Origin of the sequence: Gemmatimonas sp. UBA7669, assembly GCF_002483225.1 — a bacterium.
Classification (GTDB): Bacteria; Gemmatimonadota; Gemmatimonadetes; order Gemmatimonadales; family Gemmatimonadaceae; genus Gemmatimonas.
Genome location: NZ_DLHL01000045.1, coordinates 1 through 41,596, shown reverse-complemented (window position 1 = coordinate 41,596; position 41,596 = coordinate 1). Strand labels below are relative to the sequence as shown.

Sequence of the window (41,596 nt, the reverse complement as noted above, 5' to 3'; positions counted from 1 at the left end):
CTCCGCGTCTCTGCGTGAGCTGTTCAGGGAATTTGCCGATCAATGAGAACCGGCCGTCGAGCCACAAACCCGACTCGGATTGTCGGAATTATTCGTATTTCCCCCAATGGTCGCCCCCCGTATTTGCACCTAGGCTTCGGCCCATGATCCCCTCTCCCAATTTCCGCACCGGGCTGACGGCGGCGTTCACGCTGTCCGCCCTGACCCTCGCAGCCTGTGGGCCCAAGGCAGACGCGCCGGCGGCCGACAGCGCCGCTCCAGCCAGCGCGGCCATCGGCAAGGTGATTGCCGCCGACTCGTCCGAAGCCCACTTCGGCGCGCTCACCCAGCTCACCGACGGCGGCGAGAACGCCGAGGCGTACTGGAGCGCCGATGGCCAGTACATCACGTTCCAGAGCACACGCGACGGCCGCAGCTGCGATCAGCAGTACACCATGAAGGCCGACGGCAGCGAGCTCACCAAGGTGAGTGTGGGTGGCAAGACTACCTGCGGCTGGTTCCTGCCCGGCGGCAACCGCCTGTTCTTCGCGGCCACGCATCACGCCGACAGCGCCTGCCCGCCGCGCCCGGACCCGTCCAACGGCTACGTGTGGGGCATCGACAAGTACGACATCTACACCGTCAATCGTGACGGCTCGGACCTGCAGCGCCTCACCAACTACGGCGTCTACACGGCGGAAGGCGTGCTCTCGCCCGATGGCAAGCGCATCGTCTTCACGAGCCTCAAGGACGGGGACCTCGACATTTACACCATGAATGTCGATGGCACGGACGTGAAGCGCCTCACCACCACACCGGGTTACGACGGTGGTCCGTGGTGGTCGCCCGATGGCACGAAGATCGTGTACCGCGCCTGGCACTACGACAACGAGCAGGACCTCAAGGCGTACCAGGATCTCCTCGCCAAGAACATGATCCGCCCCAACAAGATGGAGCTCTGGGTCATGAACGCCGATGGCAGCGAGCAGCGGCAGATCACCAAGCTGGGTGGTGCCAACTTCGGACCGTCGTGGACGCCCGATGGACAGCGCATCATTTTCTCGAGCAATCACCAGAATCCCCGCAGCCGCAACTTCGATCTTTACACGGTCAAGCTCGATGGCAGCGACCTGCAGCAGATCACCTTCAATCCCGAGTTCGATGGCTTCCCCATGTTCAGCCCCGACGGTTCGAAGCTGATCTTCGCGAGCAATCGTGGCGCGACCAAGGAGGGGGAGACGAACCTCTTTGTGGCGGAGTGGAAGCCGTAGTTCGCCGCGCCACACGATGAAAACCAAACCGCCTCCTCACCCAGTGGTGAGGAGGCGGTTTGTTGTTGCGGCTCCTGCGATGCAGCGCGGTTGTGTGCGCCGGGTGCGGTGAATCAGACCGCGGCCGGCACGGCCGCCGGCTGCGCCTGCACTTCGATGGTCAGCTTCACGTCTTCGCTCACCAGCACGCCACCGGCCTCGAGGGCCACGTTCCACACCAGACCCCACTCCTTGCGGTTGATCTTGGTCTCGAGCGACGCCGACACCTTTTCGTTGCCCCAGGGATCCTTGGCCGGACCACCAATCTCGCCCTTGAGCGTGACGGGCTTGGTCACACCACGAATGGTGAGGTTGCCCGTGGCCGTCACGTCATCACCCGAGCGCTCGAACTGCGTGAGTACGAACGACGCCTTGGGGTGGTTCTCCACGTCGAAGAAATCGGCGCTCTTGAGGTGGCCGTCGCGCTGGCCGCTGCCGGTGTTGAGCGAGGCGAGGTCGATGTCTACCGTCACGTTCTGCACCACACCACCCTCTTCGGTGATGCTGCCTTCGAACTGATCGAAGGTGCCACGGACGGTCGAAATGCCCATGTGCTTGACGGAGAACTGGATCTGGCTGTGCGCGAGGTCGATAGTCCACTGCATGATGAAATCCTCAGGAGCCGAAGGTGGAGGAGCAACGGGTCACCGCAAATATGTTGGCGTGCCGTTGTCTTACTACTGAGTATTATACACAACAAAGAGGGCCCGTCAAGGGCCCCCTTGTCCCGCCGGTCGGCTTACCAGCCGGCAGGTGTCAGTCCACGTCAGTGCAGGTCAGTGCACATCAGTCCGCTGGCGGCAGGTTGGCAGCGTGACGCCCCACGTCCCGCAGCATGTCCGCCACGTGCTGCTGGTCCTCAGTGGGAATGCCCGCCATGGCGCGCGTAATGACCGCTGCATGGGCCGGGAAGATCTCATGCACCAGCTCCTCACCCTTGGCGGTGAGCGCCGCGTAGCGGGCCCGCCGGTCGCTTTCGCAGGTGCGACGCTCCACCAGGCCCTTGGCCACGAGCCGGTCCACCAGAAAGGTGATGCCCCCACTCGAGACGAGAATGCGCTTCTGCACCTCACCGAGCAGCATCGGCCCCCGGTGATACAGGGCCTCAATGATGCCGAACTCGGCCAGCGTCAGGCCGTGCCGAGCCACGTCGGCCGACGCGAGATCGGAAACCGCCGCCTGCGCACGGGACATGATGACCCAGAGCCGCAGCGCCGCGGCCGTGGTTTCATCGACGTCCGGCTGATGCGCTTCGGGGTGGGGGGCGTCGGAGTGGGGATGGGTGGTGGGCATATTTCCAACAGTCGATTGTTCGGGCTCCGTACGCAAGAGTGCACCCAAATGCTTCAGTTTGCGAGTCGGAGATTGGACCCGGGGCCAAATTCTCGACGGGAAGTCAATTGGACTAACCGATGTGGACTTCATGACCGGTTACACCGGACCACAAATTTGCAAGGCCCGGTACCCATTGGGACCTGGAATATTTAGGTTCCGGTGTTGGCCACTCCCACCCGGCCATCGCACTCAAAGTGAGGAGGCGTGATGCGAAAGCCACGACCGAACACGTACAATCCTGCGCAGGCGCTGCATCTCATCGCCGCTGACCGCACTGGATTGCCCCTGAGCTGTCCCTCGTGCTCCGGTACCATTGACCGTGACCCCATGGCGCATCCGCCGCCACCCAATTCCCACGTGACGCTCAAGTGTGCGGAGTGCGGCCGTCTGGCCCGCTACATCGCCGGCGTCAACTGACCGCGTCTTTCATTCACACGCAAAACGCCCCGACCGGTATGGTCGGGGCGTTTGTGTTTCGCCTGCGCGTGGCCTGCAGCGCGCCATCACCAGTTGATGGTGCCCTGCTTGGTGGTGTCCACGTCTTCCTGCTGCCCACTCTTGAAGAGGAAGGCGTCCATGTTGCGCGTCAGAAACGTGCGCGCCTGCGGGTCCATGACATTGAGCCCGTAGTGATTGATGAGCATGGTCTGCTGCTTGAGCCACTGGCCCCAGCAGTCCTTGCAGATCTCGGTCACGATGCGTGCGCCAATGGCGCCGGGAAACGGCGGGCGTTCGAAGCCTTCACGCGTGGTGCTGCAGCGGGTGCAGGTCACGTCGGCCATGCTCACTCCGTGATGCGGGCGTGCACACCCTCGCGGGCGTACTTCACTTCGGCGAGTCCGAAGAGCGAGAGCAGCTTGATGTACATCCAGCCGATGTCGAACTCGAACCAGCGATGCGCGAACTTCGCGCTGTGCGGATCGGCGTGGTGGTTGTTGTGCAGTTCTTCACCCGCGATGATGATGCCGAAGGGCGAGATGTTGCGGCTCTCGTCCTTCACATCATGGTTGCGGTAGCCCAGGGCGTGGCCGATACCGTTGATGACGCCGGCCGCCCAGAAGGGAATCCAGATCATCTGGATGCCCCACACCACCGGGCCGATGAACCAGCCAAACAACCATATGTTGATGGCCAGCATGAAGAAGATGCCGATGTTGGAGCGCTTGTCGAGCAGGTGACGCTCCATCCAGTCGTCGGGCGTGCCCTTGCCATACTTGTCGAGCATGCCGGGCTGACGCACGGCCTCGCGATAGTAGAAGGCCCCCTTGAGCAGAATGTTGCGCAGGCCTTCCACCACCGGGCTGTGCGGATCGCCTTCGCGATCGGCATAGGCGTGGTGCTTGCGATGGCAAGCCACCCACTCTTTGGTCTTGATTGCGGTGGTGAGCCACAGCCACACGCGCATGGGCACTTCCACCAAGCTATGGAACTGCACCCCGCGGTGCGTCTGCGCGCGATGCAGGAACAGCGTGACGCAGATATTGGTCAGGTGACCCGCCACCAACACGAACACGACCGGCTTCCACCAGTCGCTTCCCCAGCTTCCGAACTCGGGCATCGATACTCCAGTACGTGGTCGAACGCTGTCGCCTCGCACACATCGCGAGGGACAGCCTTGGAAACCTAGCGTCGGCACCGGGTGGCGCCACCCTGTCCCGCTCGGTCCCACCTCCGGTGAACTACGGATGAGATGAGACGGCAAAGTGGACCCACTGGTCCAGCATGTGGCGTCCAGCATCCGGCGTCCAGCATCCGGCGTCCAGCATCCGGCGTCCAGCCGCTGCTCCAGAGCCAGCCAGCAGCAATGGTGTCAGCCGCAGTCCTTTTCAAAAACCTTGTCGCGGATGACACGGATGAAGCGGAAACAACACGGATGAATAACATTGACCGCAGTTGATCCGTGCCGTTTCCGCCACATCCGCGCAATCCGCGTCAAAGCAGTTCAACGATCCGTCCGTGCCACCGGCACTCGTGGCCACCCTCAGATCGTCAACAGCTCAGCCGCCACACCGGAGCCAGTACCAGGCAACGCGACATCCTGTGGTTTCCGCTGCAATCCGCGAAATCCGCGATAATCAGTCACACGATCTCACGGATGCCGCGCAAACCAATCGATCACGGCATCCGCCACGAGATCCCGCTCGTAGTCGGCCGAAACAATGTGCCCCGACCCCTCGAGCCACCGCGCGGACTTGTCCGACACGGCAAGCGCACCAAAGCAGCGCTCAGCGCGCGCAAACTCAATGCGGTTGTCATGACGCGATTGCAGATACAGCGTGGGTACCGTCACCTGCCCCAACACCCGCTCGGCAAGCAGCGCCACCTGCCGAAGTCCGCGCAGCATGCGCGAGGTGACAATGCCCGGCCCCAGCGCCTGACGGCGAGCGTCAGGATCGTGAATGGAGCGCTCACCACCCGTGCTGCGGAAGTACGGAGCCGGTGAGAACGCCGACAAACGCGCCTGCCACTGCAAGGCGTCCGGCATGCCGAGAAAAGGTGCCAGCAACGCCAGCGCCGGCGTGTCCGGATGCGCCACGGCCTGCAACACCGCCAGCGCACCACCCATGCTCTGCCCGCAGAGATACACGCGCGCATGCCGCGCCCGCAGCTCGGCATGACACGCACGCACGTGCGTCAGCCACGCCGACGCGTGCGCCTCCCGCGCCATGTCACGCAGTGCACGCCCATGACCGGGCAGTCGCGGCACCAGGACCGTGTAACCCGCCGCGTGCAATCGCCGCGCCAGGTGGCCCATGGACTGCGGCGTATCGTTGAAACCATGCAGCACCAGCACGGCGCGGTCGGTGTCCGCCTTGAGATGCAGCGCCTCTGCGCCGCGCACCACACCCTGCGCATCGAGCGGTCGCCGCGACGCATCACTCGCTTCGAAATGTGATGCCACGCGCTTTCGCCAGGTCCAGATCCACCACACGCCGGCAGAGACGAGCGCCAAGGCGGCCGCGCCCACCTCACGCATTGGCATCAGTAGCGCGGAATGCCGGGATCCACGGTGAGACTCCAGGCATCAATGCCGCCCTGCACATTGATGAGCGACGTGAAGCCCTGCTGCGCCAGCCAGTTGGCCGCCATCTCACTGCGCATGCCGTGATGACACAGCAGGGCGTAGGTGCGCGACGGGTTGAGTGAAGCCACCTGCTGCGGCAGCGTGTTGAGCGGCAGATGGGCGCTGCCTGCAACCTGTGCCGTTTCCACCTCCCAGGCCTCACGTACATCCACGAGAACCGGGGGATTGGGACCCGCAAGCAGTGCCGCCACTTCAGCGGGGGTGAGCTGTTGTACCATGGGCCTGGAAGTGGATGAAGTGGGAGAACGATGGGACGGCGCGGCAGCCGCCGAACCACAGGCCGCACATCCGGCGCGACGGGCAATACCAATGCGCTGCTGATCGTGTGTGAGCAAGTCCATCAGCAGCAACTGACCAACCAGCGGCTCGCCGATCTGCGTGATGAGCTTGATCACTTCCGTGGCCTGCATCAACCCCACGATGCCCGGCACCACACCCAGCACGCCTTCCTCGGCGCAGGTGGGCACAGTGCCCGGCGCCGGCATCTCGGGAAAGAGGCAGCGATAGCAGGGCCCGCCTCGAGCAGCAAACACGCTCACTTGCCCTTCGAAACGCGCCACACTGCCGTACACCAGCGGCATGCCATGCGCGAGACAGGCATCGTTGAGCGCATAGCGCGTGGGGAAGTTGTCCGTGGCGTCGAGCACCACGTCGTGATTTCGCGTGAGCGCCGCGGCGTTCTCGGCGTTGAGCCGCGTATGGTGCAGCACCACCTGCACGTCCGGATTGATGGCGCGCAAACGTGCCGCCGCCACCTCGAGCTTGGGATGCCCCACATCCGGCGTGGTGAAGAGCAGCTGCCGATGCAGGTTGCTCTCATCCACCACGTCTTCATCAATGAGCGTGAGCTGCCCTACGCCGGCGGCCGCGAGGTACATGGCCGCAGGCGAGCCCAACCCCCCAACACCCACCACACACACGCGGGCCGAGAGCAGGCGCTGCTGCGCCTCGGCCCCAAAGCCCTTGAGCACGACCTGCCGCGCGTACCGGCGCGACCACAGCGCCTGATCAGATGACGACACGGCCAGTCCGCTCACTTCCTGGGGGCAGCGCTGAGCGCGTCCTGCGCCGTCTTGAGCGCCGACGCCGCTTGGCCAAAGCGCGTTACCAGATCCGTCACTTCGGCCTGCGTATCCGATGCCGTGCCATAGCGAATGGCTTCGTTGACACCGGGGAAGACCATGCTCGAGTAGCCGTTGTCCACGTCAGACGCGTAGATGAGCGTGCGGTACCACGGCCGGCTCTTGAGCCCCGAGTCCCGAGCGAAGATCCGTTCCACCAGCATGAGCTGCGTGTTGACGACATCGCGCTGCGCCTTGGTCACGCCTTTGGCCAGCGCGGCGTCACGCGCGTCGTTGAAGGCGCGTGCCGCCTGTTCCATGCCGGTAATGGCCTTGGCCAGTTCACCCACCGGCGCCGTGCTCCATCCCTTCTGCGTCAGCCCACGCTCGACGGGACCCAGATAGCGCGACATGGTGCGCGCAAACTCGGCGTAGTCATACGGCAGCACCTCGGCGTTGGCGAGACGCAGTGCAAAGGCCGCACCAATGCGCGCCGCCGTCGCGTGGTACAGAAAGCCCGGGTCACCGAACTTCTCCATCCAGGCAAAGGTATCGTAGGCCGAGTGGTAGATGCCGGAGGGGCCGCCAAAACCCCAGTCGGCGTTGGGGATGCCGAAGTGATTGTAGAAGCCCGCAAAGTCACTGCCACCGCCCGGATCGCCCATGGGCGGTTCGAGTGTGTCGGCCCGTGTTCCGCTGGTAAGACGCCAGGCTTCGTACACGGTGCCGCGCCCACGCGGATCGGGAACGCTTTTGACCACGTCACGCAGAATGGCACGCATGCTGGGCGTGCCACCGCCACCAAACTGTGAACCCTGCGCCGACACGTCCTGATTGAGATAGGCCACGGCACTGCGCTTGAGACGCAGCGAGTCATCTTCCACATACTCGGTGCTGCCCATGAGGCCCCACTCTTCCGCGTCCCAGGTCGCGAAGACGATGGTGCGCTTGGGCCGTTCACCGCGCTTGGCCATGTCGCTGAGTGCCTGCGCCGCCTCCAGCACGCTCACGGTGCCGCTGATGTTGTCTGCCGCGCCGGCACCCCAACTGTCGCGGTGCGCGCCGATGTACACATACTGCTCGGGATATTCGCTGCCGCGCAGGTAGCCCAGCGTGTTGTGAATCTGCTTGGTGCCGGCGGTGGCCGCGTCGGTGGTGACGCTGACCTTCACGCGCACCGGCCCCGGGCCCACGTGATAACGCAGTGCGAGTCCGCCCTGCCAACTGCGCGGAATGTCGGTGCCACGCACACCAGCCAACAGCTGCTGGGCGTTGGCGGCGCCTATGGGTACCACCGGAATGCGCGGCAAGTTGGTCTGCTCCACCGTGAGACGCGGTGCACCGGGCTTGCTGGCATAGCCCGGCGTGAGCGGATCACCGGTGCCGTTGAACACACTGCCGCGCTGCACGCCAAACACCGGCCGCATGGGCCCTTCGGGATAGACATCGCCCTGCACGAACCCGTCATCGAGCGGGTCGGTGTAGATCAGCAGCGCCACCGCCCCACGCTTCTCGGCTTCACGGGCCTTGATGCCGCGGAAGCTGCGGCCATAGCGCGCCAGCACCACCTTGCCCTTCACCGAGACGCCAAGCGAGTCGAGCGTGGCATAGTCTTCGATGAGCCCGAAGTTGACAAAAACGAGTTCGCCCTCGCCCGTTCCAGCGGCGCTCGAGCCGTTGACCGTGAGATACTGCGGCAAGGCCGTCACCGGATCGCCGGCAATGGGGCGTTCCGAGACATCCAATGACACGGTGTCCCGTCCCATCATGGTGACCGAGACGCCGGTGGCATGTGGCAGCCATACGTCATAGCTGCGCAACTCGGTCTGCAGCCCCATGGCCTTCATCTGCGCGATGACGTAGTCGGCCGTGCGCTTCTGCGCCGGCGTGCCGGCAACGTGCGGCTCCTTGCTCAGCTCCTGGGCATGGCTGCGCGCTCGCGCGGGCAGCGGCCCAGCAATGGCCATCTGCTCGAGCTGGCGCTGCGAAAGCGAGGCGGCCGGCGAAAAGCCGGTGATGGCGGGCATGCGCGGGGACGGCTGCTGCGCATCGGCAGCGGTGGTCACAAGACTGCCCAGCACCAAGGCCACTGCGTGGGTCGGCAAACGACGGCACATCACGTCGAGAATCTCCGGAAGGCGGGGAACATGCAGCATGTCGCCCGCTGCGCCCTCCCGCAAGCGACGCCGATAAATGGCTGCCGACGTACGGCTTCCGACCTACGGCTTCTGCCCTATGGCTTCCGCAGTGTGCTGTTAACCTGCCTCGTACTCTTCGGCCGCCCTGAGCAGCGCCTGCTGCAGCAGCGCCTCCTTGTCCCCGCTTTCCGGCAGGGCCGCCGACAGCGCCGAATACTGCCGGAGCATTTCGTCTTCCAGCTGGGCCCGCGTGGGACTGTTGAGCCCAAGCACGGCCAGCGACATCACCGCCAGGTCGCGCAGTTGCCGCAGCGTTTCCTCATCCAGCGCCGACAGCGAAGCCGGACGCGGCGCCGGCTTGGCCGATGGCTCACGCCGGCGCCGCGGGACTTCGAACAGCGCCTTGAGCGGCGCAAAGCACACCACGAAGGAGCCGGGCGTGTGTTCGCCGTAGCTCGCAATCACGTTGCGGCGCCTGAGCGAGGGCAGCAGCCGGACCACCGCCTCACGAACCGGGGAGTAGCCATCCACACTGTTGTTGCCGCGGCCGGTAATGACCAGCACCTCGTCCACACCCAGCACCTGCTGCTCCCGCAGCCAGCGCTCGGTGAGATCGGCGGCCTGCAACGCCGTGGGCTGCAGTGCACGCAGGTTGAGCGTGCGCGTGGGGCCGAAGCGCACTTCGTCAAAGGCACGGTCCACGGCACGCATGGTTAATCCTCAGCGACGGGTGGTGGGAGCCGGCGTTCCGGGCCGTGTGCGTAATATCGGCCAGAGCGAACGTCCATCAACGGGCTCGATGGGCTCCACCCCGGTCAGGTCCGCCAACGTTGGCGCGATATCCACCGACCGAATGGGCGCAGTGCGACGCCCCGGCACAATGCCCGGTCCCATGAACATCACGGGAATGTGCGCATCGTAGTCGTACGGCGTGCCATGCGTGGCGTAACGCGTCGTGAACACGTAATGGTTGGGCTTGAACGTCAGCGTCAGCACGGCCAGCAGGTCGGGCGGCACGGCATTCAGCCAGCGCCGCGCGATCTTGTCGCCGCGCGCAGCATGGGCGGCCAACTGTGTCACCCGATCAACGCGTGCCATGCCGGGAAGTGCCAGCAGATCCCGACGCAGCGCCGTCACCACGGAGTCCGCGTTGACACCCCTCGCCGCCAGACGCCGCTGGTCGAGCGAGACAATGCCCGACTGCAGCAGCAGCGCATCGCCTTCCACGCCACGCGCCGCCAATCCGCTGCGAGCCTTGTCCATGACGGGGCGGACATCCACCCGTCCGCGGTTCGGGTCGTCGCCCTTGAAGAAAGACTCCGGATAGGGCGCCACGCCGTGGTCCGAACCCAGCGCAAACACGATGCGCGCCGAATCGCGCAGCACGTACAGCGAGTCGATAAGGCGGCCCAGCGCGCGGTCGACACGGAGAATCTGGTCGTGCAGCTCCATGGACTCCGGTCCGTACGCATGGCCGATGGCATCGGTGGTGGACAGCGACACCGCCAGGACGTCCGTGCTGGGCCCCCTGCCAAGGTCGAGCGCATTCACGCCAGCCAGCGCAAAGTCCACGGTCACCTCATCCATCCACGGATAGTCCGTGAAGATGTGGGTACCGCGCACGCGGTCCTCGGTGAGGCGATGCGGGAACACGAAGTCCCGACCCGAATGCTCCCACGGCACGGAATCGCGCTCGCTGTATGCCGAGGCGGGCAGCAGTGGCGTCCAGTCGGTCCCGAGGTAGCGGGCGACCGGATCGCGATCATTGAACACCTTCACCCAGGTGGGGATGGTGTCGGCGTAGTAGCGGCTGGTGGTGAAGCGACCGTCGAGTGAATACCAGTACACCTGCTGCTTTGCGCGGCCCAGCGGAAGAATGGCGCCGCGATCCTTGCGTGACACCGAGAGCGCGCGGCTGAACTGATCGCGCGCGCGCAGCCAGTCAAAGAACGACGAGCCACGGAATCGATAGGGCGAGGCCCCGCCGCCACGTCCGAACAGCAGCGGCGCCTGCGGATCGGCCACGCCAATCTCGTTGAGCACCACGCCAGTATGCGCGGGGGTGCGACCCGACCAGAGCGTGGCGTGACCCGGTGCCGTTTCTGTGGCCGCGTGGTCGTGGTAGGCCTGCGTGAAAAACGCCCCCTGCTCGAGCAGCCGCTTGAAGCCACCGGTGAACTGCGGGGCCCATTTGTCGAGATAGCCCGGCACGAGCTGATCGACCGTGATCTGCACGACCAGCGTAGGCATGGGCGCCTTGGCGGTGGACGCCTGTGCGGCGGGAACGGACGGCGACTGCGCGGCGAGCGGTGCGTTGGCTGCGGCAGTGCAGAGACCGGCGATCGAGAGGGCGACCTGCCAGGATCGGGACGCACGCGCCGTGCGCGTCGTGCGGAGGGATCGGGAGACGGACATTCCTAAAACTAGCGAGAGCAACCGCTGATGGTCCGCCACGATTCCGCAACGGAGGCGGCACAGTGTGCGCGCACCGAGAGCGCGCACACCGGCAGCGCGCACACCGGCAGCGCGCGCACCGGCGGCCCCGTCCGGCCTCGTGCGCGCCGCCGGATCGACGCGCCAGGACAGGGCCAACACCGCCGGTGCTCACCCCACGCGGGGGAAGGCGCGACGCACACTGGGCGCGTCGTCGCACGACAGCAGCATCCCGCACCGATCACGGAGGCACGTGATGGCGACGTCAATATTGTGCATTTCCGCGAAATGCACTAGGGCGAGTTTTTTGTGGCCGAGTTTTTCGCCGACGACGTTCAGGCTTTGAGCGCCGATTCCAGAATCGCGAGCCCGGAGGCCAACTCCTCGCGCGTGATGACGAGCGGCGGCAGGAAACGCAGGGTGTGCTCACCGGCGCTCACCAGCAGCAAGCCCTGCGCAAAGGCGCGCGCAATCACGGCCGACGCCGGTTCGTGCACGTCCATGCCCCACATGAGACCCGTGCCGCGCACCGCGCGCACCGCACCCGTGCGCTGACCGATGGCCTGCAGCTGCTCACCAAACCAGGCGCCCGTTTCCTTGACGTGCTGCAGCAGCGCCGGATCGGACAGACGCTGCACCACATGATGTGCCACGTGCGCCAGGAGCGGCCCGCCGCCAAACGTGGTGCCGTGATCTCCCGGCTGCATCACACGCGCCACGGTCTCGTTGACCAGAATCGCGCCCATGGGCAGACCGTTGGCAATGGGCTTGGCCATCGTCAGCATGTCCGGCTCGAAGCCCAGCTGCTCGTAAGCGAAGAATGTGCCCGTGCGACCCAAGCCGCACTGAATCTCGTCGAGGATGAGCAGCACGTTGCGCTCCTGCGTGAGCGTGCGCAGCCCCTGCAGAAACGCCGGATCGAGCACCCGCACACCGCCCTCACCCTGAATGGGCTCGACGATCACCGCCGCGGCCGTCTCCGGATCGAGCGCCACCGACAACTCGGTGAGATCGCGCTCGACAATGGACACGCCACCCATGAGCGGGCGGAACGGCAAGCGATAGTTGGGACGATCGGTGGCCGCCAGGGTGCCCGGCATGCGCCCGTGAAAGCCGCCGCGCACGGCAATGATTTCGTGCTTGGCCGGCGCACCCGTGCTTTTGGCCCAGCGCCGCGCAAACTTGAACGCGCCCTCGTTGGCCTCGGCGCCGGAGTTGGCGAAGAACACACTGCTCGCGAACGAGCGCTCCACCAGCCACTGTGCCAGCGCTTCACCCGGCGCCGTGCGATACAGGTTGGACGTGTGAATGAGGCCCGTCGAGAGCGCTTCCTGAATGGCCCCGTTCACGCCGGCGTCGTTGTGACCCAGTGAGGTCACCGCGATGCCCGCCACAAAGTCGAGATAGCGAGTACCGGCGTCGTCGTACATGTACACGCCATCTCCTCGGACGAAGAGCGGCGCCTGTCGCTTGTACGTGCCCAGAATGGCGGGCAGCGGAGCAGCATCCGCTTTCGACGCCACCGCGGGCGTGAAGGGAGCGGACTCGGGCGAAAGCATCGTCGACGTCATGGGCAGCTACCTGGAAAGATCGACAGCCGTTGCGTCCTCGCGCGCAACGATCGCGGTCCCCGCGCTGGGGACAGTGAGTGCGGCCAGATCTCCGATCCGCACCCGATGCACACCTCCCGCCAGCGCCATCGCGCAAGCGTCCAACTTGGCGGCCATACCACCACCCGCCACACCGCTCGCCACCAACGCACGCGCCGCGTCGAGCGACAGCCGCGCAATGCGCTGCTTCTCACCGTCCAGCACGCCCGGCACGTCGGCCATCAGATACAGCTCGTCGGCGCCAAGCGCTGCGGCAATGGCCGCGGCGGCATCGTCACCGTTCACGTTGTACGCGCCGGCCACGTCATGATCGGCGCGCGCGGCCACCGGCGAAATGACCGGCAGGAACCCCGCAGCGAGCAGGGCGTGCACCACGCGCGCATCCACCGTGGCCGGCGTGCCGCTGTGCCCGAACTGCACCACATCAATGGGGGTGGCGCGCAGCAGGCCCGCATCTTCCCCACTGATGCCCACCGCCGGCGCGCCGGCCGCCACCAGCGCGCTCACCATCTGCTTGTTGGCGAGACCGGACAGCACCATGCGCACCAGCTCCAGTGCCGTGTCAGTCGTCACGCGCCGCCCACCGATGAACACCGGCTCCTCGCCGCGCAGACGCTGCAACGCCGAGATCTGGTCACCGCCGCCATGCACCACGACCACCCGGCCGCCCGAGGACTGCCAGAGTGCCGCCAGGGCCGCCGGGAGCGCGGGGTCGTTCTGCGTCCGTCCGCCAAGCTTGACGAGAATCATGCGTGATTACCGCATGAGGCCGGCGGCTTCGTCGAGCCCCAGCATGAGATTGGCGTTCTGCACGGCCTGACCTGCCGCGCCCTTGACCAGATTGTCGATCGCACTGAACACGAGCAGCGTGGGCTGCCGCATGCCCGTGGGCAACACGGCCCCGATGCGCACCACATTGCGATGCTGCACGTCGGCCAGCGCCGGCAGTCCCGTCGTGAGTTCCACAAAGGGCTCCGCCGCATACGCCGCGCGATAGGGCTCGAGCGCATCCGTCAGCGGACGCGACAGCGGCACCGAGATGGTGCTGAGAATGCCACGATCCACCGGCAAGAGGTGCGGGGTGAAGAGCAGGTCGCAGTCCGCACCCAGACGCGACATGGTGTCGCGCATCTCGAAGAGATGGCGATGACTGTTGCCCACGCCGTAGGCCCGGTAGTTCTCGGTGACTTCGGCAAACAGATATTCGAACTTGGGCGTGACACCGGCGCCGCTCACGCCGCTGGCGGCCGCAATGCTCACCGTACCGCCCGGCGCGATGAGCCCCGCGCGCGCGAGCGGCGCCAGCGCCACCAGCACGCTCGTGGCATAGCAGCCGGGATTGGCCACAACACGCGCGCCGCGCAGCCCGTCGCGGAACAGCTCGGGCAAACCATAGGGTGCATCCTGCGGCACACCGGCCGGCAGCTCGTGCACCACACCACCATGCCCCGGACGCAGGTCGCTGGACAGGTCCACCACGCGCGTGCCCGCGGCAATCACCCGCGCCACCCACTCGGCGCTCGCGCCATGCGGCAGAGCCGCAAAGACGAGATCGGCGCCCGCGAGATCCGCTTCATCAGGTCCAATGAGCGGCACCTCGTGCACGCGGCCCGCCGCCTTCACACGCAGGGTGCTGCCCTTTTGCGAGTGCGCCGTGGCAAAGGCCAGCGTGAGCTGCGGATGGCCAAGCACCAGCGCGCAGAGTTCGCGCCCCGAGTAACCCGAGGCGCCCAGCACGCCGACGCGAAATGACGGTTGATTTTCAACCGGAATAGTATGCATAATTAATGCATAATTTTGCACACCCTCGCTGTCAATTCCCTGGAGCCCCCGTGTCCGACAAATCCGAACGCCACCACGCCATCCGTGACATTGTCACGTCGCATGTCGTGGCCAGTCAGGAGGAGCTGCGCAAGCAGCTGGCCCGACGAGGCTGGGCGGTGACGCAGTCCACGCTGTCCCGCGACCTCCGCGAGCTGCGCCTCGCGCGCATTCCCGACGGGCAGGGTCACGTGCGCTACGCCTTTCCCGAGCAGAACGGCGGCGACATGGCGCGTCTCGAGCGGATGCTGCCGGAACTGCTGGTGGGCGTGGAGGGGGTACAGGTGCTGGTGGTGGCGCGCACCATGAAGTCGGGGGCGCAGCCGGTGGCCGAAGCGCTGGACCAGTTGGAATGGCCGGATGTTGCCGGTACCATTGCAGGGGACGATACCGTCCTCATCATCTGCCGCAGCCCCGAAGGGCGCGAGCGGGTACTCCGGAAGTTGCGGGCGTATATCCCCTGATCCCCCGATCTGTACTGATCACTCAAGACTTGAACTCAAACCTCAGAGCTCCCGAAGCTTGGAGCTTTGAGTTGAAGTGATGAGTTTCGAGTTTCTCCGCCGTTCTTCACTCTCCCCATGTCCTCCTCCGACTCCGGCACCCACAAGCTCTGGGGTGGTCGCTTCGCCGGCGGCCCCTCGCCGCTGCTTGACGCCATCAACCGCTCCATCGGCACCGACTTCCGCCTCTGGCCGCACGACATCCGCCTGTCGCGGGCTTGGGCGCTCGCGCTCGGCGAGGCCGGGGTGCTCACGCGCGAGGAAGCCGAGCAACTGCGCGCGGGTCTCGATCGCGTGGGCGTGCGACTGGCCGAAGGCGCGCAGCCCGTCGCGACGGACGAAGACATTCACACCATGATCGATCGCCTGCTGCACGAAGAGGCGGGCACTGTGGCGTCCAAGTTGCATACCGGACGCTCGCGCAACGATCAGGTGGCCACCGCGTCGCGTCTCTGGACCATCGACGCCTGCCACAAACTCGACGCGGCCATCCGCGAGTTGCAGCAGGCGCTGCTCACGCAGGCCACCAGCATTGCCGACGCCATTCTGCCGGCCTACACACACCTGCAGCGCGCGCAGCCCGTGAGCGGCGCGCACTGGTTGCTCTCGCACTTCTGGCCGCTCGAGCGCGATCGCACGCGTCTCGCCAACGCCGCGCGCGGTGCGGCCACGCTGCCACTGGGCTCGGGGGCGATTGCCGGCTCGGCGTTCCCGGTGAACCGTGAGCTCATCAGAAACGAGCTCGGTTTTCACGCCATCTCGCCCAACAGCATCGACGCCACGGGCGACCGTGACTTCGTGGCCGAAACGCTGTTTGTGTCCACCATGACGGCCGTGCACTGCTCGCGCATTGCCGAGGACCTCATCATTTACGGGTCCAGTGAATTTGGGTTTGTGCGGTTTGGCGACGGCTTCAGCACGGGCAGCAGCATGATGCCGCAGAAGCGCAATCCCGATGTGTTCGAACTCGCACGAGGCGGCGGCGCGCGCGTGCTGGGTGATCTCGTCTCGCTGCTCGGCACCATCAAGGGCCTGCCCAGCGGATACAGCAAGGACCTGCAGGACGACAAGCGCGCGCTGTTCAATGCCATCGACCTGCTGCATCTGGTGCTGCCCGCCATGGCTGGGGCAATCAGTGAGCTGCGCTTCGATCGGGCACGCATGCGGGCGGCCGTGTCGAGTGCCATGATGGCCACCGATCTCGCCGACTATCTCGTGAAGAAGGGCGCGACCTTCCGTGAAGCGCATGGCGCCGTGGGGTCGCTGGTGCGTCAGGCGGAGGAGGCGGGCATCGAGATGACTGAGCTGCCAACCGAGGCGTTTGCACAGGCGCATGTGTTGTTTGGTGCGGATGCGCGTGACGCCTTGGGCGCCGAGGCTTCGCTGGCGGCACGTAATATCGCCGGCGGCACGGGTCCCGAAGCGGTGCGTGCCCAGCTCGCGCAGGCCGCGGCCGCGCTTGCCGCACCGGCACTCGCGTGAGTTCTTCGGCGGTGAAGTCTGCGGGTCTGTCGTTCAAGGCACGGCGCTACCACGGCGTGGTGTTCGACTGCGACGGCGTGCTGGTGGACAGCGAGCGCATCACGAACCGGGTGTGGGCGGGTTTGCTGACGGAGATCGGACTGCCCACCACCACGGAGCAATCGCTGGCCACCTACATGGGCAACACGATGGCGCGCTGCCTCGAGATCGTGGAGGAGCGTTTGGGTCGTGCGGCGCCCGACGACCTGCTGCCGCGATTCCATGTGGCGGCGCGGGACGCATTGGCCCGCGATGTGGTGGCCGTGGAGGGCATCGTGGCCCTGCTCGATGCGCTCGATGCGAGGGGCATTCCCTATGCGGTGGCCAGCAACGGTGAGCACGAGAAGATGCGCACAACCCTCGGGGCCACCGGGTTGCTGTCGCGCTTTGAGGGGCGCCGTTTCTCCGCCAGTGATGTGGCGCATCCCAAGCCCGCACCGGATCTGTATCTGCACGCAGCGCGGGCAATGGGGCTCGAGCCGACGGACACGCTGGCCGTTGAGGACAGTCCGCTTGGCGTGCAGGCAGCGCATGCGGCGGGTCTCACGGTCGTCGGCTATGCGGAACTGGTGTCACCCGAGCGACTCATGACTGCGGGTGCCGTGACAACGGTGGCACAGCTGTCACAACTGCACGGGCTCTGGGAGATGGACGAGCCGAAATAGTCCACGGGCTATCACGGCGTGCACGCCGATAGTCCCCTGCTTTCGATCGGGCGGGCGTGCAACAATTGACGGATACGTCATGAAGAGGCAGTTTCTGCTCTTGATGGCTTCATGATTCTTTTTGCAGCGAGGGGCAGCACCATGCGGTGGCAGGCGACGATGCTTGCGCTCACGAGTGCCCTGGTGGTCGGCACGGCCGAGACCAGCGCGGCACAGTCAGCGCCCAACAGTGGTTTCGGTGCGGGCACCAGGCTGGTCTCAGTCGGCCTGCTGGCTGGCGGCGACTACAGTGGCACCGGCGTTGGCGGACAGGTCGAGTGGGGCGTGCGCAACGTCGGTCGCACCACGCTCTCGCTGGGTGCCTTCGTGGGCGTGCAGCGTGAAAGTACGGGCGCCGGCTCCCTCGAGGTGACCACCAGTGCGCTGCCCATCATGGCCGTGGGCAACGTCCATTTCCCCCTCGGATCCAACGAGCGTCTCGACATGTATGCGGGCGCCAGCCTGGGCATTGTGCGTGTCTCGCTGAAGTCCGAGGCCGGCAATGTGGGCAGCAGCAGCGCCTCCGACACCAACACGGGCGGCGGTGTGCAGGTGGGTGTCCGCTACCGCGCCGCTTCGCGCCTCTCCCTCATGGGACAGCTCGGCCTCGTTGATCTTCCGTTGATCATGGCCGGCCTATCTTTGCGCTTGTAGTACGGGTGTCTCGGCGCGCCGGCCGCGCCGAGCCTTCGTGCAGAACGCACGCAACTTTTTGTTCGCGTGTGCGTAGTGTCCGGTCTTACCGGCAGTTTGTCAGGCAGTTTCCACGAGTCAACTCACGCCTTTGCAAGGATCCCACCACATGACACGTCACTCCCCGTCCCTGTTCGCCCTCGCTGCGGCCGCCGTGCTGGCCATTCCGTCGATGGCATCCGCCCAGGCCACCGGCCCCTTCGAAGTCGGTTCCAAGGTGGGCTCCATCGGCTTCATGGCAGGCGGTGACTACGAAGGCGCTGGCCTCGGAGTGCAGGGCGAAGTCGGCTTCAAGAAGCTTGGCAACACGGTGCTTGGCCTCGGCGGCTTTGTGGGTATCCAGCGCGACAGCGAGACCGTGTTCGGCAGCAAGTACACCAGCACGGTCATCCCCATCATGGCCATCGGCAACGTGCACTTCCCCATCGCCTCGCAGCCCAAGCTCGACCTGTTCGCCGGCGCCAGCCTTGGCTTTGTCAGCGTGAACGTTGAGGTCGAGGGCACGGGCCTTGGCGATTTCGACGCCGGCGACAGCGACATCGGCTTCGGCATCCAGGGCGGCGCGCGCTACAACCTCTCCAACAAGCTCTCGCTCATGGGTCAGGTTGGTGTGGGCGACATCCCGCTCATCTTTGCCGGTGTGTCGATCAAGTTCTGATTTGCGAGCAGGCAGGCGGTACACAGCGGGCGTCACCTCCGGGTGGCGCCCGCTTTCCGTTTATGGTGCTGCCGCGCTCCGTGTCAGGGGTGCATGCCGCGCGTTGACGCCACGCCTTGGGTGTGCCATACTCGCGCGTCGGCCGAATAGCCGACCAGACGGCCCCCCATTTCACGAGGAGCGTTGCCCATGCGTTCTGTCTTCGTCCGCCGCGCCACCATGGCCGGCCTGCTCGCCGCGACTGCCTTCAGCAGCACGGCCTGCTTTGGCAGCTTCCCGCTCACGCGCAAGCTCTACGCGTTCAACAAGGGCATTTCGTCGGACAAGTGGGTGCAGGAACTGTTCTTCCTGGCCACGGGTGTCTTGCTCCCGGTGTACGGCGTGGCCGGCCTCATCGACATCGTCATTCTGAACTCCATGGAGTTCTGGACCGGCGAGCCGGCCCTGGCCTCGGGACCGGAGACGAAGACCAAGACGGTGGCGCGTGGCGACGTCAGCATCACCCAGACCATGACGAAGCACCCCTCCGGCGCGCGCACCATGGTGCTCGAAGAGTCCGTGAAGGGGCAGTTCAAGAGCCGCACCACGCTGCATCAGGCGGCCGGCGCACACCTCGTCACCGCCGAAACGGTGTATGCCGATGGTCGCACGGAAACGCGTACCCTCACGCGCGATGAAGCGGGCGCGCTCAGCGTGGCATCGGCCGGCAAGGCACCGCGCACACTCACCCCGGCTGAAGTGGAGCCCATGGTGACCAAGGTGCAGCAGCTGCAGGCTTCGGCGCTCGCGGGGCGTTAAAGAGGTTCACTCGTTATACATGCGAGACCGTTAACCGCTCACGCAGAGATATGAAGGGCGCAGCGTTCGTGGAGAACGGCAGTCGACCTTGAACTGCCTTGTCGCGGATGACGCGGATTGAGCGGAAACCACACGGATCAGACATGAGAGTCAGTCAGGACACGACCGGCTCCTCTGCGTTCTCTGCGGTTCTCCTGCAGTTCTCTGCGTGAGCTGTTGACGGTCCGGCTCCTAAACCGATAATCGTTAGCGCAGCGCGATCGTTGACTCCTCACGCAGAGAAACAAGGGCGAGCGTTCGCAGAGGAGACATGCGAACGCTCGCCTTTTTGTTCTTTATCCGTGTGGTCTCCGCTCAATCCGCGTCATCCGCGTCAAGGCAGTTCAACGTTGACTGCCGTTCTCTGCGAACGCTGCGTCCTTGTTCCATCTGCGTGAGCTGTTCGCAGATCCTCAGCGAAACACGTAACCGATCGTGAAGCGCGCCGTGGGCAGCACGCGCTCGATGCGATCCTGCAGGTCGCTGTCGCTGAAGAAGTAGCGCTTGGCGCCGCCACCAACGGATACGGCCGTGCGCCGAGTGCGCCCGAGCAGCCACTGGTACTGCGCTTCCACGGAGAACGTGGGTGCCGTCACACGCCGTGCCGCACGCTCCACGCACTCGAAGTTGATCGAGCAGTCGAACACGATGTTTTCATCGGGCTTGGCCGAACCCACACCGAGGCCCGCGGCAATGCCGAATCCATCGAGCGCGCGGTCCTGCGGATACAGGCGCAGCTTCACGTCGAGGTTCGTGTAGTACTCGTCGTAGCGCACATGGGAGCCAGCCACTGCCAGACTGAGATTGTCCTGCAGTCGCCGCTCGTACTCACCCTGGAAGTACCCAAAGAGCGGCAGAAAGGGATTGACCGCCAGAATGTGCGTGGATGGCGTGGCGGTACGGGTTTGCTCACGCAGCGTTTGCGCGTCTGCAGCGACAGCACACAGCGCGGTGCCAAGGGTGACGCCAACGGCAGCGACGAGTGTGCGCGCAGAGGCAGCGAAAGAAATGGACATGAGCGATGGGGTTACGGGTGGGCCGATGACACAGCCGAAGTCACGGCCGCCGCTGCGGCCACTCCACCACGCGCGGCGCCTTCGAGGGAACTCGAGTGCAAGGCTTCGCCGGCGAGCAGGAGACCAGGCACCGAGGTGGCAGCCTGTGGGCGAGTAGCCCACCAACCGGGTGGCTGGGCGAACTGTGCATAGGGTACCCGCCAGATGGCCACGCGTTCGAGCTGCGTCTCGCCGGCCGGCGCGCCATGCAGACGCAGCAGTTCAGATTGCGCGCGCGCGTCAAGTGTGGCGTCGTCGAGCGCGGCCGCCTCGCCGAGACAGGTCGCCGCAATCAACGGGCGCCCGCTGGCCGAGTACTCCGGCGCCACATCGGTCAGCGTGATGGCATGGCTGACCACGGCATCCTGGTCGGCGTTGAGCCACAGAGCCCGACCGGGAATGGGTGTCCTGGCAGCCGTGTAGTACAGCGTGGTGCAACCGCGTGACGCTGTCGGCAATCCGAGGGAGAGCCCGACCGACTGTGCCAGTTGCGCCGTGGCCGGCGCCTCGGTGGCCAGCACCACCTGCGACGCCCCATGCACAGCGCCATCACTCGTCACGACACCCGACGCCCGTCCACCATCAACCAGCACCCGTTCCACACGACGTGTGGTGTGCACCGTGCCCGGCGCGAGTTGTGCCGCCAGATGTGCGGAGATGGCGCCGATACCCGCCGCCGGCACCACCGTGTCCCCCTCGGCCAGCATGCGGAAGGTGAACAGCAGAATGGAGGCGCTGGTGGACAGCGTGCGATCGAGCAGAATGCCGCCGTAGAACGGGGCAAAGAAGCCGTTGATGGCGGCCTCGCTGAAGCCGCGCTGTTGCAGAAACGCCCGCGTGCTCAGCGCGGCATGTGGTCCGGTAAAACACTCGTCGAGTGAGAGGCCACGCGCGTGTTGCCTGAGCGCCAGCAGCCGCATTTTGTCACCCAGCGAAATGACCGACGCCAACAAGGTATCCAGCAGCAGACTCGGATCACGCCAGGCATCACCCACCAGCGCCGCGCGTCCGTTGCGCGAAATCATCGCGCCCGGAATGAATGGTCGGTACGCCAGCGCCGACGCATCGAGATAGCGATTGAGCGTGGGGTAGGCGGTGAACAGCACCTGAAAACCGTGATCGAGCACGAAGCCGTTCTGCACCGTGCTGCGCACCCGGCCGCCCACCTCGTCGGCCTGCTCAAAGACCTTCACCGGCACGCCGGCCCGCTGCAGCTCGATGGCGCAGACGAGACCGGCGATACCGGCACCTACAATGATGACGGGTTCCGTCATGCGTGCACTGCGGAGGAATGACCGTGCATCACTGAGGGTCGTGCCTGATCAGAAGCGGATACCGAAGACGATGGGCAGCCAGTTGGCGCTGTCGTCCTCACCGAACACGTTCACGAAGCGCGCTTCGGCAAAGGTGGAGAAGCCGGAGAGCTGGAAGGTGAGGCCCGCGCCGGCCTGAATGGCCAGATCCGTATTGCTGAACTCCACGTCTGCTCCACCGAACGACGCCTTCGACTTGCCGTTGTGCATGCCGACGCCACCGAGGATGTACGGCTTGACAGAGCTGCCCGAAGTGCCAAGGTCAAACACGACGTTGCCCATGAAGCCGAGCGAGCTGGCGCTCACCCCATCGACTTTGCCGCTCCAGCTGTCGTAGCTCACGTCACCACGCAGACGGAAGGCCTTGAGGGCGGCGGGCTTGAGATACACGTGACCGGCCACGTTGTAGCCGGCTTCCACGCCGTCGCTCAGGTCGCCCATGGGAAGGGACAGGCCACCGGAGACACCGAAGCCAATGGTCTTTTCGCTGCTGGCCTGGGCGGTGAGCGAGGCAGGCAGCGCGAGGGCGGCCAGAACGCCGAGGGTACGAAGGGTACGCTTCATCGAGTACCTCCAAAAAGGGGAGTGACAGGTTTGTCGAACATGGCGCAGGCGGCCTTACCCCGAGGCCGCTGCATTTGTTACGCCAAGGCGCCGGTCAATTGTTCAGCGGGGTGACGCCTACTACAAAATACTCGGTCTCACCGAAGCACGACGATGGCACCCCGATGTGCTGTTCGTAATCCACCGCGACACGACGACCACTCAACTGCTCCAGCACATGTGCAATGGAATCGCTGCGCACCGTGAAGGCAAAGCTGTCGCTGCGAAAACCCTGTGCGACGTCCGTATACAGCGTGCCTTCCCAGGTTTTGCAGAGCCAGCCTTTGCGAGAGATCTTCTGCACGTAGCCGGCCCGCTTGCCGCTGGAGTAGGTGATACTGAGGGCCAGCCAGGCCCAGGCCGTCATCCCAATGGCAGGTACGCCAAGCAACACCGCCAGGGAGGCCGCCAGCCAGTGGCGCCGCAGGAACGAGCGCCGGGGTGGTGCCGGTTGAGCAGGGGGCGGCGCGACTTCGGCCGTCGGATCGGCGCTTTCGCTGCCTGCGTGGGCGGGTTCGGGAGAATCGGGCGGCGCGGGCGAGTCAGAATCCATATGCGGAACTTGGGGGCCTCTGCCGGGACGCGCTAGCTTATGGCAGGCCCTGCCGCGCCGCGGGGCGGATCTCTTCTTTCAACCGGAAACGTCTTCGTGTCACACGCCTCTTCGGGCTTCGGCCATCGCCGTCCCACCGTCACCGTCAAGGTGCGCGGGGTCGCCGTGGGTGCCTCGGCCCCGATCGTCGTGCAGTCCATGACCAACACCGACACCGCCGACGCCGCCGCGACGGCCGACCAGGTGGCGGCGCTGTTCGAAGCCGGGTCGCAGAAGGTCCGCATCACGGTCAACAACGACGAGGCCGCGCAGGCGGTGCCCGAGATCCGGCAGCGGCTCGACGACCGCGGACTCGATGTGCCGCTGATCGGTGATTTCCATTACAACGGCCATCTGCTGCTCACCAAGTACCCGAAGACGGCGGCGGCGCTCGACAAGTACCGCATCAATCCGGGCAATGTGGGCACGAAGCATCGCGATACGAACTTCACCACCATCGTGCAGGCGGCCGTCGATCACGGCAAGCCGGTGCGCATTGGCGTGAACTGGGGCTCGCTCGATCAGGACCTGCTCACGCAGATGATGGACGCGAACGCCGCGTCGGCCACGCCGCGCGATGCGAAGGACGTGTACATGGATGCCATGCTGGAAAGCGCGCTGCGCTCGGCCGCTCTGGCGGAAGAGGTGGGCCTGCCGCATGACCGCATCATCGTCAGCGCCAAGATCTCGGTCGTGCAGGATCTCGTGGAGTGCTATCGCCGTTTGGCCACGCGCTGCGACTATCCGCTGCATCTTGGCCTCACCGAAGCGGGCATGGGCAACAAGGGCGTCATCGCGTCCGCCGCTGCGCTGTCCATCCTGCTCAGTGAAGGCATCGGCGACACCATTCGTGTGTCGCTCACGCCCAAGCCGGGTGGCGACCGCCGCGAAGAGGTGTACGTGGCGCAGCAGATCCTGCAATCGCTGGGCCTGCGCTCATTCGCGCCGCAGGTGACGGCCTGCCCGGGCTGTGGTCGCACCACCAGCACGTTCTTCCAGAAGATGGCGGAAGACATCCAGGGCTATCTGCGCGAGCAGATGCCGGTGTGGCGCGAGACGCTGCCCGGCGTGGTGGACATGAAGGTCGCGGTCATGGGCTGCGTCGTGAACGGCCCCGGCGAGTCGAAGCACGCCAACATCGGCATCTCGCTGCCGGGCACTTTCGAGGAGCCCAAGGCACCAGTGTACGTGGACGGCAAGCTGTTCACGACGCTCAAGGGTGACCACATCGTGCCCGAGTTCCTCGGCATCCTCAACGACTACGTGTCCCGCACGTACGGAGCGCGCTGAGCCAGTCCGCGTGAACCGTTGGCGATCTGGTCGCGACACCGGCACTCGTTGCGGCCGACAGATCGTCAACAGCTCACGCGGAGAACCAAGAGTAAAGGAGAACGCAGAGAGAAGCCGTTGGGGTCGAACCGCCTTGTCGCGGATGACGCGGATTGGGCGGAAACCACACGGATCAGACATGAGAACCAATCAAAAAATGATTGGCGCCTCTGCGTTCTCTGCGGTTCTCCTGCAGTTCTCTGCGTAAGCTGTTAGCGGTCCAGTCGTTACGCCGATCCTCGCTGCCTACGCGAGATCGTCACCGCCCCGGCAGCACATCAATGCCACCCGCCTGCTGCCCCACGTCCACGCGGGCCACGGTCTTGAGCGCCGTGAGATCGATAATTTCCACCGTGCCCGGCTCACTGCCAATGCCCTCCACGGACACGAAGGCGTAGCGATCGTCGTCGGAGATGGCCACGCCATGCACCACACGACGCTGCGTGGGCAGCGTTGCCAGTGTGGCGCCGGTCTTGGTGTCGATCACCGACACACTCTGGCCGCGCTTGTTGGTCGCCACCAGCCGGCTGCCATCACGCGTGACGGCCAGATTGTACACGCCATTGCCCGCCGGAATGCGGCGCCGCATGGTCCACGACGCCACATCGATTTCCACCAGGTCGCTGGTGCCGTTGCAGGCCACCCAGACTGTGCGGTCGTCCGGACTGGGCTGCGCCCAGGTCGGCGAACAGGTCGTGCTGCCCGCCGCCGGCTGCGCCGTGCCATGACCACTCATGTCATGCCCCGCATGCGCCGACGCGGCCGCGCGCACCGGTGCACCCGTCATGCCATGCTCACTGCCCTTGGTGAGCACGAAGTGCCGCGCCACCTGCAGCCCGTCGAGATCGATCTCCACCAGCATGTCGTCCATCATGCAGGCCGAGTAGTGCCGCGTGCCGGCGCGGTTGATGCGCGAGCCATGCGGCATGGTGCAGGTGGGAATGCGCGCAATCTCCTGCAGGCTGTCGGTGCGCACGATGCTCACATCGCTTGGCACCATGTCGCCATGCAGATTGAAGTTCACGGCCACCACTGTGCGGCCATCGGGCGAGACCTGCAGCGTGGCGGGGAAATTGCCGAGCATCACCTGCCCCGCATACGCGTGACTCTGCGCATCGAACTTCCACAGCACGCCATAGGGCGTACCATGCGCCGTGGTCACATAGTAATGCGCGCCATCGGGTGAGACCCCGAGGCCGTGCGGCCCATCGGGGTCGGCCAGCATCACCCCCACCTCCTGCGTGCGCACCACCTTGGCGCCCTGCGGACCAAACTCCACCACGGACACGTGGTCCACGCTTTCGCTGGCCACGAGCACCGTGTAGGTCCGGGAGGATGCAACAGGCGCGGCCTGTGCGGTAACCGGTGTCGCGGCGGGCAGCGCACCGGCCAGCGACACCAGCACGCTCAGCGCCTGAGCACGAATCGCCTGCATTCGCAGACGGCGCACACCCAGGCTCCTCATGGCACGATGGCGTTCTTCTTGGGCTCGGGCTTGGGTTCCATGCGCACGATCCACAGCCCGTTGTACATGTCGTTCACGTAGGCCAGGCCGTTGCGCACCACCACACCCCAGGTCATGGCCGCGTTCTTCACGTAGCCATCGAGATCGGCCGTGTGCACATGCACCATCTCGCGCTGCTGCGCGCGCAGGTCGCCGCGCAGTTCACCGCTGATGTCAAAGGCGCGGAAGCCCGCGTTGTACGCACCCATGTACAGCGTGTCACCCGCCACCCACACGTTGTGCACGCCGCCGAACTCCGGCTCGTAGAACGCCACGCTGCGCGGCTTGGCGATGTCCGACACATCGATGACCTGCAGACGACCGTAGGCGCGGCCCGCCGAGGCGTCCTTCGCGCCCTTCACCGGCGACGCCGGGAAGACTTCGTCGGCGATGAACACATAGTTCTTGTGACGCCACGCCGTGTGCGTGCCGCGGATGAACCCGGGGCCGCCAGCCGCTTCCACCTGACGATACAGGTCGTTGAGGTCGTACTTGTACTGCGACACCAGCTGCGGGTTGCTGGGCGACCCGCCCTTCACGCCATTGCCGATGTCGAGAATCACGAGGCCGTCGTTCCAGTAACTCAGGTAGGCCAGGCCATCCTGCACATCGATGTCATGCAGCGAACGCCCCGCGTCCGGACGAGGCGTCTTCCACACCGCCGCCGTCTTCGGATTGCACGGATCGTTCCAGTCGATGATGTGAATGGCGCCGGTGCCATCGTTCGTGAGGTAGATGTGCGTCCCGAACTTCTCCTGCTTGTAGACGAAGGTGCTGTGCACGCCGCCCGTGAGTCCTTCGGTGAAGTCGGCGCACTTCTTCGGGTGCAGCGGATCTTCAAGTGACGCGATGACGATGCCGTTCTTGCGGTCGCTCGCGCCTTCACGCGTGAACACCAGATGCGAGCCCGACGGATTGGTCATGATGTCGTTCACGCGACGCGTGTTCTCGACAATGCTGTCCGTGACCACCGGCTTGGCCTTGTTGCTGATGTCGATGGTGAACATGCGGTCGCCGCCCGAGCCCGTGCCGAGGTAGGCGATTTCGCGCGTGGGGTGCAACCACACCTCTTCGGTGGTGAAGCCCGTGCGCGGCAGACGGCCCACCACCGTGGCCGGACGACGCACATCACGCGGCGTCAGACGAATGACGGTCTGCGCACTCTGCGTGCCCAGTGTGGCCGTCACCACATACGTGCCGCCTTCGTAGCCCGTGAAGGCGCCATCGCTGTCGATGACGCCCTGCCCCGGGCTGAAGCTCCAGCTGGGCGTGACGCCGGTAATCGGCTTGCCGGCCGCGTCGCGCGCATTGACCGCAAACCGGATCACGTCGCCCGTGCGCGCCTCCTTGCTGCTCGGCGTAATGCTGAACGCACCAACGCGCGCCGCCACCACCTGCACCGTGTGCGTCTGCACCGCCTGATCCACACGCGCGGTGAGCGTGGCCCGTCCCACGGCCTTGGCTTCCAGCAGACCATCGGCGTTCACCACCGCGACGGCCGGATTGCTGCTGCTCCAGGTCACGCGGTCGGCGCGCGCGTCACCGGCCGCGCTGAACACCCTGGGCGTGAGCGCGATGCGCTGACCACCCACCAAACGCGTCGGCGCCCCATCGAGTGCAATGCGCGCCGCCGGACCGGGTACCATGCGCACTTCCACCCGCTGCGTGATGGTCGGCTGACCCGGCACCTGCGCCACCACCGTTACCGGCAGCGTGCCCGTGGAGCCCGACATCACCAGACCATCGGGCATCACGCGGCCTTCAAACACTCCACCGGCGCCAACGAAGCGCACCTGCGCGTTGGTGAGCGGCTGCCCGTCGGCGCCGAGTACGCGTGCCTTGAGACGCAGCGTGTCCTGCGCAATCACCACCGGTTCGGCCGGTGTGACTTCGAGACGGGCGCCGTTGGCCGGCGGCTGCGACGGAGCCTGCAACATCGTGGCGGACAGCAGCATCAACAACATGAGGCGAATCTCCGGTGAGTTGGTAACAGCTCAGGCCAATGGCTCAGGCCAATGGCTCAGGCCTGCTCGAGCCCCAGCGCCGCGGCCTCGAGCTCATCGACAATGGGCGCGTGAAAGCCGACTTCGCGCAGGCGGTCGACCACACGGCGGTACCAGCGCACCGTGCCTTCGCGGCCGGCGGCAAAACGTCCCCACACCGTTTCGGGGAAGGCCGTGCGACGCAGATCGGACAGCACACTGTTGGCGTTGTGCAGCTTGTCGGCCGCACACACCCAGAGCGCTTCGCCGTCGGCGCGGCCCAGTCGTTCGAGATAATCCGCCTTGCGATCGTCCGACGACAACTCAATGCCGTCGTCATCGTGCTTGCGCTGCGTCACGGCCAGCACGGCGTTCAGCACCGTGTTGCCGAACTTGCGGCCGATGCGTTCTTCGAGCATCTCGCGGGTCATGCCCTCCCGCACGCAGTCCTCCACCACGTCGTGCAGGATGCCGGCCACCACCGTGTCCTCACTGCAGCCGTAGCGCGTGAGGATGATGGCCACGTTGGCCGGATGCGTGAGGTAGGGCAGTCGTGTGCCCTTGCGAACCTGCTGGTCATGATGCTTCGCCGCAAAGGCGAAGGCATGGTTGATCCGATCGGAGTACCCGGTCATGGATCCCGTGTGCTGGGCAGGGAGGCGATACGGCACCGAGACGGCGCCAGCCGCCGCCACACGCCGTCCGGAGTGTGGGTCGTGCGTGTGCGAGTGTACGCGAACTTACGCCGTGCGGGCGAACCAGGCCACCAATTGTTCGAGGCCGGCCACATCGGCATCCCCGAAACTGTCCGGCACCGGCGAATCGATGTCGAGGACGGCAATGAGCTCACCCCGGGCATTCTGCACCGGCACGACGATCTCGCTGGCCGAACGCGCGTCGCAGGCAATATGACCGGGGAAGGCGTGAACGTCCGGCACCACCACGGTGCGTCGCTCGGCCGCCGCCGTTCCACATACGCCGCGACCAAAGGCGATTTCCTGACAACCCAGTGAGCCCTGATACGGACCCACGCGCAACAGCTGGCCCGGCTCCACCACCCGATAGAAGCCCGTCCAGAGATAGCCGAAGGCGTGATGCAGCAGCGTGGCCGTTGTGGCCATGCCGGCAATCACGTCGGTGCTGCCCTCGAGCAGCAGCGACTGCATCTCGAGCAGCTGGCGGTAGGCGTCTTCGCGCGGGACCGCGCGCAGATCGGGAATGACGGGTTCCATGATGGATCAGCGAAGGATCAGCGAAAAACCAGCGATGAATCAGCGGAGCAAGAGCACGCGTCCCACGCGGCAAACAGGCGGCAACCGTTCGCGGCAACCGTTCAGCGCAGCGGGCCGATGAGCACGATGAGGCGGTAGTCGAGCAAGGCCAGTACAAGGCCCTGGATGCAGACGGCGAAGCCGGCACCAACCAGTCCGAGACGACGCCCGAGACGCCACCCCGTGAGCATGAGGGTGACACCGACCGCAGCATACCCGATATCGAGCCCGGTGTTCAGCCAGAGAAAGTTGACGAGACGCTGCGCTCCGGCAAAGTCACGCAGCGTCAGACCACGCCAGGCCCAGAGGGCAATGAGACCGTTCACTGCGCCCCATGCCGCCGTCTGGATGCCAAAATGTCGCAGCATGGGCGCGTCCATGCGGCGCACGATGACCGCCGCCAGCACCGCCGTTCCGCCCACGATGCACGCGGCCGCCCACACCGCGAGCCGCAGCACATGCCCCTGTTCGAGGCCCAACAGAGTGTCTGCCCACATGCTGCGGAGACTAGCCGGGCCGCCCCGATGCGACCAGCCTGTTCGGCGCAGTCGCGCCCCCCCCGGCCATGACCTGAGAAAAGTTCAGGGGCCGCGCCCCTGTCCACAGCACCAGCGCCCGGGGCTGACGTCCCGCCGCAACAAGGCTCCGAAGCGCCGCGTCCAGCCAGGCTATCGGCGTCACCCCCGCGCGCAGCACCAGCACCACATCACGCACCGCCGGCACCGTGCGCGGTTCGGCCTGATCGGACAGCAGCACAACCAGATCGTAGCCGCCCAGCTGACGACGCAATGGTTCGGCCACGGCCGACAATCGCGCACCACGATCCGGCCACAACAGATCGACCACCTGATCCGGACCAACAATCAGCGCCTGACTGTCATCCCAGAGGAAGTCCGCATCATCAGCAAGATCAGGCCGACGCTCGGCGCGGTGCTCGGCGCGACGACGCGGCGCCTGCGCGAGCAGTGGTTCCAGGGTGCGCCCGCGCCTGGTGCCATCAACCAGCACCGTCGCGCGCGATTCACGCGCCGCCACCGCGGCCAGTTGCACGGCCGCCTGACCGGCCAACACCGGCTCCTGCGCCAGCACGTGCACCTGAGGCACGACATCGCCGGTATTCGACAACAGGAGGTGCAGCAGCGACCACGCCTCCTGGTGATCGGCCGACGCATCCAGCACACGCAGTCCGGTGCGTGCACTCAATTCCACGGCGTCGGCTACCACGGGCTGCCGGAACTCGCGCCACAGCGCCACCAGCATGCCAACGGCCACGCCAATCACGGCTGCCGCAATCACCATCACCCAGGGCGGCAGCAGCACACTGTGCTGCGCCCGCAGGGCCGCACGCTCTTCAGCGCGCGCCGCATTCGCCGATCTGGCTGCAGACAGATTGGAGTCGGCCAACGCGGCGGCCTGAATGGCGGCGCCCTGTGCCAGGATCACCGACGAATCCACCGGCATGCTGTCCGACACCTGCAGGGATTCGGCGCGGGCGACCAGTTCACTGCCACGGGCCACCAGCTCACGCGTGAGTGTGGCGTACCGTGCGTCGGGTCCACTCAACGCGGCGCTGGCTGCGCGCGCCGTATCCAGTCGCGCCATATCGACAAACAGCGACTGCGCACGCGCATCCTCGCGCAGCACCGGCGACTCGGCCAGCGCGCGATAACTCTCCATCAATGGCGCGCTCCGCGCACGCGCCACCAGCGCGCCGAGCGAGTCCTCACGCGCCGCCCGCGCACGCAGCGAATCGAGTTGCTGCGTCGCCAGTTGCTCGGCGCTGCGCGCTTCAGTGAGCGCGCGCAGCCAACGCAGCGTGTCCGCGTCGGCAGGCACCTGGCGCAGCGCCTCTGCGAGCACTTGATCGGCTCGCCGCGGAATGAGCACGAGCACCAGCAGCATGACCACCATGGTCAGCATGCTCACACTGCCAATGAGCAGACCGCGACGCAACGCATTGCGAGTGCGGGCGCGCAACCAGAGTGTGCGCGAAATCGCGGGCCGGGACGTGGCAGAGCCGTACGACGCCATGCTCAAAGCTAGTGAAATGCACGAAGGGCCGACGCGTGTGCGTCGGCCCTTCGGGTCCTGCAGAAGTCTTGCGACTTACTGGACCGTGACCTTGCCCTTCATGTTCATGGCGAGGTGCGGCGTGCAGAAGAAGTCGTACGTGCCAGCCGGGACGTTCGCGAACGACACCACGTAGGCCTCGTCCGGGTTGAGCAGCATCTTGCCCGACAGCTCACCAGCCTGCTCCGGCATGTTGGCCAGGAGGGCCGACTTCGCTTCCGGCGACAGCGTGGCCGGGTCGAAGGCCACGTTGTGCGGGCCGCCGCTGACCATCACGAAGCGGATGCCGTCGCCGGCCTTGATCGTGATTTCCGCGGGCTCGTAGCGATAGCCCTGACCATCACCCACCATGTTGATCGTGTGCGTCGTGCCCGTGATCGCCGCCGGAGCGCCGGCCGGAGCCGCCGCCGCCGCGGGCGCCGAGTCAGCCGCCGGAGCGGCCGCTGCGGCCGTGTCCGTCGTCGCACTGTCACCACCACCGCACGCGCCGAGCAGGATCGCCGCGCCCGTCACCACCGCAAAGCCGAGAAACCGCATGTCGAGAGGCCTCCAGAGCCTAATCGAAGAATTCTTCTACAGGAGAGTCCTGTGCTCGCAGGGCCCTGCGAGCCTTGTGAAGTTATTCACAAAGTCCCCTGGCGCCAAGTCCCCTACGGTTCGTCCCCTTGACGCCCCGGAACCCACGCGCTAGCCTCAACGGACTATGCCTGCTTTCCGTTCCGCGCACCATCATACGCATCATGGCCATGGCCCGACGGGTCAGGGCGCCTTGTGCGTTATGGGGTAGCAGATCGCGTTCGCTCCCCGGAACCACGGCGACCTCAGGCCCGTCCATTCGGACGGGCCTTTTTTGTTGCCCGGCACCGGATGCCCCGAGAGACCCGCCGTTCCGTACTTCTGACCTCTACGAAGCCAACTCCATGCTGCGCATCGCGTTACCGAACAAGGGCCGCCTCAGCGAGGACACCCGTGAGCTCTTCAACGACGCCGGACTTGAAGTCCGCTCCTCCGGCGAACGGGCCCTCACCGCGTCCCTCGGCGGTGAGTTCGAAGCGATTTTCGTGCGGGCCCAGGACATTCCCGAGTTCGTGGCCGACGGGGCAGCCGACGCCGGCGTGACCGGCTGGGATCTCGTGAGCGAGTCGGGACGCGACCTCGTGTCGCACCTCGACCTCGGCTTCGGGCGCTGCCGGCTGGTGGTCGCAGCCCGGGAGGATGCCGGGGTGAAGTCGGTAGACGACATCGGGCAGGACGGCGCCCCGGCGCGCGTGGCCACGGTGTTCCCCAACATCGCGCGCCGCTTCTTTGCCGAACGCGGCCGACCGGTCGACATCGTGCCGGTGTCGGGCGCGGCGGAAATCGCACCGCACTTGGGCATTGCCGATGTGGTGGTGGATCTCACGTCGACGGGCTCCACGCTGCGCGTGAATGGACTGCGCGAAGTGGACACCGTGCTGCGCTCGAGCGCGCATCTCATCACGGCGACGGGCGGACCGCGTGGCGGCGATGTCGCGCGTGCGCGTGAGATGGAGGATCTCGTGACGGCGCTGGCATCGGTCATTCGCGCGCGTGGTCAACGTTATCTCATGGCCAACGTGCCGCGCACCGCGCTGCAGGCCGTGCGTGAGGTGCTGCCGGGCCTCAATGGTCCCACCGTCATCGACATTGCCAATCACGGCACCTTCGTGGCGGTGCACGCCGTCGTGGCCGCCGACACGATCTATCGCACCATCTCGCAGCTGCGTGCCTTGGGTGCCGAAGGCATTCTCGTCACGCGCATCGAACGCCTGGTGCCCTGAGCCAGTCATGACCATCGTCACCACGGCCCTCGCGCTGCGCGCGTTTGGTGCGCTGTCGTCGCTCGACGCCGACACACGCCGCGCGCTCGAAGATCGCAGCAGTACCACCGACCCCGGCGTGCGTGAACGCACGCGCGCCATCATCGACGACGTGCGCACACGCGGCGACGACGCGCTGCGCGAGATGGCGCGTCGCTTCGATGGCGTGTCACCTGACGTGTCGCTTGAGCGCCTCGATGTACCACGCGCCGCATGGGATGCCGCGCTCGCGGCACTCGATCCATCGCTGCGCGCCTCGCTCGAACGCGCCGCGCGCAACATCGCCAGCGTGCACGCAGCCTTCCGGCCCACAGAGACCATCACCAGTCCCGAGCCGGGCATCACCGTGGGCCGTCGTCCCGATCCGCTCGAACGCGTTGGCATTTACGCACCCGGTGGTCGTGCGGCCTATCCGAGTTCGCTGCTCATGGGCGCCATTCCCGCGCGCGTGGCCGGTGTGCGTGAAGTGATTGTGTGCACACCGCCAGGCGCTGATGGACAGCCCTCGCCGGTGGTGCTGGCCGCGGCCGCACTCGCACAGGTCGATCGCGTGTTCGTGCTGGGCGGTGCCGGTGCCGTCGCCGCCATGGCCTACGGCACCGCGTCCGTGCCGCGTGTCGATCGCATCATGGGGCCGGGCAACGCCTATGTGGCCGAGGCCAAGTTGCAGGTGGTGAATCAGGTGGCCATCGATGCACCGGCGGGGCCCAGTGAGTTGCTCGTGCTTGCCGATAGCAGTGCCGATGTGGAGGCCATCGCGCGCGAAATGCTCGCGCAGGCCGAGCACGACCCTGATGCTGCCGTGCTGGCCGTATTGTTTGGTGACGGGGGCGCTGTAGCGTCGCAGGCGGCGGGACTGCGCGATGCGCTCGAGCGTCAGGTGGCCACCACGCCGCGCGGTGAGGTGGTGCGGGCATCACTCGCCGCGCGCGGTGGCGTGGTGTGGTGCACCACGCGCGACGAGGCGGTGAACTTTGCCAACGCCTGGGCCGCCGAACACCTGCTGCTGGTGGTGCGTGATGCGCTGCGTCAGTCCACGCTCGACCTGCTTCGCGCTGCCGGAACGATTTTCGTGGGCGCGTCGAGCTCGGTGGCCTACGGCGATTACATGACGGGCGCCAATCACGTGCTGCCCACGGCTGGTGCCGGCCGCAGTTACTCGGGCCTCTCCACGCTCGACTTCGTACGCTGGACCACATGGCAGGAAGTCACGCCGGCTGCCGCGGCGTCTCTGGCCGACGACGTGGGACGTTTTGCCGATGCCGAAGGACTGCCCGCGCACGCAGCAGCGGCGCGGGCCTGGGCGGGTGCGTCGGGCAACACGTCGATATCGGCGCAGTCAGAAGAGCCACGCGATCGCCTCGCCTTTGCACGCGCGCTGTACGATGCTGTGCCGCTCTACGACCCCAAGCGTGCGCCCGTAGCGCTCGATCTCACCGACAACACCAACTTGTGGGGCTTGCCACCCTCGGCAGAACGCACGCTGCGTGAAGCGCCGGTATCGCGCATCACACGCTACCCGTCGCTCTATGCCGCTGACCTCAAGGCGGAACTGGCCGCGTATGTGGGCAGCACGCCGGAGCGGCTCGTAACCGGTTGCGGCTCCGACGACATTCTCGACAGCGCCATGCGCGCCTTTGGTGAGCCGGGCAGTGTCGTGGCAGCCAGCGAGCCCTCGTTTGCCATGATTCCCATCTTCGCGCAGATGAACGGGCTGCGCTACGTGGGCGTCACCGAGCGCGCTGACCACCAGCCAGACATCGACGCGCTGCTGGCCGCGAAGCCACGCATTCTCTATCTCTGCAGCCCCAACAATCCCACCGGCGCCGTCACGGCGCGCGCCACCATCGAGCGCGCGGTGCGTGAAGCACCGGGTGTGGTATTCCTCGACGAAGCCTACGCTGAGTTTGCGGGCGTCTCGGCCGTCGATCTCGCCAACACCGTGGACAACCTGCTCGTCATTCGCACCATGTCCAAGGCCTTTGGCCTCGCGGGACTGCGCATTGGCTATGCCATTGGCGCCCCCGCATTGGTGCGCGACGTGGAGAAGTCACGCGGCCCGTACAAGCTGAGTGCGCTGGCCGAGCAGGCCGCACTCTCGGCGCTGCGTGATGACCGCCTGTGGATTGACGAGCATGTCGCGCTGGCCGTGCGCAATCGTGAACGCCTCATTGAAGCGCTGCGCGCGCGTGGCTATGCGCCACTGACCTCGCACGCCAACTACGTGTGCGTGCCGGTGGCAGACAGCGTGGCCTTTGGTCAGGCCTTGCGCGAGCGTGGTGTGGCGGCGCGACCGTTCCCGGGCTTGCCGCACGTTGGTGACACGCTGCGCATCAGCGTGGGGCCGTGGGAGCAGGTCGAACAGTTTCTTGCGGCGTTTGACGCGGTGCGGCAGGACGCTGTGCGGCTTGGCGCCATACCGCAAGGCGCGGCACAGGAGAATCGCGCATGAGCACGCCCACCGTTCGTGCTTCCGTGTTCGACTACGGAGCCGGCAATCTGCACTCGCTCATCAAGTCGCTTGAGGCGGGTGGTGCGGAAGTACGTGTAGATACCGACCCCGCAGCCGCGGTGCGCAACACCGACGCACTCATTCTGCCCGGTGTCGGCGCCTTCGCGCCCGCCGCCGAACGCCTCGCGCCGGGTCTCGCGCCCATGCGCGAGGCCCTGCAAAATGGTCTGCCGGCCCTTGGCATCTGTCTCGGCATGCAGCTCCTGTTCGACGCCAGTGACGAAGGCCCGGGCGAAGGCCTGGGCATCGTACCTGGCCGCGTGCAGCGTCTCGAAGCCACGCGTGTACCGCAGATTGGCTGGAACGGTCTGCAGGACGTGCGCGACGCGCTGCTCACCAACAGTGCACTCGACACGGCCTACTACGCCAACAGCTACGTGTGTCGGCCCACAGCAGACGGCGAAGCCTTTGTGACCGCGTGGAGTGAACACGAGGGTGACCGCTTCCCCGCCAGCGTGCGGCGCGGCAATGTCATCGGCACGCAGTTTCATCCCGAAAAATCCAGCACTCCCGGCGTGGCCTTCGTGCGCGCCTTCCTCGACTTTGCAGCCAAGCAGCGGAGCATGCGATGATCGCCATTCCAGCCGTGGATCTCCGCGGCGGTTCCTGTGTGCAGTTGGTCGGCGGCGACTACGACGCCGAGCGCATTCGTCTGGACGATCCGCTGTCGGTGGCGCGCGAATGGACACGCACGGGCTTTCCGCGTCTCCACATCGTGGATCTCGACGCCGCCACAGGGCGTGGCAACAATCGCGACATCATTCGTGACCTGCTGCGCGACGCCAGCGTGCCCGTGCAGGTGGGCGGCGGCGTGCGAGATGAGGCACAGATCGAACGTCTGCTCGATGATGGCGCCAGTTTTGTTGTAGTGGGCACGCGCGCCGTGGAAGACGAATCGTGGCGCGAGGAGATGGCCAATCGTTTTCCCGGCCAGCTCATCGTGGCTGCCGATGTGCGCGAACGGCGTGTGGTAACCAAGGGTTGGGCGGAAACCTCGCGCCTCGATGTGCTGGACTTCGTGGAAGAGCTGAACGCGCTACCGCTGGCCGGTGTGCTGGTCACCGCCGTGCATCTCGAAGGACAGATGCAGGGCACCGACCTGCCGCTCATGGAAGACGTGGCCGAGGCCAGTCGCTGGCCCGTGCTGGCCTCCGGTGGCGTCACGTCGTTGGACGATATGCGAGCGCTCGAACACCGCGGCCTGGCCGGCGCGGTACTGGGCATGGCTTTGTACACGGGCGTGATCGATGCACGCCGACTTGCCGAGGAGTTTGGCGCATGAGCCGCAGTGCAACCGTCGTGGTGCGCGAGAGCAACGAAACACAGATTCGCATCGGCCTCGATGGAGCCGGTGTGGAGTCGAGCATTGCCACCACCGAGCCCTTCCTCGACCACATGCTGGTGGCGCTCTCGCGCTATGCTGGCGTGGCCTTCAACATTCAGGCGCGCGGTGACCTGCGGCATCACCTCATCGAAGACGTGGCCATCGCGCTTGGCCAGGCCTTTGCCGCGCACATCCCTGCCACCTGTGCACGCTACGGCGAGCGCACGGTGCCCATGGATGACGCACTGGTGCAGGTGGTGGTGGACATGGGCGGACGGCCCTACTACCGCGGCCCGCTGCCGGCCAAGCTCTACGATCACTTCTTCCGTTCGTTCGCCGACAACGCGCGTGCCACCATTCACGTGCGTGTGTTGCGTGGCACCGACCGGCATCACATCATCGAAGCCGCGTTCAAGGCCCTGGGCTTTGCGCTGCGTGAGGCGCTCGTGGAGACCGGCGCCGTGTTCAGCACCAAGGGCGCGGTCAAGCTTGATGTTTCGGGCGGTGCCGCATCAGGCGGGGCGCGCTGATGCTCACACGGCGAGTCATCGTCTGCCTCGACGTGAAGGGCGGACGCGTGGTGAAGGGGGTGAACTTCGTGGGTCTGCGCGACGTGGGTGACCCGGTCGCGCTGTCCACGCGCTACGAAGCCGAGGGCGCCGACGAAATCACCTTTCTCGACATTTCGGCGAGCGCCGAAGAGCGGGCCACCCTGCTCGATGTGGCGCGTCGCACGGCTGAACAGCTGTTCATTCCCCTCACCATTGGTGGTGGCGTGCGCACCGCCGACGATGTGGCGCGCGCGCTGCGTGCCGGCGCCGACAAGGTGTCCCTCAACTCGGCGGCCGTGTCCAACCCTGAGGTGCTCACGGCCGCGGCCGACCGGTTTGGTGCGCAGTGTGTGGTGGCCAGCATCGATGCCAAGAAGAACGCCGACGGCGTGTACAAGGTGTGGGTGAAGGGCGGACGCGAAGAAACACCGCTCGAGGCGGTGGCCTGGGCACAGGAATGTGTGGCACGCGGTGCGGGTGAAATTCTGCTCACCAGCATCGATCGTGATGGCGCGCGCACCGGCTACGACCTGGACATCACGCGGGCCGTGGCCGATGCGGTGAACGTGCCCGTCATTGCGTCGGGCGGCGCCGGCTCGGCGCAGCACCTGGTTGATGCCGTGCAGCAGGCCCATGCCGACGCCGTACTGGTGGCGGGCATTCTGCACGATGGACTCACCACGGTGCAGGCACTCAAGCAGGTCATGCGTGATGCGGGTCTCGTGGTGCGTGGCTCGCCGTCTGCACCTGGCGTGGCGGCATGAGCGAAACGCCAGAGCAGCTCATGCAGGCGGCCGCCGAGGTGGCGCGCTTTGCGTCGCGGGTGGCCATGCGCTGGTATCGCGCTGAGTTCAACGTGGAAGCCAAGGGCGACGGCTCGCCGGTGACCATTGCTGATCGTGAGGCGGAACGTCAGGCGCGCGAGTGGCTTGCTGCGCGCTTCCCGCAGGATGGCTTGTTTGGCGAGGAGTTCGAACCCGTGCGGCCCGATGCGCGTCGGCGTTGGATTCTCGACCCCATCGATGGCACCAAGGCCTTTGTGCGCGGTGTACCGCTGTGGGGCACGCTGGTGGCCTGCTGTGAAGGCGACACCGTACTGGCAGGCGCAGCGTGCTATCCGGTAGTGGACGAGATCATTGCCGCCGCGCCCGGTGAGGGCTGCTGGTGGAATGGGTCGCGTGCGCGCGTGTCCGCCGTGTCATCGCTGGCTTCGGCTACGGCGCTCATTACCGACGAGCGCTTTCCTGAACATCCCCTGCGCCGAGAGGCGTGGCGTGCGTTGTCGGCAGAGTGTGGCGTGAGCCGCACCTGGGGCGACTGCTATGGATATCTGCTGGTGGCCACGGGCCGCGCCGAAATCATGGTGGACGACATCATGAACCCCTGGGATTCCGCGGCGGTGGCGCCCATCATCACCGAGGCGGGTGGTGTGTTCACCGACTGGCGTGGTGCGTCCACCGCGTTTGGTGGCGATGTGATTGCCACCAACGCGGCCCTGTCCGACAACGTGCGGCGTGTGCTGTGCACGCCCGACTCTCTTGGCGCATGACAACACTGCTCGATCTCGACAGCCTCAACTTCACCAAGGGCAACGGCCTCGTGACTGTAGTCACGCAGGACGCCAACAGTGGCGTGGTGCTCATGGTGGCGCATGCCGACCGCGAGGCGCTGGAGCACACCCTGCGCACGGGCGAGATGCACTATCACTCGCGCAGTCGTGGCCTGTGGCACAAGGGTGGCACCAGCGGCAACGTGCAGCGCGTGGTGTCACTCACGGCCGATTGTGACCGCGATGCGGTGCTCGCGCGTGTGCTGCCGGCGGGGCCGGCCTGTCATGAAGGCACCACGTCGTGCTTCCGCGAGGAGGCGCTGCGGGCTGAAGTGTTTGGCGCGCTCGACGCGACCATTGCGGCGCGTCAGGCAGCCATTGCAGCGGCTCCGGCTGCGGAGGGTAAGCCGAGCTACACACAGAAACTGCTGAGCGATCGCAACCTGCGCCTCAAGAAGTTGGGCGAAGAGGCGGTGGAGCTGGCCACGGCCTGTGTGGATGGCGATCGGGCGCGCGCGGCGGAGGAGGTGGCCGATCTCGTGTACCACGCACTGGTGGCCCTGCGCGCGGTGGGCGGCAGTGTGGACGACGTGCGCTCGGTGCTGGCGGCGAGGGCGGGGTAGAGCCGCCAGCATTTCCCGGTGTTTTTGGCTGTGACTACTTGACCGTAGGTGCGGAGACTCCTCTGCGATAACATCCCCGCCTCGACACCTAGCGGCGCACATGCTTCCCAATCCAGGTAGTGTCTGACCCTGGATGCAACAGACTGTACAAGGTGTCCGACCGGAGAAGAATGACAGGCGGACCCGAACTGTGCGCACTCCACTGCTCGCCGCGCCTGATCATGAGCACCTGCGGATCGCCGTAGTTCCGCACACCGCGAACATACGTGAATGCGACCTGTTTGGGGTCGCAGATGAGACCCTGAACGACATCGTATTGCTTGATCGATTCAAACGGTCGCGCGCGATTCGGTGGACTTGCAGGAGACGGAAGTCGCGGGGGAGAGTAGCCCTGATAGTGCACCTTGTGAGAGCGCCACATGGCACCGACGGAATCAGTCTCCCAGATGCTGTCCCCTATCGTTGCCGCTGCATACAGAGTGGATCCGCATGCGGCAGCCCACACCTGGAATACACTCTGCCATCTTGGATCTTCCGGAGTCTCGCCAACCGGGATTCCCTTGAAGACCGTAGTCCTCCTCTGAAACTTGCCCTCCAGATTCAATTCCACAATCGACGATTCACGCTGATCGCCGGTGGAGACCACGATGGCGCCCGGCCGAGCCAGTGACATGCTGGAGATGAATGAGACGCTGTCCATCTGCACCGAGTACAGCAGGGTGTCATCGCGATATCGGTGAAGACGCCCTCCACCCTCGCCAATCAAGAGCTCCGAGCCAGGCAGCGCCACTACGTATCGTGGCTCACGGAACTCACCGGGACCATCACCGGTCCGTCCTAGCGACTTGAGGAGCTCGCCCTGACTCGAGTAGATCCGCACGGTTCGTTCCGATGCGTCAGCGATGATTATCCTGCCGCCGCTGTCGACGGCAATGCCCGAGATGCGGGCAATGGGTGCTGCATCTGTCGACTCAAGCCGCACGGAATCAACCGTGAGGAAGCCTGTCGAGAAGGTCATTGGGCCGGCGGGAGTCTCGGATGGGTTCGTCCCGCTCTTCTTTTCGAAGCACCCGGAGAGTGCAATCAGCGCGAGTGCGATGCCCGATATTTGAACCAGAGCCGTTGTGAGCGAAGGCATGCGTGAAACGAGAGCTGGAACTTTCATGTCTTTGGGGATTCAGTGCGTGAAGAACGTTGAGCCTACACTTGCAGACCCGCCTGCTACTTGCAGTGATGCACCAACGCTGGTCACTCTCTACCAGTGGGCTATTGATCGGGCGGCAGCAAGCCCGACGTTTGCGGAGAACTGACCTCGCGTATTGGATATATCAACTCCCTCTGATCGAACTTCGCCCCGGTCATGCCGCTGTTGGCCGTGCACAGCCCGCCCACGACTACTGCCCCGGCCAAAGCAAAGGCCGGCACTGCATCAAAGGACCGACCAATGAGGCCACCCATAATGCCTCCAACGACGCCGCCAAGCACACCGCACACCACGGCCAGTGCCAACACGACCGGTGTGCCACCATCAGAGCGATCGGCCCACACGGAATCCACTGCCGCAAGCGGTTCAACTCGCACACCACTCCGGGTTCGGATGGTGAGGTAAAGGGAATCGACCGCCTCCACACGACCCGTCATCGGCGCCCAGCCACCTGCATATGGTATCGACCGGGTAGCGTCCATTAGTGGCATCGGTGCAAGTGCGCGCCGCTCCTCTACCAGGGATTCCCAAACTGAGTCTCCGGGAACTCCGGCGCGACTCACGTCTAACAGGGTGCTGAGAAAGCCG

The 41,596-nt window shown here is 65.8% G+C and carries 42 protein-coding genes; 17 read left to right on the top strand and 25 right to left on the bottom strand.

Annotation, left to right across the window (positions count from 1 at the left end):
• The first annotated feature begins 143 nt into the window (after window positions 1–143).
• Window positions 144–1,250 carry a hypothetical protein gene (locus B2747_RS12615; protein WP_291161370.1) on the top strand — a complete coding sequence of 369 codons (1,107 nt, stop codon included), beginning with the start codon at window positions 144–146 and terminating at the stop codon, window positions 1,248–1,250.
• 113 nt (window positions 1,251–1,363) lie between these two features.
• Here the strand turns inward: B2747_RS12615 and B2747_RS12610 are convergent, their stop codons facing one another.
• Entirely contained in the window at window positions 1,364–1,894 is a 531-nt protein-coding gene (locus B2747_RS12610; RefSeq protein WP_291161368.1) for a YceI family protein, read from the bottom strand.
• A gap of 181 nt (window positions 1,895–2,075) precedes the next feature.
• On the bottom strand, window positions 2,076–2,582 hold the full coding sequence (locus B2747_RS12605) for a MarR family winged helix-turn-helix transcriptional regulator (protein ID WP_291161365.1): 507 nt from the start codon (window positions 2,580–2,582) through the stop codon (window positions 2,076–2,078).
• A 249-nt stretch (window positions 2,583–2,831) separates the two neighbouring features.
• On the opposite strand from B2747_RS12605, the gene B2747_RS12600 reads away from it, so the two are divergent.
• Window positions 2,832–3,041 (top strand): hypothetical protein, encoded by a 210-nt coding sequence (locus B2747_RS12600; protein ID WP_291161362.1) that lies wholly within the window; start codon window positions 2,832–2,834, stop codon window positions 3,039–3,041.
• An 86-nt stretch (window positions 3,042–3,127) separates the two neighbouring features.
• On the opposite strand, the gene B2747_RS12595 is transcribed toward B2747_RS12600, so the two are convergent.
• From B2747_RS12595 to argC, 10 genes are all read right to left on the bottom strand, one after another.
• Window positions 3,128–3,406, bottom strand: a complete 279-nt coding sequence (locus B2747_RS12595; RefSeq protein ID WP_291161359.1) for an oxidative damage protection protein — start codon at window positions 3,404–3,406, stop codon at window positions 3,128–3,130.
• A 2-nt stretch (window positions 3,407–3,408) separates the two neighbouring features.
• Complete coding sequence (locus tag B2747_RS12590; RefSeq protein ID WP_291161357.1) at window positions 3,409–4,182, bottom strand: acyl-CoA desaturase; 774 nt, start codon at window positions 4,180–4,182, stop codon at window positions 3,409–3,411.
• Between the two features lie 531 nt (window positions 4,183–4,713).
• A complete protein-coding gene (locus B2747_RS12585) occupies window positions 4,714–5,607 on the bottom strand; it encodes an alpha/beta hydrolase (protein ID WP_291161354.1) in 894 nt (297 codons plus the stop codon).
• Window positions 5,607–6,731, bottom strand: coding sequence for a HesA/MoeB/ThiF family protein (locus tag B2747_RS12580; protein ID WP_291161352.1), 1,125 nt, complete (start codon window positions 6,729–6,731; stop codon window positions 5,607–5,609). The genes B2747_RS12585 and B2747_RS12580 overlap by 1 nt, the downstream gene beginning before the upstream one ends.
• Before the next feature lie 11 nt (window positions 6,732–6,742).
• Window positions 6,743–8,926 carry a M20/M25/M40 family metallo-hydrolase gene (locus tag B2747_RS12575; protein ID WP_291161349.1) on the bottom strand — a complete coding sequence of 728 codons (2,184 nt, stop codon included), beginning with the start codon at window positions 8,924–8,926 and terminating at the stop codon, window positions 6,743–6,745.
• A 99-nt stretch (window positions 8,927–9,025) separates the two neighbouring features.
• Window positions 9,026–9,619 carry a hypothetical protein gene (locus B2747_RS12570; protein ID WP_291161348.1) on the bottom strand — a complete coding sequence of 198 codons (594 nt, stop codon included), beginning with the start codon at window positions 9,617–9,619 and terminating at the stop codon, window positions 9,026–9,028.
• A gap of 9 nt (window positions 9,620–9,628) precedes the next feature.
• Window positions 9,629–11,323: an alkaline phosphatase family protein gene (locus B2747_RS12565; protein WP_291161346.1), complete on the bottom strand. Its 1,695-nt coding sequence runs from the start codon at window positions 11,321–11,323 to the stop codon at window positions 9,629–9,631.
• A gap of 353 nt (window positions 11,324–11,676) precedes the next feature.
• A complete protein-coding gene (locus B2747_RS12560; protein ID WP_291161343.1) occupies window positions 11,677–12,912 on the bottom strand; it encodes an aspartate aminotransferase family protein in 1,236 nt (411 codons plus the stop codon).
• 6 nt (window positions 12,913–12,918) lie between these two features.
• Window positions 12,919–13,701, bottom strand: a complete 783-nt coding sequence (gene argB, locus B2747_RS12555) for an acetylglutamate kinase (protein WP_291161341.1) — start codon at window positions 13,699–13,701, stop codon at window positions 12,919–12,921.
• A gap of 6 nt (window positions 13,702–13,707) precedes the next feature.
• A complete protein-coding gene (gene argC, locus B2747_RS12550) occupies window positions 13,708–14,733 on the bottom strand; it encodes an N-acetyl-gamma-glutamyl-phosphate reductase (protein ID WP_291161338.1) in 1,026 nt (341 codons plus the stop codon).
• A 50-nt stretch (window positions 14,734–14,783) separates the two neighbouring features.
• On the opposite strand from argC, the gene argR reads away from it, so the two are divergent.
• The 6 genes from argR (at window position 14,784) to B2747_RS12520 (ending at window position 19,649) form a co-directional block, all read left to right on the top strand.
• Complete coding sequence (gene argR, locus B2747_RS12545; protein WP_291161336.1) at window positions 14,784–15,236, top strand: arginine repressor; 453 nt, start codon at window positions 14,784–14,786, stop codon at window positions 15,234–15,236.
• A gap of 117 nt (window positions 15,237–15,353) precedes the next feature.
• A complete protein-coding gene (gene argH, locus B2747_RS12540; RefSeq protein ID WP_291161333.1) occupies window positions 15,354–16,757 on the top strand; it encodes an argininosuccinate lyase in 1,404 nt (467 codons plus the stop codon).
• Window positions 16,754–17,461 carry an HAD family hydrolase gene (locus tag B2747_RS12535; RefSeq protein ID WP_291161330.1) on the top strand — a complete coding sequence of 236 codons (708 nt, stop codon included), beginning with the start codon at window positions 16,754–16,756 and terminating at the stop codon, window positions 17,459–17,461. The genes argH and B2747_RS12535 overlap by 4 nt, the downstream gene beginning before the upstream one ends.
• Window positions 17,462–17,572: 111 nt before the next feature.
• Complete coding sequence (locus B2747_RS12530) at window positions 17,573–18,154, top strand: outer membrane beta-barrel protein (RefSeq protein WP_291161328.1); 582 nt, start codon at window positions 17,573–17,575, stop codon at window positions 18,152–18,154.
• Window positions 18,155–18,302: 148 nt separating this feature from the next.
• Window positions 18,303–18,851 carry an outer membrane beta-barrel protein gene (locus tag B2747_RS12525; protein ID WP_291161323.1) on the top strand — a complete coding sequence of 183 codons (549 nt, stop codon included), beginning with the start codon at window positions 18,303–18,305 and terminating at the stop codon, window positions 18,849–18,851.
• Window positions 18,852–19,040: 189 nt separating this feature from the next.
• On the top strand, window positions 19,041–19,649 hold the full coding sequence (locus B2747_RS12520; protein ID WP_291161320.1) for a DUF3332 family protein: 609 nt from the start codon (window positions 19,041–19,043) through the stop codon (window positions 19,647–19,649).
• Between the two features lie 452 nt (window positions 19,650–20,101).
• Here B2747_RS12520 and B2747_RS12515 read toward each other — a convergent pair whose 3' ends face one another.
• The 4 genes from B2747_RS12515 to B2747_RS12500 all read right to left on the bottom strand — a co-directional run bounded on the left by B2747_RS12515 (window position 20,102) and on the right by B2747_RS12500 (window position 23,212).
• Window positions 20,102–20,704, bottom strand: coding sequence for a hypothetical protein (locus tag B2747_RS12515; protein ID WP_291161316.1), 603 nt, complete (start codon window positions 20,702–20,704; stop codon window positions 20,102–20,104).
• Between the two features lie 11 nt (window positions 20,705–20,715).
• Window positions 20,716–22,017, bottom strand: a complete 1,302-nt coding sequence (locus B2747_RS12510) for an NAD(P)/FAD-dependent oxidoreductase (RefSeq protein ID WP_291161314.1) — start codon at window positions 22,015–22,017, stop codon at window positions 20,716–20,718.
• A gap of 48 nt (window positions 22,018–22,065) precedes the next feature.
• The gene (locus B2747_RS12505) at window positions 22,066–22,620 is read right to left on the bottom strand and encodes an outer membrane protein (RefSeq protein ID WP_291161312.1); all 555 of its coding nucleotides are present in this window, start codon (window positions 22,618–22,620) and stop codon (window positions 22,066–22,068) included.
• A gap of 94 nt (window positions 22,621–22,714) precedes the next feature.
• Window positions 22,715–23,212, bottom strand: a complete 498-nt coding sequence (locus tag B2747_RS12500) for a hypothetical protein (RefSeq protein ID WP_291161310.1) — start codon at window positions 23,210–23,212, stop codon at window positions 22,715–22,717.
• A gap of 96 nt (window positions 23,213–23,308) precedes the next feature.
• Here B2747_RS12500 and ispG point away from each other — a divergent pair, with 96 nt between their 5' ends.
• Entirely contained in the window at window positions 23,309–24,541 is a 1,233-nt protein-coding gene (gene ispG / locus B2747_RS12495; RefSeq protein ID WP_291161307.1) for a flavodoxin-dependent (E)-4-hydroxy-3-methylbut-2-enyl-diphosphate synthase, read from the top strand.
• 298 nt (window positions 24,542–24,839) lie between these two features.
• Here the strand turns inward: ispG and B2747_RS12490 are convergent, their stop codons facing one another.
• From B2747_RS12490 to B2747_RS12460, 7 genes are all read right to left on the bottom strand, one after another.
• A complete protein-coding gene (locus B2747_RS12490) occupies window positions 24,840–26,030 on the bottom strand; it encodes a YncE family protein (RefSeq protein ID WP_291161305.1) in 1,191 nt (396 codons plus the stop codon).
• Between the two features lie 11 nt (window positions 26,031–26,041).
• Window positions 26,042–28,048, bottom strand: a complete 2,007-nt coding sequence (locus B2747_RS12485) for an Ig-like domain-containing protein (protein WP_291161302.1) — start codon at window positions 28,046–28,048, stop codon at window positions 26,042–26,044.
• A 56-nt stretch (window positions 28,049–28,104) separates the two neighbouring features.
• Complete coding sequence (locus B2747_RS12480) at window positions 28,105–28,701, bottom strand: HD domain-containing protein (RefSeq protein WP_291161300.1); 597 nt, start codon at window positions 28,699–28,701, stop codon at window positions 28,105–28,107.
• Window positions 28,702–28,806: 105 nt separating this feature from the next.
• The gene (locus B2747_RS12475; protein ID WP_291161297.1) at window positions 28,807–29,298 is read right to left on the bottom strand and encodes a GAF domain-containing protein; all 492 of its coding nucleotides are present in this window, start codon (window positions 29,296–29,298) and stop codon (window positions 28,807–28,809) included.
• Between the two features lie 101 nt (window positions 29,299–29,399).
• On the bottom strand, window positions 29,400–29,834 hold the full coding sequence (locus B2747_RS12470; protein ID WP_291161294.1) for a DUF6992 family protein: 435 nt from the start codon (window positions 29,832–29,834) through the stop codon (window positions 29,400–29,402).
• A 10-nt stretch (window positions 29,835–29,844) separates the two neighbouring features.
• Complete coding sequence (locus tag B2747_RS12465) at window positions 29,845–31,368, bottom strand: hypothetical protein (RefSeq protein ID WP_291161291.1); 1,524 nt, start codon at window positions 31,366–31,368, stop codon at window positions 29,845–29,847.
• Between the two features lie 75 nt (window positions 31,369–31,443).
• Window positions 31,444–31,944, bottom strand: coding sequence for a plastocyanin/azurin family copper-binding protein (locus B2747_RS12460; protein ID WP_291161288.1), 501 nt, complete (start codon window positions 31,942–31,944; stop codon window positions 31,444–31,446).
• 383 nt (window positions 31,945–32,327) lie between these two features.
• Between B2747_RS12460 and hisG the strand changes: the two genes are divergently transcribed.
• The 8 genes from hisG to hisIE are packed head-to-tail and all read left to right on the top strand — an operon-like array spanning window position 32,328 to window position 39,804.
• A complete protein-coding gene (gene hisG / locus B2747_RS12455) occupies window positions 32,328–33,206 on the top strand; it encodes an ATP phosphoribosyltransferase (RefSeq protein WP_291161285.1) in 879 nt (292 codons plus the stop codon).
• A 7-nt stretch (window positions 33,207–33,213) separates the two neighbouring features.
• Window positions 33,214–35,697 (top strand): histidinol dehydrogenase, encoded by a 2,484-nt coding sequence (hisD, locus tag B2747_RS12450; RefSeq protein ID WP_291161282.1) that lies wholly within the window; start codon window positions 33,214–33,216, stop codon window positions 35,695–35,697.
• Entirely contained in the window at window positions 35,694–36,329 is a 636-nt protein-coding gene (gene hisH, locus B2747_RS12445) for an imidazole glycerol phosphate synthase subunit HisH (RefSeq protein ID WP_291161279.1), read from the top strand. Before hisD ends, hisH begins: the two co-directional genes overlap by 4 nt.
• The gene (gene hisA / locus B2747_RS12440; protein WP_291161276.1) at window positions 36,326–37,039 is read left to right on the top strand and encodes a 1-(5-phosphoribosyl)-5-[(5-phosphoribosylamino)methylideneamino]imidazole-4-carboxamide isomerase; all 714 of its coding nucleotides are present in this window, start codon (window positions 36,326–36,328) and stop codon (window positions 37,037–37,039) included. Before hisH ends, hisA begins: the two co-directional genes overlap by 4 nt.
• A complete protein-coding gene (locus B2747_RS12435; RefSeq protein WP_291161273.1) occupies window positions 37,036–37,611 on the top strand; it encodes an imidazoleglycerol-phosphate dehydratase in 576 nt (191 codons plus the stop codon). The genes hisA and B2747_RS12435 overlap by 4 nt, the downstream gene beginning before the upstream one ends.
• Window positions 37,611–38,396 (top strand): imidazole glycerol phosphate synthase subunit HisF, encoded by a 786-nt coding sequence (gene hisF, locus B2747_RS12430; protein ID WP_291161271.1) that lies wholly within the window; start codon window positions 37,611–37,613, stop codon window positions 38,394–38,396. The genes B2747_RS12435 and hisF overlap by 1 nt, the downstream gene beginning before the upstream one ends.
• Window positions 38,393–39,181 (top strand): histidinol-phosphatase, encoded by a 789-nt coding sequence (gene hisN, locus B2747_RS12425; protein ID WP_291161268.1) that lies wholly within the window; start codon window positions 38,393–38,395, stop codon window positions 39,179–39,181. The genes hisF and hisN overlap by 4 nt, the downstream gene beginning before the upstream one ends.
• Window positions 39,178–39,804, top strand: coding sequence for a bifunctional phosphoribosyl-AMP cyclohydrolase/phosphoribosyl-ATP diphosphatase HisIE (hisIE, locus tag B2747_RS12420; RefSeq protein ID WP_291161265.1), 627 nt, complete (start codon window positions 39,178–39,180; stop codon window positions 39,802–39,804). Before hisN ends, hisIE begins: the two co-directional genes overlap by 4 nt.
• A gap of 88 nt (window positions 39,805–39,892) precedes the next feature.
• Here hisIE and B2747_RS12415 read toward each other — a convergent pair whose 3' ends face one another.
• Both B2747_RS12415 and B2747_RS12410 read right to left on the bottom strand, forming a co-directional pair.
• Window positions 39,893–40,942 (bottom strand): 6-bladed beta-propeller, encoded by a 1,050-nt coding sequence (locus B2747_RS12415; protein WP_291161262.1) that lies wholly within the window; start codon window positions 40,940–40,942, stop codon window positions 39,893–39,895.
• Window positions 40,943–41,070: 128 nt separating this feature from the next.
• Window positions 41,071–41,445: a hypothetical protein gene (locus B2747_RS12410; RefSeq protein ID WP_291161259.1), complete on the bottom strand. Its 375-nt coding sequence runs from the start codon at window positions 41,443–41,445 to the stop codon at window positions 41,071–41,073.
• Between the last annotated feature and the right edge of the window lie 151 nt (window positions 41,446–41,596).

Bases quoted from the DNA above. Each gene is read 5' to 3' on its own strand.
- B2747_RS12480 (WP_291161300.1), bottom strand. From the start codon at position 28,701: ATGACCGGGTACTCCGATCGGATCAACCATGCCTTCGCCTTTGCGGCG.
- B2747_RS12435 (WP_291161273.1), top strand. From the start codon at position 37,036: ATGAGCCGCAGTGCAACCGTCGTGGTGCGCGAGAGCAACGAAACACAG.
- B2747_RS12525 (WP_291161323.1), top strand. From the start codon at position 18,303: ATGACACGTCACTCCCCGTCCCTGTTCGCCCTCGCTGCGGCCGCCGTG.
- B2747_RS12585 (WP_291161354.1), bottom strand. From the start codon at position 5,607: ATGCCAATGCGTGAGGTGGGCGCGGCCGCCTTGGCGCTCGTCTCTGCC.
- B2747_RS12460 (WP_291161288.1), bottom strand. From the start codon at position 31,944: ATGCGGTTTCTCGGCTTTGCGGTGGTGACGGGCGCGGCGATCCTGCTC.
- B2747_RS12500 (WP_291161310.1), bottom strand. From the start codon at position 23,212: ATGGATTCTGACTCGCCCGCGCCGCCCGATTCTCCCGAACCCGCCCAC.
- hisD (WP_291161282.1), top strand. From the start codon at position 33,214: ATGACCATCGTCACCACGGCCCTCGCGCTGCGCGCGTTTGGTGCGCTG.
- B2747_RS12530 (WP_291161328.1), top strand. From the start codon at position 17,573: ATGATTCTTTTTGCAGCGAGGGGCAGCACCATGCGGTGGCAGGCGACG.
- hisG (WP_291161285.1), top strand. From the start codon at position 32,328: ATGCTGCGCATCGCGTTACCGAACAAGGGCCGCCTCAGCGAGGACACC.
- B2747_RS12465 (WP_291161291.1), bottom strand. From the start codon at position 31,368: ATGGCGTCGTACGGCTCTGCCACGTCCCGGCCCGCGATTTCGCGCACA.
- B2747_RS12570 (WP_291161348.1), bottom strand. From the start codon at position 9,619: ATGCGTGCCGTGGACCGTGCCTTTGACGAAGTGCGCTTCGGCCCCACG.
- B2747_RS12560 (WP_291161343.1), bottom strand. From the start codon at position 12,912: ATGACGTCGACGATGCTTTCGCCCGAGTCCGCTCCCTTCACGCCCGCG.
- hisN (WP_291161268.1), top strand. From the start codon at position 38,393: ATGAGCGAAACGCCAGAGCAGCTCATGCAGGCGGCCGCCGAGGTGGCG.
- B2747_RS12510 (WP_291161314.1), bottom strand. From the start codon at position 22,017: ATGACGGAACCCGTCATCATTGTAGGTGCCGGTATCGCCGGTCTCGTC.
- hisIE (WP_291161265.1), top strand. From the start codon at position 39,178: ATGACAACACTGCTCGATCTCGACAGCCTCAACTTCACCAAGGGCAAC.
- B2747_RS12410 (WP_291161259.1), bottom strand. From the start codon at position 41,445: ATGACGGGTCGTGTGGAGGCGGTCGATTCCCTTTACCTCACCATCCGA.
- B2747_RS12615 (WP_291161370.1), top strand. From the start codon at position 144: ATGATCCCCTCTCCCAATTTCCGCACCGGGCTGACGGCGGCGTTCACG.
- B2747_RS12595 (WP_291161359.1), bottom strand. From the start codon at position 3,406: ATGGCCGACGTGACCTGCACCCGCTGCAGCACCACGCGTGAAGGCTTC.
- B2747_RS12485 (WP_291161302.1), bottom strand. From the start codon at position 28,048: ATGTTGTTGATGCTGCTGTCCGCCACGATGTTGCAGGCTCCGTCGCAG.
- B2747_RS12610 (WP_291161368.1), bottom strand. From the start codon at position 1,894: ATGCAGTGGACTATCGACCTCGCGCACAGCCAGATCCAGTTCTCCGTC.
- B2747_RS12470 (WP_291161294.1), bottom strand. From the start codon at position 29,834: ATGTGGGCAGACACTCTGTTGGGCCTCGAACAGGGGCATGTGCTGCGG.
- hisH (WP_291161279.1), top strand. From the start codon at position 35,694: ATGAGCACGCCCACCGTTCGTGCTTCCGTGTTCGACTACGGAGCCGGC.
- B2747_RS12575 (WP_291161349.1), bottom strand. From the start codon at position 8,926: ATGCTGCATGTTCCCCGCCTTCCGGAGATTCTCGACGTGATGTGCCGT.
- B2747_RS12590 (WP_291161357.1), bottom strand. From the start codon at position 4,182: ATGCCCGAGTTCGGAAGCTGGGGAAGCGACTGGTGGAAGCCGGTCGTG.
- B2747_RS12600 (WP_291161362.1), top strand. From the start codon at position 2,832: ATGCGAAAGCCACGACCGAACACGTACAATCCTGCGCAGGCGCTGCAT.
- hisF (WP_291161271.1), top strand. From the start codon at position 37,611: ATGCTCACACGGCGAGTCATCGTCTGCCTCGACGTGAAGGGCGGACGC.
- B2747_RS12515 (WP_291161316.1), bottom strand. From the start codon at position 20,704: ATGTCCATTTCTTTCGCTGCCTCTGCGCGCACACTCGTCGCTGCCGTT.
- B2747_RS12505 (WP_291161312.1), bottom strand. From the start codon at position 22,620: ATGAAGCGTACCCTTCGTACCCTCGGCGTTCTGGCCGCCCTCGCGCTG.
- B2747_RS12520 (WP_291161320.1), top strand. From the start codon at position 19,041: ATGCGTTCTGTCTTCGTCCGCCGCGCCACCATGGCCGGCCTGCTCGCC.
- hisA (WP_291161276.1), top strand. From the start codon at position 36,326: ATGATCGCCATTCCAGCCGTGGATCTCCGCGGCGGTTCCTGTGTGCAG.
- B2747_RS12475 (WP_291161297.1), bottom strand. From the start codon at position 29,298: ATGGAACCCGTCATTCCCGATCTGCGCGCGGTCCCGCGCGAAGACGCC.
- argB (WP_291161341.1), bottom strand. From the start codon at position 13,701: ATGATTCTCGTCAAGCTTGGCGGACGGACGCAGAACGACCCCGCGCTC.
- B2747_RS12565 (WP_291161346.1), bottom strand. From the start codon at position 11,323: ATGTCCGTCTCCCGATCCCTCCGCACGACGCGCACGGCGCGTGCGTCC.
- argH (WP_291161333.1), top strand. From the start codon at position 15,354: ATGTCCTCCTCCGACTCCGGCACCCACAAGCTCTGGGGTGGTCGCTTC.
- B2747_RS12605 (WP_291161365.1), bottom strand. From the start codon at position 2,582: ATGCCCACCACCCATCCCCACTCCGACGCCCCCCACCCCGAAGCGCAT.
- argC (WP_291161338.1), bottom strand. From the start codon at position 14,733: ATGCATACTATTCCGGTTGAAAATCAACCGTCATTTCGCGTCGGCGTG.
- B2747_RS12415 (WP_291161262.1), bottom strand. From the start codon at position 40,942: ATGCCTTCGCTCACAACGGCTCTGGTTCAAATATCGGGCATCGCACTC.